This window comes from Curtobacterium sp. AB7 (genome assembly GCF_044909335.1).
Taxonomy (GTDB): Bacteria; Actinomycetota; Actinomycetes; order Actinomycetales; family Microbacteriaceae; genus Curtobacterium.
Genome location: NZ_JBIYED010000010.1, coordinates 1 through 57,671 on the forward strand (window position 1 = coordinate 1; position 57,671 = coordinate 57,671).

The 57,671-nt window shown below is 71.5% G+C and carries 45 protein-coding genes and 2 tRNA genes (1 of these 47 running past the window's edge); 18 read left to right on the forward strand and 29 right to left on the reverse strand.

Annotation, left to right across the window (positions count from 1 at the left end):
* Positions 1-141: 141 nt before the first annotated feature.
* The 7 genes from gatB to mnmA form a co-directional block, all read right to left on the reverse strand.
* Entirely contained in the window at positions 142-1,647 is a 1,506-nt protein-coding gene (gene gatB, locus ABH929_RS16300) for an Asp-tRNA(Asn)/Glu-tRNA(Gln) amidotransferase subunit GatB (RefSeq protein WP_205464153.1), read from the reverse strand.
* Positions 1,647-3,191, reverse strand: coding sequence for an Asp-tRNA(Asn)/Glu-tRNA(Gln) amidotransferase subunit GatA (gene gatA / locus ABH929_RS16305; RefSeq protein ID WP_111085022.1), 1,545 nt, complete (start codon positions 3,189-3,191; stop codon positions 1,647-1,649). Before gatA ends, gatB begins: the two co-directional genes overlap by 1 nt.
* Positions 3,188-3,487 (reverse strand): Asp-tRNA(Asn)/Glu-tRNA(Gln) amidotransferase subunit GatC, encoded by a 300-nt coding sequence (gatC, locus tag ABH929_RS16310; protein WP_111085021.1) that lies wholly within the window; start codon positions 3,485-3,487, stop codon positions 3,188-3,190. Before gatC ends, gatA begins: the two co-directional genes overlap by 4 nt.
* Positions 3,488-3,632: 145 nt before the next feature.
* Complete coding sequence (locus ABH929_RS16315) at positions 3,633-5,909, reverse strand: transglycosylase domain-containing protein (protein ID WP_404561935.1); 2,277 nt, start codon at positions 5,907-5,909, stop codon at positions 3,633-3,635.
* A 201-nt stretch (positions 5,910-6,110) separates the two neighbouring features.
* Complete coding sequence (locus ABH929_RS16320) at positions 6,111-7,478, reverse strand: alpha/beta hydrolase (protein WP_404561936.1); 1,368 nt, start codon at positions 7,476-7,478, stop codon at positions 6,111-6,113.
* A 182-nt stretch (positions 7,479-7,660) separates the two neighbouring features.
* Positions 7,661-9,994, reverse strand: coding sequence for an NAD-dependent DNA ligase LigA (gene ligA / locus ABH929_RS16325; RefSeq protein WP_404561937.1), 2,334 nt, complete (start codon positions 9,992-9,994; stop codon positions 7,661-7,663).
* Positions 9,995-10,060: 66 nt separating this feature from the next.
* Entirely contained in the window at positions 10,061-11,167 is a 1,107-nt protein-coding gene (gene mnmA / locus ABH929_RS16330; protein ID WP_205464150.1) for a tRNA 2-thiouridine(34) synthase MnmA, read from the reverse strand.
* Between the two features lie 56 nt (positions 11,168-11,223).
* Here mnmA and ABH929_RS16335 point away from each other — a divergent pair, with 56 nt between their 5' ends.
* From ABH929_RS16335 to ABH929_RS16345, 3 genes are all read left to right on the forward strand, one after another.
* A complete protein-coding gene (locus ABH929_RS16335; RefSeq protein ID WP_404561940.1) occupies positions 11,224-12,516 on the forward strand; it encodes an MFS transporter in 1,293 nt (430 codons plus the stop codon).
* A gap of 184 nt (positions 12,517-12,700) precedes the next feature.
* Positions 12,701-12,781 (forward strand) — tRNA-Leu (locus ABH929_RS16340).
* 118 nt (positions 12,782-12,899) lie between these two features.
* Positions 12,900-13,601, forward strand: a complete 702-nt coding sequence (locus tag ABH929_RS16345; protein ID WP_205464149.1) for a DedA family protein — start codon at positions 12,900-12,902, stop codon at positions 13,599-13,601.
* Between the two features lie 76 nt (positions 13,602-13,677).
* On the opposite strand, the gene rdgB is transcribed toward ABH929_RS16345, so the two are convergent.
* The 3 genes from rdgB to murI all read right to left on the reverse strand — a co-directional run bounded on the left by rdgB (position 13,678) and on the right by murI (position 15,910).
* Positions 13,678-14,268 (reverse strand): RdgB/HAM1 family non-canonical purine NTP pyrophosphatase, encoded by a 591-nt coding sequence (gene rdgB / locus ABH929_RS16350; RefSeq protein ID WP_123340733.1) that lies wholly within the window; start codon positions 14,266-14,268, stop codon positions 13,678-13,680.
* Entirely contained in the window at positions 14,265-14,996 is a 732-nt protein-coding gene (rph, locus tag ABH929_RS16355) for a ribonuclease PH (protein WP_404561943.1), read from the reverse strand. Before rph ends, rdgB begins: the two co-directional genes overlap by 4 nt.
* Before the next feature lie 74 nt (positions 14,997-15,070).
* Complete coding sequence (gene murI, locus ABH929_RS16360; RefSeq protein WP_111085054.1) at positions 15,071-15,910, reverse strand: glutamate racemase; 840 nt, start codon at positions 15,908-15,910, stop codon at positions 15,071-15,073.
* Here murI and ABH929_RS16365 point away from each other — a divergent pair.
* On the forward strand, positions 15,902-17,239 hold the full coding sequence (locus ABH929_RS16365) for a nicotinate phosphoribosyltransferase (RefSeq protein ID WP_404562005.1): 1,338 nt from the start codon (positions 15,902-15,904) through the stop codon (positions 17,237-17,239). The genes murI and ABH929_RS16365 overlap by 9 nt on opposite strands.
* 79 nt (positions 17,240-17,318) lie before the next feature.
* Here ABH929_RS16365 and ABH929_RS16370 read toward each other — a convergent pair whose 3' ends face one another.
* Genes ABH929_RS16370 through ABH929_RS16380 form a run of 3 tightly spaced genes read right to left on the reverse strand, consistent with a single transcriptional unit; the run spans position 17,319 to position 20,523 of the window.
* Positions 17,319-17,579: a DUF3039 domain-containing protein gene (locus tag ABH929_RS16370; protein ID WP_111033217.1), complete on the reverse strand. Its 261-nt coding sequence runs from the start codon at positions 17,577-17,579 to the stop codon at positions 17,319-17,321.
* 47 nt (positions 17,580-17,626) lie between these two features.
* Positions 17,627-19,198: an ABC transporter permease gene (locus tag ABH929_RS16375; RefSeq protein WP_404561945.1), complete on the reverse strand. Its 1,572-nt coding sequence runs from the start codon at positions 19,196-19,198 to the stop codon at positions 17,627-17,629.
* Entirely contained in the window at positions 19,174-20,523 is a 1,350-nt protein-coding gene (locus tag ABH929_RS16380) for an ABC transporter ATP-binding protein (protein ID WP_404561947.1), read from the reverse strand. Before ABH929_RS16380 ends, ABH929_RS16375 begins: the two co-directional genes overlap by 25 nt.
* Positions 20,524-20,821: 298 nt before the next feature.
* Between ABH929_RS16380 and ABH929_RS16385 the strand changes: the two genes are divergently transcribed.
* From ABH929_RS16385 to ABH929_RS16400, 4 genes are all read left to right on the forward strand, one after another.
* Positions 20,822-21,517, forward strand: coding sequence for an NTP transferase domain-containing protein (locus ABH929_RS16385; protein WP_111085011.1), 696 nt, complete (start codon positions 20,822-20,824; stop codon positions 21,515-21,517).
* 44 nt (positions 21,518-21,561) lie between these two features.
* Entirely contained in the window at positions 21,562-22,386 is an 825-nt protein-coding gene (locus ABH929_RS16390) for an ABC transporter permease (protein WP_404561949.1), read from the forward strand.
* Positions 22,386-23,156, forward strand: coding sequence for an ABC transporter ATP-binding protein (locus ABH929_RS16395; RefSeq protein ID WP_205464143.1), 771 nt, complete (start codon positions 22,386-22,388; stop codon positions 23,154-23,156). The genes ABH929_RS16390 and ABH929_RS16395 overlap by 1 nt, the downstream gene beginning before the upstream one ends.
* Before the next feature lie 116 nt (positions 23,157-23,272).
* A complete protein-coding gene (locus ABH929_RS16400) occupies positions 23,273-23,575 on the forward strand; it encodes a hypothetical protein (protein ID WP_111085009.1) in 303 nt (100 codons plus the stop codon).
* A gap of 17 nt (positions 23,576-23,592) precedes the next feature.
* Here the strand turns inward: ABH929_RS16400 and ABH929_RS16405 are convergent, their stop codons facing one another.
* The 5 genes from ABH929_RS16405 to ABH929_RS16425 all read right to left on the reverse strand — a co-directional run bounded on the left by ABH929_RS16405 (position 23,593) and on the right by ABH929_RS16425 (position 29,859).
* The gene (locus tag ABH929_RS16405) at positions 23,593-24,825 is read right to left on the reverse strand and encodes a CDP-glycerol glycerophosphotransferase family protein (RefSeq protein WP_263089406.1); all 1,233 of its coding nucleotides are present in this window, start codon (positions 24,823-24,825) and stop codon (positions 23,593-23,595) included.
* 42 nt (positions 24,826-24,867) lie between these two features.
* Positions 24,868-25,791: a glycosyltransferase family 2 protein gene (locus tag ABH929_RS16410; protein WP_404561952.1), complete on the reverse strand. Its 924-nt coding sequence runs from the start codon at positions 25,789-25,791 to the stop codon at positions 24,868-24,870.
* Positions 25,788-26,609, reverse strand: a complete 822-nt coding sequence (locus ABH929_RS16415) for a CDP-alcohol phosphatidyltransferase family protein (RefSeq protein ID WP_404561954.1) — start codon at positions 26,607-26,609, stop codon at positions 25,788-25,790. Before ABH929_RS16415 ends, ABH929_RS16410 begins: the two co-directional genes overlap by 4 nt.
* A 4-nt stretch (positions 26,610-26,613) precedes the next feature.
* Entirely contained in the window at positions 26,614-27,657 is a 1,044-nt protein-coding gene (locus tag ABH929_RS16420) for a glycosyltransferase family 2 protein (protein WP_123294079.1), read from the reverse strand.
* A gap of 183 nt (positions 27,658-27,840) precedes the next feature.
* Positions 27,841-29,859 (reverse strand): S1C family serine protease, encoded by a 2,019-nt coding sequence (locus tag ABH929_RS16425; protein ID WP_404561957.1) that lies wholly within the window; start codon positions 29,857-29,859, stop codon positions 27,841-27,843.
* Positions 29,860-30,050: 191 nt separating this feature from the next.
* On the opposite strand from ABH929_RS16425, the gene ABH929_RS16430 reads away from it, so the two are divergent.
* Positions 30,051-31,253 carry an aminotransferase class I/II-fold pyridoxal phosphate-dependent enzyme gene (locus ABH929_RS16430; RefSeq protein WP_404561959.1) on the forward strand — a complete coding sequence of 401 codons (1,203 nt, stop codon included), beginning with the start codon at positions 30,051-30,053 and terminating at the stop codon, positions 31,251-31,253.
* A gap of 149 nt (positions 31,254-31,402) precedes the next feature.
* On the opposite strand, the gene ABH929_RS16435 is transcribed toward ABH929_RS16430, so the two are convergent.
* From ABH929_RS16435 to ABH929_RS16450, 4 genes are all read right to left on the reverse strand, one after another.
* A complete protein-coding gene (locus ABH929_RS16435) occupies positions 31,403-32,347 on the reverse strand; it encodes a carbon-nitrogen hydrolase family protein (protein ID WP_404561961.1) in 945 nt (314 codons plus the stop codon).
* Positions 32,348-32,449: 102 nt separating this feature from the next.
* A tRNA-Met gene (locus ABH929_RS16440) sits at positions 32,450-32,526 on the reverse strand.
* Between the two features lie 63 nt (positions 32,527-32,589).
* Complete coding sequence (locus ABH929_RS16445) at positions 32,590-35,556, reverse strand: UPF0182 family protein (protein ID WP_404561962.1); 2,967 nt, start codon at positions 35,554-35,556, stop codon at positions 32,590-32,592.
* A gap of 165 nt (positions 35,557-35,721) precedes the next feature.
* On the reverse strand, positions 35,722-36,831 hold the full coding sequence (locus tag ABH929_RS16450) for a PDZ domain-containing protein (RefSeq protein ID WP_404561963.1): 1,110 nt from the start codon (positions 36,829-36,831) through the stop codon (positions 35,722-35,724).
* A gap of 152 nt (positions 36,832-36,983) precedes the next feature.
* Here ABH929_RS16450 and ABH929_RS16455 point away from each other — a divergent pair, with 152 nt between their 5' ends.
* Both ABH929_RS16455 and ABH929_RS16460 read left to right on the forward strand, forming a co-directional pair.
* Positions 36,984-38,420 (forward strand): zinc-dependent metalloprotease, encoded by a 1,437-nt coding sequence (locus ABH929_RS16455; protein ID WP_404561965.1) that lies wholly within the window; start codon positions 36,984-36,986, stop codon positions 38,418-38,420.
* A gap of 75 nt (positions 38,421-38,495) precedes the next feature.
* Positions 38,496-39,353, forward strand: a complete 858-nt coding sequence (locus ABH929_RS16460) for a hypothetical protein (protein WP_404561966.1) — start codon at positions 38,496-38,498, stop codon at positions 39,351-39,353.
* On the opposite strand, the gene ABH929_RS16465 is transcribed toward ABH929_RS16460, so the two are convergent.
* Together ABH929_RS16465 and nudC are read right to left on the reverse strand one after the other, a co-directional pair.
* Complete coding sequence (locus ABH929_RS16465) at positions 39,244-41,040, reverse strand: ATP-dependent helicase (protein ID WP_404561968.1); 1,797 nt, start codon at positions 41,038-41,040, stop codon at positions 39,244-39,246. The two genes, ABH929_RS16460 and ABH929_RS16465, sit on opposite strands and share 110 nt — an antisense overlap.
* Positions 41,037-41,972 carry an NAD(+) diphosphatase gene (gene nudC / locus ABH929_RS16470; RefSeq protein WP_404561970.1) on the reverse strand — a complete coding sequence of 312 codons (936 nt, stop codon included), beginning with the start codon at positions 41,970-41,972 and terminating at the stop codon, positions 41,037-41,039. The genes ABH929_RS16465 and nudC overlap by 4 nt, the downstream gene beginning before the upstream one ends.
* A gap of 117 nt (positions 41,973-42,089) precedes the next feature.
* Between nudC and ABH929_RS16475 the strand changes: the two genes are divergently transcribed.
* The gene (locus tag ABH929_RS16475) at positions 42,090-43,088 is read left to right on the forward strand and encodes a phosphotransferase (RefSeq protein WP_263089418.1); all 999 of its coding nucleotides are present in this window, start codon (positions 42,090-42,092) and stop codon (positions 43,086-43,088) included.
* 224 nt (positions 43,089-43,312) lie between these two features.
* On the opposite strand, the gene ABH929_RS16480 is transcribed toward ABH929_RS16475, so the two are convergent.
* Positions 43,313-46,585 carry a UvrD-helicase domain-containing protein gene (locus tag ABH929_RS16480; protein ID WP_404561972.1) on the reverse strand — a complete coding sequence of 1,091 codons (3,273 nt, stop codon included), beginning with the start codon at positions 46,583-46,585 and terminating at the stop codon, positions 43,313-43,315.
* Complete coding sequence (locus tag ABH929_RS16485; protein WP_205464141.1) at positions 46,582-49,737, reverse strand: UrvD/REP family ATP-dependent DNA helicase; 3,156 nt, start codon at positions 49,735-49,737, stop codon at positions 46,582-46,584. Before ABH929_RS16485 ends, ABH929_RS16480 begins: the two co-directional genes overlap by 4 nt.
* Positions 49,738-49,864: 127 nt before the next feature.
* Between ABH929_RS16485 and ABH929_RS16490 the strand changes: the two genes are divergently transcribed.
* Positions 49,865-50,089: a DUF3107 domain-containing protein gene (locus ABH929_RS16490; RefSeq protein ID WP_205464140.1), complete on the forward strand. Its 225-nt coding sequence runs from the start codon at positions 49,865-49,867 to the stop codon at positions 50,087-50,089.
* 4 nt (positions 50,090-50,093) lie between these two features.
* Positions 50,094-50,390: a hypothetical protein gene (locus ABH929_RS16495; RefSeq protein WP_263089421.1), complete on the forward strand. Its 297-nt coding sequence runs from the start codon at positions 50,094-50,096 to the stop codon at positions 50,388-50,390.
* On the opposite strand, the gene ABH929_RS16500 is transcribed toward ABH929_RS16495, so the two are convergent.
* Positions 50,387-51,103: a ferritin-like fold-containing protein gene (locus ABH929_RS16500; protein ID WP_235035842.1), complete on the reverse strand. Its 717-nt coding sequence runs from the start codon at positions 51,101-51,103 to the stop codon at positions 50,387-50,389. The genes ABH929_RS16495 and ABH929_RS16500 overlap by 4 nt on opposite strands.
* Positions 51,104-51,193: 90 nt before the next feature.
* Between ABH929_RS16500 and ABH929_RS16505 the strand changes: the two genes are divergently transcribed.
* The gene (locus tag ABH929_RS16505; protein WP_263089422.1) at positions 51,194-52,696 is read left to right on the forward strand and encodes a DEAD/DEAH box helicase; all 1,503 of its coding nucleotides are present in this window, start codon (positions 51,194-51,196) and stop codon (positions 52,694-52,696) included.
* Between the two features lie 148 nt (positions 52,697-52,844).
* Here the strand turns inward: ABH929_RS16505 and ABH929_RS16510 are convergent, their stop codons facing one another.
* Positions 52,845-53,717 carry a PHP domain-containing protein gene (locus ABH929_RS16510; protein ID WP_263089423.1) on the reverse strand — a complete coding sequence of 291 codons (873 nt, stop codon included), beginning with the start codon at positions 53,715-53,717 and terminating at the stop codon, positions 52,845-52,847.
* Positions 53,718-53,786: 69 nt separating this feature from the next.
* On the opposite strand from ABH929_RS16510, the gene ABH929_RS16515 reads away from it, so the two are divergent.
* Both ABH929_RS16515 and ABH929_RS16520 read left to right on the forward strand, forming a co-directional pair.
* Positions 53,787-55,271 (forward strand): aminopeptidase P family protein, encoded by a 1,485-nt coding sequence (locus ABH929_RS16515; protein ID WP_263089424.1) that lies wholly within the window; start codon positions 53,787-53,789, stop codon positions 55,269-55,271.
* Between the two features lie 9 nt (positions 55,272-55,280).
* Complete coding sequence (locus ABH929_RS16520) at positions 55,281-55,769, forward strand: GNAT family N-acetyltransferase (protein ID WP_263089425.1); 489 nt, start codon at positions 55,281-55,283, stop codon at positions 55,767-55,769.
* Positions 55,770-55,800: 31 nt separating this feature from the next.
* On the opposite strand, the gene ABH929_RS16525 is transcribed toward ABH929_RS16520, so the two are convergent.
* Positions 55,801-56,727 (reverse strand): general stress protein, encoded by a 927-nt coding sequence (locus ABH929_RS16525; protein ID WP_404561974.1) that lies wholly within the window; start codon positions 56,725-56,727, stop codon positions 55,801-55,803.
* Positions 56,728-56,810: 83 nt separating this feature from the next.
* On the opposite strand from ABH929_RS16525, the gene ABH929_RS16530 reads away from it, so the two are divergent.
* On the forward strand, positions 56,811-57,671 hold the 5' portion of the coding sequence (locus ABH929_RS16530) for a magnesium transporter MgtE N-terminal domain-containing protein (RefSeq protein WP_111084991.1). It continues 459 nt past the right edge of the window; only the first 861 of its 1,320 coding nucleotides appear in the window; it begins with the start codon at positions 56,811-56,813; the stop codon falls past the right edge of the window.

Here is a 57,671-nt window from a genome sequence, read left to right on the forward strand (position 1 = left end):
GTTGCTCTTGCCGGGGGGCGGGGTGGGGGCCTCCGTGCTTTTGTTTGTTGCACCCCTCGCCCCCCCCCCCCCCCCCCCCCGGCGGGCGGGGGGGGGGGGGCCCCGCGCCCCCCGCGCCTCCCGTCCGTCGTCGGAACTCGTCTACGCCTGCTGCGCGCGCTCCAGGACCAGCTCGCGGACGCGGGCGGCGTCCGCCTGGCCCTTCATGGCCTTCATGACGGCACCGATGATGGCGCCGGCGGCCTGGACCTTGCCGTCCTTGATCTTCGCGAGCACGTCCGGCTGCGCCGCGAGTGCCTCGTCGACCGCGGCGGTGAGCGCCGAGTCGTCGGACACGACCTTGAGCCCACGGGCCTCGACGACCTGGGCCGGTGAGCCCTCGCCGGCGATGACGCCCTCGAGCACCTGGCGGGCCAGGCGGTCGGTCAGGTCCCCGGACTCGACGAGGGCGATGACCTCGGCGACGTGCTGCGGCGACACGAGGTCCCCGGGCTCGGCGTCCTGCGCGTTCGCGACACGGCTGATCTCGCCGGTCCACCACTTGCGGGCTGCCTGCGGCGCGGCTCCGGCGGCGACGGTGCCCTCGACCTGGTCGAGCAGCCCGCCGTTCACGACGTCCTGGAACTCCAGGTCGGCGAAGCCCCACTCGCCCTTGAGGCGACGGCGGCGAGCCACCGGGGCCTCGGGCAGGGACGCACGGAGCTCCTCGACGACCGCGGGGTCCGGCACGACCGGCAGCAGGTCGGGCTCGGGGAAGTAGCGGTAGTCGTCGGCGTCCGACTTCGGACGGCCGGCCGAAGTGCGGCCGGTGTCCTCGTGCCAGTGGCGGGTCTCCTGCGTGATCGAGCCGCCGTCGGCCAGGATCGCGGCCTGACGCTGGATCTCGTAGCGGATCGCACGCTCGACGGCACGGAACGAGTTGACGTTCTTCGTCTCGGTGCGGGTGCCGAGCTTCTCCTGGCCGCGGGGGCGGAGGGAGATGTTGGCGTCGCACCGCAGGTTGCCGCGCTCCATGCGGGCTTCGGAGACACCGAGTGCACGCACGAGGTCGCGGATGACCTGCACGTACGCGGCACCGAGCTCGGGGGCACGGTGCTCGGCACCGAAGATCGGCTTCGTGACGATCTCGACGAGCGGCACACCGGCGCGGTTGTAGTCGACGAGCGAGTACTCGGCACCCTGGATGCGGCCGGTGGCACCACCGACGTGCGTCAGCTTGCCGGCGTCCTCTTCCATGTGGGCGCGCTCGATCGGGACGTTGAAGATCGTGCCGTCGGCCAGTTCGACCTCGACCTCGCCCTCGAACGCGATGGGCTCGTCGAACTGCGAGACCTGGTAGTTCTTGGGGTTGTCCGGGTAGAAGTAGTTCTTCCGGGCGAACCGCGACGACTCGGCGATGGAGCAGCCGAGCGCGAGCCCGAGCTGGATCGAGTACCGGACGGCCTGCGCGTTGACGACGGGCAGCGACCCGGGCAGCCCGAGGTCGACCGGCGTCACGTTCGTGTTCGGCTCGCCACCGAAGAAGTTCGGCGCGTCCGAGAACATCTTGGTCTTCGTCGCGAGTTCGACGTGCACCTCGAAGCCGAGCACCGGCTCGTAGCGCTCCAGTGCTTCGTCGAAGTCCATCAGCGCGTCCTTCTGCGCCATCAGATCACACCTTCCTGCGCAGCCGACTGCTGACTCTGGTCGAGGTCCGGGATCCGGTCGATGAGCGGGGCTCCCCACTGCTGTTCGAGCAGACGCTCGAGCGCCGCACCGTAGCGGTACAGGCGGGCGTCCTCGCGCTGCGGGGCCATCAGCTGGACGCCGACGGGCAGCCCGTCCTCGGGTGCGAGGCCGTTCGGGATGCTCATGCCGGGCACGCCCGCCAGGTTCGCCGGGATCGTGGTGAGGTCGTTGAGGTACATCGCGAGCGGGTCGTCGATGCGCTCACCGATCGGGAACGCGGTCGTCGGGGCCGAGGGGCTGATGAGCAGGTCGACCTGGTCGAACGCGGCCTGGAAGTCGCGCTGCACGAGCGTGCGGACCTTCTGCGCCGAGCCGTAGTAGGCGTCGTAGTAGCCGGCGCTCAGGGCGTAGGTGCCGAGGATGATGCGACGCTTCACCTCGGGACCGAACCCGGCTTCGCGCGTGGCGGCCATGACGTCCTCGACCGTCGCACCGTTCTCCGGCGTGACGCGCAGGCCGAAGCGCACCGAGTCGAACTTCGCCAGGTTCGACGAGGCCTCGGCCGGCAGGATCAGGTAGTAGGCGCTGATCGCGTAGGCGAAGGACGGGGCATCGATCTCGACGACGACCGCACCGGCCGACTCGAGCAGGGCGACGGTCTCCTGGAAGCGCTGGGTGACCCCGGCCTGGAAGCCGTCGCCCCCGGCGAGTTCCTTGACCACGCCGACGCGCAGGCCGCGCAGCGTGTCCGCCTGCAGTCCTTCGCGGGCGGCGGCGGCCATCGAGGGCCAGGCGTCGGGGATCGAGGTGGAGTCGCGCGGGTCGTGCCCGCCGATGACGTCGTGCAGGAGCGCGGCGTCGAGGACGGTGCGGGCGACCGGTCCGATCTGGTCGAGGCTGGACGCCAGGGCGATCGCGCCGTAGCGGCTGACCCCGCCGTAGGTCGGCTTCACACCGACGGTGCCGGTGACGGCGCCGGGCTGACGGATCGAGCCACCGGTGTCGGAGCCGAGGGCGATGGGGGCCTCGTGCGCGGCGACGGCAGCGGCCGAGCCACCGCCGGACCCGCCAGGGATGCGGTCGAGGTCCCACGGGTTGTGGGTTGGTCCGTACGCCGAGAACTCGGTGGTCGAGCCCATCGCGAACTCGTCCATGTTGGTCTTGCCGAGCGGCACGAGACCAGCGGCGCGGAGCTTCGCGACCGGGGTGGCGTCGTACGGCGGCATCCACCCTTCGAGGATCTTCGAGCCCGAGGTGGTCGGCATGTCCTGCGTGCACAGGACGTCCTTGATCGCGATCGGGACACCGGCGAGGGGCCCGAGGTCGTCGCCTGCCGAGCGACGCGAGTCGATCGACTTCGCGACGGCGATGGCGTTCTGGTTGACGTGCAGGAAGGCGTGCACGTCGCCGTCGACGGCGGCGATGCGGTCGAGGTGGGCCTGCGTGGCCTCGACGCTCGAGACGTCGCGCGCCACGAGGGCGTCGGCGAGCGCCGCGGCGCTCATCCGCGTGATGTCGGTCACTGTTCTTCTCCCAGGATGGCGGTCACTCGGAACCGTTCGCCGTCGGAGTCCGGCGCTCCGGAGAGCGCCTGCTCCTGCGTCAGCGTCTGGCCGACGACGTCGGGTCGGGTGACGTTGCCGAGCGGCACGGGGTGGCTCGTCAGCGGGACGTCGTCGGTCGCGACCTCGGCGACCTTGGCGACGCTCTCGACGATGTGCGACAGCTCCCCGGTCAGCTTCTCGATCTCGTCGGGCGTGAGTGCGATACGTGCGAGGTTCGCCAGGTGCGCGACCTGCTCGCTCGTGATGTCAGGCATGGTGCTCCGTCGATCGGTTCGTGGACGTCCGACAGTCTATTGGCTGCGGTCGTCCGCGCAGGCGCGGCCGTGGACGGCTGCCCGGAGGCCCGTCACCGGTCCGGCGGACCGGTGACGGGCCTCCAGGCGGCGTGGACCCGAGCAGTCACTTCCCGTTCTGGTCGCCCGCTGCCGGAGCCGCCGTGGCGGCGGGAGCCGCCGTCTGGGCCGGCGTCGACTGGTCGGCCTGCGACGCACCGGATCCCGACGACGCCGAGGACTGCGACTGCGACGACTGCGACGAGTGGCTCGACTGCCCGATCATCGCCTGGCTCGGCGCGGGCAGGGCGTCCCCGCCGACCGTCTGGTCGAGGTACGCCATCATCGACTTCCCGACCCCGAACTTCGCGCTGTACCCGGTGGTCCCCTGCAGGAACGGCCAGTTCGCCAGGCTCACGTTCCCCTGCACGTTGCCGATCCAGGTGGCGTTCGTGTACTTCGTCGACGACGCGACGAGCCAGTTCTGCACGTCGCCGTCGGTGGTGCCGGTCTTCGCGAACTTCGGCACGCTGTCGCCGGGGTTCGCGCTGGCCGCCGTGCCGGAACCCGACAGCACGCCCTGCAACGCGTAGTCGACGGTGCCGGCGACGTCCGCCGAGACACCCTGCGTGCAGGACGACGGCGTCGGGGTGATCTTCGTGCCGTCCGACTCGGTGACCGAGTCGATCGCGGTCGGCGTGCAGACGACGCCGCCGTTCGCGAAGCCCGCGTACGCCTCGGCCAGGTCGATCGGCGACAGCTCGTTGACCCCGAGGATCGACGAGGGGGTCTGCCCGAGGGCACCGCCGTCGGCGCGGTGGATCCCCATCGACTGCGCGAGCTGCGCGATCTTGCAGAGGTCGAGCTGCTTGCCCATCGCGCCGAAGGCCGTGTTGATCGACTCGACGGTGGCGGCCTGCACGGTCATCGACGCCGGCACGGACTCGGCGTTCGCGACCGGCCACGTCCCGCCGCTGACGTTCTGGCAGGAGTTCGTGAACTCCGAGTTCTGGAACGTGTGCTCGGTGGTCGACACCGATTCGGAGAGCGTGTGGCCGGTCGCGAGCCATTCGGCCAGCGTGAACACCTTGTAGGTGGAGCCGGTCTGGAACCCTCCGGAGTTGCCGTAGCCGGAGTCCGCGCTGTAGTCCACCGCGGTCGACCCGGCTGCGGCGTTGTCGCCCTGCGTGTACGACGTGTTCTGCACCATCGACATGATGCGCCCGGTGCCGGGCTCGACGGTGACGTTGGAGCCGCCGACGTCGACGCCCGCCATCGTGGCCGGCACGTAGGTCGACAGTGCGGTCTGCGCCTGGCCCTGCAGGTCGAGGTCGAGCGAGGTGTGGATCTGCAGGCCCTTGGTGTCGAGCGTCGCGATGCGCGCCGCGGCGGTCTTGCCGAACGCCGGGTCCTGCAGCACCTGGTCGCGGACGTAGTCGCAGAAGTAGCCGGCGTCGTAGTTCGTCGCCGCGGTCGAGCAGCCGTTCGCGGTCTCGGTGATCTTCGGCGTGACCGGGGTCGCGATGGCCTTCGTCATCTCGGCCTTGGTGATCGACCCGTGCGCCTGCATGCGGCGGAGCACGTAGTCACGTCGCTCCTTCGTGAGCGCGTAGCCGTTCGCCTTCCCGTTGTCCTTGTCGCTCGGCACGTCGATGCGCAGGTTCGAGGGGTTGTTGAGGATCGCCACGAGCGTGGCCGACTGCACGAGCGACAGGTCCTTCGCGTGCACGCCGAAGTAGTACTCGGCACCGGCCTCGGCGCCGTACACCCGACCGCCGAGCCCGACGATGTTCAGGTACCCGGTCAGGACGTCGTCCTTCGAGTACTTCTTGTTCACGGCGATCGCGTACCGCATCTCCTGCAGCTTCCGCTGCGGGGTGACGCCGGCCGCGTCCTCGTAGCAGGCCTCCACCTTCTTCGCCGTGGCGGCCTGGTCCTTGCCGGTGAGCTCCTCGCACTGCTGCACGAGGACGTTCTTGACGTACTGCTGCGTGATGCTCGATCCGCCCTGGACGTCGCCGCCGACGACGGTCGCGGCGACTCCGCGCAGCGTGCCGAGGACGTCGATGCCGCCCTCGTCGTAGTAGCGGGGGTCCTCGGTGTCGATGGCGGCCTGCTTGAGCGTGTCCGCCATTTGGTCGGCCGTGACGTTCGTCCGGTTCTCGGCGTAGAACGACGCGATCTTGACCTGCTTGCCGCCCTTCGTCGCGTACACCGACGACACCTGCTGCGGCGTCTGCACGTCGAGGTAGCTCGGCAGGTCCTCGAAGAACGCGACCGCACCCGAGGTGCCCTCACCCGCGACGGCGACCGCGGGCGTCACCGCGACGGCGACGAGCATGCCGGCGAGCACGGACATCACCACGAACATCAGGAGAGCACCAGGCCATCGCACCACACGCATGCCCCGAACCGTAGGGAGGCGGGCTGTACTGGTTCTGCCGTGGAACCGACTGAGGCTGCGCCGTCGCTCAGGTTGCCGTTCAGGCAACACCTGTCGCTGGTCGCGATCCGCGCTGGGTCGCGGATCCGGCCGGGAGGCCCGGTGCGGCCCCGGCACGTCAGCCGCCGGTCACGATCCGGTCACGCCCAGGGCGTCACCCCGTCAGTCGCGCGGCTGCAGGTCCTGCGGACGGACCAGGTACATGTCCACCGACGCACCGACGACACCGTCGTCACCGGTGCTGCCGCGTCGGACCTGCTCGCGCACGAGGTCACCACGGCCGATCCCGATCAGGGCGACGTCGTGCAACGATGCGGTGCCGGGCTTGAGGTAGTCGTTGTGCCCGACCGGACGGCGGAACAGCTCCCCGGCGGCCAGTGCGTCGGCACCACCGGCCAGGTTCATCACGGTGGCACCGAACGCCGAACCGCCCGGGTCCGTGCCGTAGTACCCGGACCCCGCGATCGGGTCGCTGTGCGCGACACCGACGAACACCTCGTCCGAGGCGACGTCCAGGTCCGCCGCCGACCGGACGTCACTGCCCGGTGACCCGAGCACGGTGAGGGTGTCGGCGCTCATCCGTCCGGAGGCGAGCGCCATGAGCGCCGTCGTCGACCCGTAGGAGTGCGCCACGATGTTCAGCCGGGGCTCGTCGCCGTCGCGGATCTGCCGCAGGCCGTCGACGGTGCGCTCGAGTCGCTGCGCCCCGGAGTCGGCAAGGCTGAGCGACATGATGTTCGACAGGTCGGGCGTGCGGTAGCCCATCCACGCCACGACGGCGACGCCCGTCCCGTCGCCGGAGCCACCGGCGGCCAGCGGGGCGAGGGTCGCCTGCTCGCTCGCGAGGTCGTTGGCGGTGTTCGTGAAGTCGGCCATCTGCCCGGTCACGGTGAAGAACATCCCGGGGACGATGACGGTGACGTCCGCCGCGGTGTCGAGGTCACCGATGCTGATCGCCGCTCGGCCCGCCGCCCGGGTGTCGAGCGTGATGAGGAACCGCTGCGGGTCACCGGGTTCGCGCCGCAGCGAGTCCCGCACCTGTCCGAGCATCGCGGCGTGCGCGGCACCGGTGTCGGGGTCGGCGAGTCCGGTGGTCAGGGTCGACCGGTTCGCTCGGTCGCGCACGGCGTACGGCACGCCCTCGAGGTTGCCGATGATCGACGGCGCGTGGACCAGGAGCGTGCCCTGTTCGTCGGCGCCGAGTCCCGCCCACCACTGCGCGACGACGGCCGCCGCGGGCGGGTCGTCCTGCGCGGTCGCCACGACCCGGGCGTCGTCGGCGGCGCGGCGCAGGTCACCGGCACCGAGGACCGCGAGGTCGTCGAGGAACGCCCGACCGTGTGCGTCGGCGACGGTGTCGACGTCGATCTGTCCCCCGGTCATGACCGGCTGGGGCACCGTGTGGCGCTCGGAGACGAGCGCGACCGTGACGGTGGCCGAGGCGGCATGGGTCGGAGGCGCGACGGGGGCCTCGACCACTCCGAGCGAGTGCATCGAGGCGGTGAGCAGAGCCGCGGCGATGAGCAGCAATCGGGTCTCCCCCTGGAAGGCCGTCCCACCGTCTCCCTGCAGACGACGGGTGATGCTCTGTCGAGTGTAAGGAGAATGCCCGAGGATCGGTCATGCGCGATGCAACTTGTCCCCCGAACTGGGTGCGTGAGACGGCGCGCCGCGGTGTGCGGCCACGTCGCCGGTGTGCTTGCCGCCCGGCGTCACCCCTCGGACGCAGGGACCTCCGGCTCGGGGAGCGCACTCGGCCCCTCGGTCACGAGCAGGTGGAACTGCTCGGCGTCGATGATCCGGAGCCCCAGTTGCTCCGCCTTCGTGAGCTTCGACCCGGCTCCGGGGCCCGCTGCCACGAAGTCCGTCTTCTTGCTCACGCTCGACGCAGCCTTGCCGCCGGCGGTGATGATGGCCTCGAGCGCACCCTCGCGCGTGTACCCCTCGAGCGACCCGGTCGCCACGACCGTGACGCCGGTCAGGACACCGCCCTCGGCCTCCGCGCCCCCGGGCCCGGGGTGGTCCGGGGTGGTGAACTGCACGCCCGCCGTCGTCCAGCGGTCGATGATCTCGCGGTGCCAGTCGACCTCGAACCACGCGAACAGCGCGTCGGCGATGATCCCGCCGACCCCGTCGACCGCCGCGAGTTCCTCGCGCGAGGCGCTGCGGATCCGGTCGAGCGACCCGAAGTGGTTCGCAAGCGCGCGCGCCGCGACCGGTCCGACGTGGCGGATGCTCAGCCCGACCAGGATGCGCCAGAGCGGCTTCGTCTTCGCGGCGTCGATGTTCGCGAGCATCTCGAACGCGTTCTTCGACGGGTAGCGGCTCGGCTCACCGGTGTAGTCCGCACCGCGTGCTTCGGGGTCGAACGGCGGGTCGGTCTTCTTGCGCGCGCGACTGAACGGGGTCACGCGCTTCGGGGAACCGGCGTCGTCGACCTTCTCCATGCCGGTCTCGGCGTCGCGGACGATCACCTCGATCGGGACGATGTCCTGCATCGTCAGGTCGAACAGCCCGGCCTCGGTCACGAGCGGCGGGGTCTCCGGGTGCAGCGGCTGCGTGAGCGCTGCGGCTGCGACCTCGCCGAGGCCCTCGATGTCGAGCGAGCCGCGCGATGCGATGTGCTCGACACGACCGCGGACCTGCGCGGGGCAGCTCTTCGCGTTCGGGCAACGGAGGTCGATGTCGCCTTCCTTCGCGGGGGCGAGCTCGGTGCCGCACTCCGGGCAGTGGGTCGGCATCACGAACTCGCGCTCCGTGCCGTCGCGCAGGTCGACGACCGGCCCCAGGACCTCGGGGATGACGTCGCCGGCCTTCCGCAGCACGACGGTGTCGCCGATCAGGACGCCCTTGGCCTTGACCACCTGCTGGTTGTGCAGGGTGGCCTGCCGGACGACCGACCCGGCGACCTCGGCAGGGGCCATCACCGCGAACGGGGTCGCACGCCCGGTCCGCCCGACGCTGACGACGATGTCGACGAGCTTGGTGTGGACCTCTTCCGGCGGGTACTTGTACGCGATCGCCCACCGGGGTGCCCGTGACGTCGAGCCGAGTTCCTCGTGCAGGGCGAGGTCGTCGACCTTGACGACGACGCCGTCGATCTGGTGCTCGACCGAGGCACGGCGGTCACCCGTCGAGCGGACGAAGGCGTTCACCTCGTCGATGGTGTCGAAGACCCGGTAGTGGCTGCTCGTCGGCAGGCCCCAGGTCTCGAGCAGCTCGTACACCTCGGACTGCGAGCGGACGTCGGTCTCCTGCTCGAGCTCGCGCACGGGCCACGCGCCGATGCCGTGCACCAGCATCCGCAAGCGCCGGAGCCGGTCCACCATGAGCGCGCGCTTCGCCTCGGACTTGCCCTCTTCCTTCTGGCGGAGGGACCCGGCGGCGGCGTTGCGCGGGTTGGCGAACACGCGCTCCCCCGCCTCGCGCTGGTTCGCGTTGAGCTCGTCGAACTCGGCGACCGGGAAGAAGATCTCGCCGCGGACCTCGACCAGGGGCGGGTGGCCCGTCCCCGACAGCCGGTCCGGGATCGTGCCCATGGTCCGGACGTTGCCGGTGACGTCCTCGCCCACGACACCGTCACCACGGGTCGCCGCCGACACCAACCGGCCGTGCTCGTAGCGCAGGTTGATCGCGAGGCCGTCGATCTTCAGCTCGGTCAGGAACCGGACGCGCTCGGAACCGGCGTCGCGCTGCACCTTGACGGCCCACTCGGTCAGCTCGTCCGGGCTGAACACGTTGTCGAGCGAGAGCATCCGCTCGGCGTGCTCGACCGGTGCGAACTGCGTGGTCTGCGCCTGCCCGCCGACGGTCTGGGTCGGGCTGTCCTCGGTCAGGAGTTCCGGGAACCGCTGCTCGATCGCATCGAGCCGGCGGACCAGGACGTCGTAGTCGGCATCGGCTTCCGGTGATCCGTTGTCGCCCTGGTAGTACGCCTGCCGCAGCTCGTTGATGCGGGCCCGCAGCCGGTCGACCTCGCGCCCGGCCTGGGCGGCGTCGAGCCCGTCGGGGTCGATGGTCTCGAACGTGGCGTCGGTCTCGCTCATGCCATCAGTTCTACCGTGTGCCACCGACGGCGCGTGCAGCGGACCCACCGCCCGGGAGCGGCGGTCTCAGGCGCCGACGGGGACGGCGCTGACGGTGCTGTCGATCGTGCACTGTCCGAGCACCCGGGTGCCGACGTAGACCACGGCCGTCTGGCCGGGGGCGACCCCGTGCAGTGGCTCGTCGACGTCGATCACGAGCACGTCGTCCTGCACCCGCGCGGTCGCCGGCACCGGGTCGGCGTGCGCCCGGATCTGCACGTCGCACGCGAACGGCGTCTGCGGCTCGGCCGGTGCCGTGCCGGCCCAGGTGAAGCGGGAGCCCGACATCGACGACACGGCCAGGGCCTCCTTCGGGCCGACCACGACGGTGTTGTCCTTCGGGCGGATCTCGAGCACGAACCGGGGCTTGCCGTCGGCGGCGGGGCGCCCGAGCGACAGGCCGCGGCGCTGCCCGACCGTGTAGCCGTGCGCGCCGTCGTGGGAGCCGACGACCGTGCCGTCACGCTCGACGACATCGCCGGTCTCGCTGCCGACGCGGTCGGCGAGCCAGCCGCGGGTGTCACCGTCGGGGATGAAGCAGATGTCGTAGGAGTCGGGCTTCTGCGCGACCGTCAGCCCACGCTCGGCGGCCTCGGCCCGGACCTCGTCCTTCGACGGGGTCGCCCCGAGCGGGAACATCGCGTGCTGCAGCTGCTCGGCGGTCAGGACCCCGAGCACGTAGGACTGGTCCTTCGCCCACGCGGCCGACCGGTGGAGTTCGCGGGAGCCGTCCGGACCGGTGACGATCGAGGCGTAGTGCCCCGTCGCGACGGCGTCGAACCCCAGGGCGAGTGCCTTCTCGAGCAGGGCGGCGAACTTGATGCGCTCGTTGCACCGCATGCAGGGGTTCGGCGTGCGACCAGCCTGGTACTCGGCGACGAAGTCGTCGACGACGTCCTCCTTGAACCGGGCCGAGAAGTCCCACACGTAGTAGGGGATGCCGAGGGCGGACGCGGCGCGCTGGGCGTCCATCGAGTCCTCGATCGTGCAGCACCCGCGGCTGCCGGTGCGGAGCGTGCCCGGCATCCGGCTCAACGCCAGGTGCACGCCGACCACGTCGTGCCCGGCGTCGACCGCCCGGGCAGCAGCCACCGCCGAGTCGACCCCACCGCTCATCGCCGCCAGAACACGCATGCCTCCAGGGTAACCCGCCGACGAACCCGTACCGCTGGCGTACCGTTGGTCGAGCGATGGCCACGACGGGGAACGACTCATTCGACTTCCGGTCCGTCCTGTTGTCCGGGTTCCTGCCCGCGGCGCTCTTCGCCATCGGCGAGGGCGCGATCATCCCGATCATCCCGATCGCCGCGGACTCCCTCGGCGCGACCCTGGCGTTCGCGGGCTTCGTCGCGTCGCTCATCCTGGTCGGCGAACTCATCGGCGACGTCCCGTCGGGCATCGTCGTGGCGCGGATCGGCGAGCGGAACGCGATGATCGGCGCCGCCCTGGTGTCGGTCGGCGGCCTCGTCGTCTGCACGACCGCGGCGAACGCGTGGGTGCTGGCGCTCGGGGTGTTCCTGGTCGGTGTCTCGACCGCGGTGTTCGCCCTGGCACGGCACGCCTACATGACGACCGCGATCCCGGTCCGCATCCGTGCCCGGGCGCTGTCGAGCCTGGGCGGGGTGTTCCGCTTCGGGTACTTCGTCGGGCCGTTCCTCGCCGCCGGTGTGATCCACCTGACGGGCACCACCGCCAGCGCGTTCTGGATCCACGTCGTGTGCTGCCTGGCGGCGGCGACCGTGCTCCTGGTGCTGCGCGACCCCGCGACGGGCGCGCGCGGTCTACGGATGCCGCCACGGGCCTCCCGGTCGGGGTCGGACGCGACCGGCGTGACCGAGCCGTCCACCGACACCGGCGCGGTCTTCGTCGGCAAGGAGGCGCACGGCCTCTTCCGGACGTTGCGCACGAACCGGGCCGTGCTGCTGCGGCTCGGGAGCGGTGCCGCGCTCATCGGCGCGATGCGTGCCGGACGCCAGGTGATCCTGCCGCTGTGGGCGGTCAGTGTCGGGTTGGACGACTCGACGGCCGCTCTGATCATCGGCATCGCCGGTGCCGTCGACTTCGCGCTGTTCTACACGAGCGGCCAGATCATGGACCGCTGGGGGCGGTTGGCGAGTGCACTCCCCTGCATGCTCGGGCTGAGCATCAGCTACTTCCTGCTCGCCTGGAGCGGGCACCTCGACGCGCGGGTCGGCTGGTTCGTCGGGATCGCGATGGGGATGTCGCTCGCCAACGGCGTCGGCTCCGGCATCCTCATGACGCTCGGCGCCGACCTGGCTCCGCGCGACGACCCGGCGCCGTTCCTCGGAGCCTGGCGGTTCACCGGCGACTTCGGGTCGGCAGCGGCACCGCTCGTGATCTCCGGGGTGACGGCCGTCGCGACGATCGCGGTGGCCAGCGGCGTGATGGGCGTGCTCGGCCTGATCGGTGCCGGCGTGCTGCTGCGCTACGTGCCGCGGTACCTGCCGCGCGCGCTGCGCTGACGCGCGCTGCGCTGACGCGCGCTGCGCTGTCGCGCGCGCCGCGCACCGCGCGCCGCCGTCCCCCACGACTCCGTGCGGGGTTGATCACTCCGTGCGCGCTTTCTGCGCCGCACGGAGTGATCAACCTCGCACCAGCGACGTCCGCCGACGTCCGCCGCGCGCGCTCGGTAGACTGCCGCTGCTCGCGGGAGTGGTGGAATCGGTAGACACGCAGGATTTAGGTTCCTGTGCCCCAGGCGTGAGGGTTCGAGTCCCTCCTTCCGCACCGACCGTTGCGTGCTCGCGCATCTCATACCACCGAGGGACGTCCGCGTCATCGGCGGACGGTACCCTCGTCGTGCGGGTGACCCTCCCGTCACCGCATCTGCACGACCGGAAGAGACATGCACTCCGTCGCACTCGCCCTGATCCCATGGCTGGATCCGCAGTACATCCTCGACCACTTCGGGGCGGTCGCCGTGCTCGTCGTCTGTGCGATCGTCTTCGCCGAGACCGGTCTGCTGATCGGCTTCATCTTCCCGGGCGACAGCCTGCTCGTCATCACCGGCCTGTTCGCGTTCGACCGCGGCGGCGAGATCGGCGGCATCCCGATCTGGGTCGCGGCCCTGATGATCGGCGCGGCGGCGTTCCTCGGCGGAGAGCTCGGCTACTACATCGGCAAGAAGGCCGGTCCGCCGATCTTCGAGCGCAAGGAGAGCGGTCTGTTCTCCAAGGCGAACGTCGAGCGGACCAACGCGTTCTTCCACCGGTTCGGCCCGCTCGCGGTGATCCTGGCGCGCTTCGTGCCGGTCGTCCGCACCTTCGCGCCGATCGCCGCCGGCGTCGGCCGCATGGACTACAAGAAGTACTCGCTCTACAACGCGATCGGCGCTGTCGTCTGGGGCGTCGGCGTGACGTTCCTCGGGTACTTCATCGGGCACATCCCGTTCGTCGCCCACATCGTGCGCGAGTACATCGACATCATCTTGCTCGCTGCCGTCGTGGTGACCGTCGTGCCGATGGCGCTGACCTACATCCGGAACGCCCGCAAGGCGAAGAAGCACGAGCACCAGGCCGAGTCGACGGCCGTCGACCCGCAGCTGTAGCTGTCGCTGTCGCCGGACCGGACGCGACAAGCCCACACCGTTCGGTGTGTGCCTGTCCTCGTCGCGGGTGGGCGGTTCAGAGCCCGAAGTGCTCCCGCACGACCGGCGCGATGCCCCGGAACGCCTTGCTGCGGTGCGACAGGGCGTTCTTCTCGTCGCGGGTGAGCTCGGCCGACGAGCGGTCGGCGTCGTCCGGCCGGAACACCGGGTCGTAGCCGTGTCCGCCGTCGCCGACCGGCGCGGTCAGCACCTCGCCGTTCCACACCGCCTCGACCACGTGCTCGAACCCGTCGGGCGTGACGAACGCGGCCGCGCACACGAAGGCGGCGGTGCGCTCCACGACGCCGTCGAGGTTCTGCAGCAGCAGCGCGATGTTGTCGGCGTCCGACCGGGTGCCCGCGTACCGCGCCGAGTGGATGCCCGGGGCGCCGTCGAGCGCGTCGACCGCGATGCCGGAGTCGTCGGCGAGCGCCGGCAGTCCGGTGTGGGCGACCGCGGCACGGGCCTTGATCAGGGCGTTCGCGGCGTAGGTGTCGCCGTCCTCGACCGGCTCGGGGCCGTCGTAGCCGACCAGCTCGACACCCTCGCCCAGCGCCGACCCGAGGATCTCGCGGAGCTCGACGACCTTGCCCTGGTTGTGGGTGGCCAGGACGACGGTGCCGGTCACGCGAGCCCCAGCACGGTCTTCTGGATCGCCGCGAGCGACTGGTTGCCGGCCAGGCCCAGGTCGAGCAGGACGTTCAGCTCGTCGCGGTCGAACGGCGCGTGCTCGGCGGTCCCCTGCACCTCGATGAACTTGCCCGACCCGGTCGTGACGATGTTCATGTCGGTGTCGGCGGCGGAGTCCTCGGTGTACGCCAGGTCGAGCATCGGCTCGCCCGTGACGATGCCGACCGAGATCGCCTGCACGCTGTCGGTGAGCGGGGTGGCCCTCTTGCCGATGAAGCCCTTGCCGCGGCCCCACTCGATCGCGTCGACCATCGCCACGTAGGCGCCCGTGATCGACGCTGTGCGGGTGCCGCCGTCGGCCTGCAGCACATCGCAGTCGATGACCAGGGTGTTCTCGCCGAGGGCCTTCGTGTCGACCACGGCACGGAGCGAACGCCCGATCAGCCGGGAGATCTCGTGCGTGCGGCCACCGACCTTGCCCTTGATCGACTCGCGCTGCATGCGCTCGTTCGTCGACCGCGGCAGCATCGAGTACTCGGCGGTGACCCAGCCGGTGCCCTTGCCGGCGAGCCAACGGGGCACGCCGTTCGTGAACGAGGCGGTGCAGAGCACCTTGGTGTTGCCGAACGAGATGAGCGCGCTGCCCTCGGCCTGCGTGCTCCACCCCCGCTCGATGGTGACGGGACGGTGTTCCTCGGCCTGGCGGCCGTCGATGCGGGTGGTCATGGTGTCCTTTCGGTCCGGCCTGGAGGCGCGGTGCGGGTCATCGGAGCGGGCGGCGGCTGGCGGCTGGTCGCCGCTCAGGCCCGCCCACGGGGCAGCGTGATGGCGCCGGTCTCGAGGTGGCCGACGCGGACGATCTCGGGGCCGAGGAACCGGCGGGCGAGCCGCAGGAACCCGTCCTCGTCGTCGCCGGTCGACTCGAACGAGTACGTCGGGGCGGTGGTGGAGGTGCGTTCGAGGCCGTGCTCGACGAGCCGGCGGTACACGTCGTTGGCGGTCTCCTCGGCACTCGACACCAGGGTGACGTCCGGGCCCATCACGTACTGGATGGCCGCGGACATCAGCGGGTAGTGGGTGCAGCCGAGCACGAGGGTGTCGACGTCGGCGGCGCGGATCGGGTCGAGGTACCCGGCGGCGACCTCGCGCAGCTGCGGCGACGAGGTGTCCCCCGCCTCGACGAACTCGACGAACCGCGGGCACGCCGCCAGGGTCAGGCTGACGTCCGAGGCGACCGCGAAGGCGTCCTCGTAGGCGCGCGAGGTGATGGTGCCGACCGTGCCGATGACGCCGATGCGCCCGGTCCGGGTCTGCTTCACGGCGGCGCGGGCAGCGGGCTGGATGACCTCGACCACCGGGATGCCGTACGCCTGCTCGTACCGTTCGCGGGCGTCGCGGAGCACGGCCGACGACGCGGTGTTGCAGGCGATGACGAGTGCCTTGACGCCGAGTTCGACCAGGTCGTCCATGACCTCGAGCGCGTAGCGGCGGACGTCGGCGATGGGCTTCGGGCCGTACGGCGAGTGCACGGTGTCGCCGACGTAACGGATGCTCTCGCGCGGCAGTTGGTCGATGATCGCGCGGGCCACCGTGAGCCCGCCGACCCCGCTGTCGAAGACTCCGATCGGTGCATCCGTCACGGTGACCAGCGTACCGACGCTCGCAGTAGTGTCGGGGAGGTGACCAGCGCGCTCCTGACGGACCAGTACGAACTCACCATGGTCGACGCGGCCCTGAAGGACGGCACCGCCCACCGGCGGTGCGTCTTCGAGGTGTTCGCCCGGCGGCTGCCCGACGGTCGTCGCTACGGCGTCGCGGCCGGCCTCGGCCGGTTCCTGACCGCCCTCGGCGACTTCCGCTTCGGCGACGACGAGATCGGGTTCCTGCGCGACCGCGGGGTCATCGACGAGGGCACCGCGGCGTTCCTCGCCGACTACCGGTTCACCGGGGACGTCCGGGCCTACCGCGAGGGCGAGGTCTACTTCCCCAACTCCCCGATCCTGCAGATCGAGGGCACGTTCGCCGAGGCCGTCGTGCTCGAGACGCTCGCCCTGTCGGTCTTCAACGCCGACTCCGCCATCGCCTCGGCCGCCGCGCGCATGGTCTCCGCTGCCGACGGTCGTCCGCTCGCCGAGATGGGCTCCCGCCGCACCGGCGAGTGGAACGCCGTCGCCGCAGCACGGGCCGCGTACATCGCCGGCTTCGGCGCGACGAGCAACCTCGAGGCCGGTCGCACCTGGGGCATCCCGACGATGGGCACCGCGGCGCACGCGTTCACCCTGCTGCACGACTCCGAGGAAGAGGCGTTCCGGTCGCAGCTCGACGCCCTCGGCAACGGCACGACGTTGCTCGTCGACACCTACGACATCGAGCAGGCCGTCGAGACCGCCGTCCGGCTGACCGACGGCAAGCTCGGCGGTGTCCGCATCGACAGCGGCGACCTGCCCTCGGTCGTCGCGGCCGTGCGGGCGCAGCTCGACCGGCTCGGCGCGACCGACACGAAGATCACGGTCACGAACGACCTGGACGAGTACACGATCGCGGCTCTCCGTGCGGCCCCGGTCGACTCGTACGGCGTCGGCACCTCGGTGGTCTCCGGCTCCGGACACCCGGCCGCCGGCATGGTCTTCAAGCTCGTGGCGCACCAGTCCGCCGACGGCGACGACTGGGTCGCCGTGGCGAAGAAGTCAGCGGACAAGGCCTCGATCGGCGGGCGCAAGGAAGCCGGCCGACGCCTGCGCAACGGTGTCGCCACGGCCGAGGTCGTGCTCACCGCCGGACAGGTCGGCCCCGACGAGCGCGCCCTGCTCGTGCCCGTGGTCACCGGCGGCGTGGTCGATCCGGCGTTCCTCGGAGCACAGGGCGTCGAGGCCGCGCGGGCGCACCACAAGCGGGCGAAGGCCGAGCTGCCGGCGGACGCCGCGCGCATCGGTCGCGGCGACCCCGCGATCCCCACCCTGGTGATCTGAGCGGTCTGCGGACGCAGACGACGGACGGGAGGCCCGTGGCGGCGTCGCCACGGGCCTCCCGTCCGTCCTGGGGTCGCTGCTACTCGGACTTCATCTTCTCGTAGATGGCCTTGCAGTCCGGGCACACCGGGAACTTCTCCGGGTCGCGGCCCGGGATCCACTTCTTGCCGCACAGCGCCTTGACCGGCTTGCCGGACAGGGCGGACTGCAGGATCTTGTCCTTCTTGACGTAGTGCGAGAACCGCTCGTGGTCGCCGGGTTCGATCGCTTCGTCTTCGAGGAGCTTCTCGAGCTCCCGGTCCATCACGTCGAGGCCGCCGCCTGGTTCCGTCATGCTCATGGGTCCAGGGTACGACGGTCTGCGTGCGTTGCGCTCGTTCCGGAACGCTAGTTGCGCTGCGCCGCGGCCAGCAGGTCCGGGCCGCGCCGGTCGAACAGCCGCCCGCCCGCGAAGATCCCGATGACGAGCACGACCACGCCGACCCCGATGCCCACTGCGAGCGTCAGCATCGACCACGGCTCGGCGCCGCGGACGAAGGCCAGCACCGCGAGCCACGCCGCCGGGACGGTGCAGAGCACGATGCCGATCACCATCATCGACTGCGCGACCGTCGCCGTCACCCCCGCGGCCTGTGGCTGCTGGAACGGGTGGTCCCCCGGCCGCACGGTCGGGTAGGGCAGCAGGACGGACACGACGCTCGACAGCCCGAGTCCGGACAGCAGGGCGCTGGCGCTCACGCCGATCAGCAGCGGGAACACCGTCCAGTCGTCGAACAACCAGGCGGACACCGCCGAGCCGGCCACGATCGCCGGCGCACCGACGACGAGCACCGGGACGACACGGCCGAGACGGTCGCTCCACCCAGGAGCCCCGGAGGCGACGTGCAACCACACCGCGGTGTTGTCGTACGAGACGTCGTTGTGCGGCAGGAACCCGGCGATCAGCGCCATGAGCGGCAACGGCACGAGCGCGGTCCAGTGCCACGGCACCCCGGCGACCCCGAGCGGGATGACGACGAGCGGGACGAACAGGATGATCAGGTACGAGGTGCGGTACCGCGGGTCGCGCACCCAGTAGGTCAGGGCGCGGGCGGCGACGGCGGCGACCGGGGTCGAGCCGAGCCGGTCGAACCAGCCGAGCCCCTGGTAGCGCCGGGTCCGGGTGCGACCGTCGACGGTGTCGAGCGCCCGACCGACGAGCGCCCACCACGCCCAGGTCAGCAGGGCGACGACGGCGACCGCGACGAGCAGCTTGAGGAACCCGGTGCCGGCGTGGCCGCTGGCGACCTCGGCGGGCACGGCCCAGGCGGCGCCCCACGGCGTCCACCCCGCGACGTCCGCGACGCGCTGCATCTCGGTGCCCTCGGGGTCGAGCCAGTCGACGCGGAGCAGTAGCGAGACCGCCGGGATCGCGAGCACGATGATCACGAGCGCGACGAGCCACCCGGCGTCGCGGGACCGGTGCGGACCGATCAGCCGCGAGCCGACGGTGCAGCACACGCGGACCAGGAGCGCGCAGGTGGCGATCGCGAGCAGGCCGCCGATCACCGCGAGCACACCGGTGCCGGCGTCACGCGCCCAGGCGACCGACTGGGCGACGGCCACGACGACGACCCCGATCACCGGGACGCCGATCAGCCCGGCGACGACGAGGCCGATCGCGAGCCCGCGACGGCCGATGCCGAACACCGCGAAGCGCCGCGGGTCGAGCTGGTCGCTCCGTCCGACGACGAGCGGGACGACGGTGAACGCGAACGCGATGAGCGTGCCGACCGGCACGGTGACCGCGCGGGCCGTGTCGGGGTCGGCGGAGCGCAGCGCGACCGTCTGCGTCGCGACGAACACGGCGGCGAGGAGCCCGACGAGGCTGCCGAGCACGACGAGCACGGACCGGCGGGCGCTGCCGCGGACCTCGCCCGCGAGCAGGTCGGCCCTCAGCCGGAGAAGCTGTGCAACCATTCCATGCTCTCTGCCACGACGCGGCCGCCCGCGAGTTCGACGAACTTGTCCTCGAGGCTCTTGCGACCGCGCACCTGGGCCATGGTCCCCGAGGCGAGGACCTTGCCGCCGACGATGATGGCGACGGAGTCGCAGGTGCGCTGCACGAGCTCCATGGAGTGGCTGGAGAGCACGACGGTGCCACCGCCGCGCGTGTAGCGGCGCAGGATGTCGGTGATGGTCGCAGCGCTCACGGGGTCGACCGACTCGAACGGTTCGTCGAGCACGAGGACCCGCGGCGAGTGGATGAGCGTTGCGGCCAGGGCGATCTTCTTCGCCATGCCCACCGAGTAGTCGGCGACCTGGCGACCGAGCGCCTCGCCGAGCCCGAACGCCTCGGCCAGGTCGGTGCTGCGCTCACGGGCCGTGGCACCGTCGAGACCGCGCAGGGTGGCCGAGTAGTAGAGCAGCTGCGCACCGGTGAGGCGGTCGAACAGCCGCAGGCGGTCCGGCAGCACGCCGAGGCTGCGCTTGGCGGCCGTGGGGTCGGCCCAGACATCGTGGTCCAGGACCGTCACGGACCCGGCGTCGGGACGCAGCAGACCGGTGATCATCGACAGGGTGGTCGTCTTGCCGGCGCCGTTGGGGCCGACCACGCCGAAGATCGAGCCCTGGCGGATCTCGAGGTCGACCTCGTCGACGGCGAGCGTCTGCCCGTACCGCTTGACGAGGCCGTCCGCGGCGAGCACGACGGGCTGCAGCTTCTGCTGGGCCTTGGACGCGGTGGCCCGAGGAGCACGCTTCTTCGCGGCGGGGCTGGACGCGGTGTCGGTCTCCGGTGCGTCGGTCTCCGGTCCGCCCTGCGCCGTGTGCGCGGTCGCGTCCGTCGCGGACGTCGCGGACGTCGCGTCGCTCGCCGCGGAGCCGGGAGGCACGGTGCCGGTCGCGCCGACGGCCTTCGCCGGTCGCTTGGTGCGTTGCTTCGTCGTGCGGGGCTTGGCAGGTCGGGCGCCGGTGGTCGTCGTCGGGGCCGCTGCCGCGGCACGCGCTGCGGTACCGGGCGCTGCGTCCGACTGCGGCTCGGTGACCGGATCGGTGTCGGCGGCCGTGGTGTCGGCGGCCGTGGTGTCGGCGGCCGTGGTGTCGTCGGTCATCTCGTCATCAACGGAGGCGTCGCGCGCATCCGGATCCCCCATGTCGTCGTCGTCGGCGTCGTCCCCCGCCGCGGCGTCCACCCGATCCGCGGCACGCTCGTCGGCGTCCTGCTCGTCGGTGTCACTCGCTTCGGTCATCCAGGCAGCGTCGGTCGTGGCGTACACGTCCTCGTTCTCTGCTCTGGCGGCCATCGCCCAACCGTACCAACGCTCTCCGGACAGCGGGGAACCGCCCGCTCCAGTGTCACGAAATGAGTACGAAGCGCGGCAGACCTACCCCTTGAGCGGGTGTTTCCGTATCATTCACCAGGGCACGAAGGAGTGTTCACCACTTGGAAACCTGCTCCGGCGGGCTCTCCGACACCGCGCAGCAGCCGGCCCCCGTGGCCCTCGGCGTCCGGTTCTCGGCGAACTCGGACGTTCCGCGAGCAGACTCGACGAGGCCCGCCCGTGCCCCAGGGCGCGCGGGCGGACACCAGAAGGGACCAGCATGACCACGCAGATCGTGATCCTCGCAGCGGGGATGGGCAGCCGGCTCGGCCGCAGCCTGCCGAAGCCGCTCACGGAGCTCAGTGACGGCCGCACCATCATGCAGCAGCAGTTCGACAACATCCGCGCCGCGTTCGGTTCGAGCGCCCGCGTGACGATCGTCGTCGGCTACAAGTCGGAGCACATCGTCGAGGCCTTCCCCGACGCGTCCTTCGTCTACAACGAGTCCTACGACTCCACCAACACCTCGAAGAGCCTGCTGCGCGCCCTCAAGGCGACCGGCAAGAGCGGTGTCCTCTGGATGAACGGCGACGTGGTCTTCGACCCGATGGCGCTCGTCCGTGCGGCCGACATGATCGACGAGGACCACTCGTTCGTCAGCGTCAACACCGACAAGGTCTCCGACGAAGAGGTCAAGTACACCGTCGACGCCGAGGGCTTCATCCACAAGCTCTCCAAGCAGGTCGTCGGCGGGCTCGGCGAAGCCGTCGGCATCAACTACGTGTCGGCGAACGACAAGCAGGCCCTCATCCGCCAGCTCGGTCGCGTCGACGACCAGGAGTACTTCGAGGGCGGCATCGAAGCTGCCATCGCCGAGGACGGGCTACGCTGGTCCCCGATCGACATCTCGGACCTGTACGCGGTCGAGATCGACTTCGCCGAGGACCTCGAGCGCGCGAACAACCTGTTCGCCTGAACCTCCGTCAGGACCCCTTCGGCGGTTCCGCCCGAAGGGAAACCGTGACCACAGCGAGCGCGCCGACCGTGCCCACGGCTGCCGCACCAGCGGCGACCCGGAGCGCCGGTCGGCGCTATCGTCATGCCCTCTGGCTGCTGACCGTCCGCGATCTCCGCGTCCGGTACTCGACGTCGGCGCTCGGGTACGTCTGGTCGATCCTCGACCCGCTCGTGATGTCGGCGATCTACTGGTTCGTCTTCACCCAGGTGTTCCACCGCGGCTCGGTCGGTGAAGACCCGTACATCGTCTTCCTGCTCTCCGCGCTGCTGCCGTGGATGTGGTTCACCGGGGGCGTCTCGGACTCCACGCGGGCGTTCATCAAGGAGTCGAAGCTCATCCGCTCGACGACGATCCCCCGCACCATCTGGGTCGCGCGGATCGACGCGTCGAAGGGCATCGAGTTCCTGCTGAGCCTGCCGGTGCTGGCGGCGTTCGCGATCGCGACGGGTGCGCACCTGCACTGGCAGGTGGTCTTCTTCCCGCTGGCGATCGTGCTGCAGTGCGCGCTGGTGTACGGCCTCGGCCTGATCGTCGCGCCGCTCGTCGTCTTCTTCCGCGACCTCGAGCGTGCGACCAAGCTCGTCCTGCGCTTCCTGTTCTACGCATCGCCGATCATCTACGGCACGCACGCGCTGCCCGACGCCCTGCGACCGATCGCCGCGGTCAACCCGCTCACCGGTATCTTCGGGATGTACCGTGCCGCGTTCTTCCCGAGTCAGCTCGACTGGTTCGAGGTCGGGGCGTCGGTGGTCATCACGAGCATCGTCCTGGCGATCGGCTTCGCGGTGTTCCGACGCAGCGAGCACCGCGTGCTGAAGGAGCTGTGATGACCGCCACCGACCAGACCCGACGCACCGAGACCATCGCACCGGTGATCTCCGTGCGCGACGCCGGCATCTGCTTCAAGCGCAACCGACGTGCGAGCCGCAACTTCAAGGACCTCTTCGCCGGACGCGGCCGCCGCAAGCGTGCCGACGAGTTCTGGGCGCTCCGCAACGTGTCGTTCGACGTCCGTCCGGGCGAGGCGATCGGCGTCGTCGGTCGTAACGGTCAGGGCAAGTCCACGCTCCTGAAACTCGTGGCCCAGGTGATGCTGCCGGACGAGGGCCGGATCGACGTCGGGGCCGGTGTCGCGCCGCTCATCGAGATCACCGGTGGGTTCGTCGGCGACCTGTCCGTCCGCGACAACGTCTACCTCACCGCCGGCCTGCACGGCATGTCGCGCGCCGAGATCCGTGCCGCCTTCGACGAGATCATCGACTTCGCCGAGATCGCGGATTTCGTCGACACCCCGTACAAGCACCTGTCGAGCGGCATGAAGGTGCGCATCGCGTTCGCGGTCATCTCGCGGCTCGACGAGCCCGTCATCCTGGTGGACGAGGTCCTCGCCGTCGGCGACAAGGCCTTCCGCGAGAAGTGCTACAAGCGGATCGAGGAGCTCCTGGCCGGCGGGCGGACGCTCTTCTTCGTGTCCCACAGCGACAAGGACCTGCGCCGCTTCTGCGACCGCGGTCTGTACCTCGACAAGGGCCGGCTGCAGCTCGACGGCACCATCGAGGAAGCGCTGGCGCAGTACTCCGCCGACTACGGCGTCTGACCGGTCGGGTACTCCCCCTCCACAACCAGGGCACCACGGTGTCCCCTCCACAGCGACGGGTTCCCCGGTGCTGCGCCGGGGCCCCACCGTCGGACCCTCCCCTTAGCGTTCCCCCCATGCACCACCCAGCACCCGCGTACGCCGTCCCGTTCACCATCGACCGCTCGCAGGCCCCGCGCCGGTACGACCTCGTCAACACCGGGGACGAACCGGTCGACGGGCTGACCCTCACCCACCTCGGCAACGGCTACAGCCCGCCGTTGGCAGTGCACCGGCTCGAACCGGGTCGACGTCTGTCCGTCGCCGTGTTCGGCGCGGATCCGCAGGACACCGGCGTCGTGATCGTCCGCTGGCGCCGCCCGGACCGCTCCGAGTACGTGTGGCGGATGTCACTGGTCGGTCAGGGGCTGCACCCGTGACCGTGTCCGGCCGGGGCTCAGCGTTCGCCGCGCTCGGCAGCGACGGTGCGCCAGCGCTCCAGCAGCCACTCGACGGCGGCGTGGAACCGGGCCGTCGCGGCACCGGGCGTGGTGTCGCCGAAGTAGCGCGCAACCCACTGCTGCAGCTTGGCGAGCTCGGCGGCGTCCCCCACGGCGGCGTCGATCCGCGCGAGCACCGACGGTGCGTCGGCCGCGGTCAGCCAGTTGGCGTCGCTCAGGTAGCCCCGCTCGTCCACGTCCGCCTCCGGCGACACCGGGCGGGTCACGATCAGGGGCTTCCCGACCGCCAGGCGGTCGTAGATCATCGCGCTGATGTCGGTGATCGCCACGTCGGCGTCGGCCAGCTGCCAACCGAGCTCCCCGCCCTCGTCGTGCACGTGGTGCGCGGTGGGGTCGGCCGCGTTCGCCGCCGTGATCGCCGCGACGATCCGCTCGTGCGCAGCACGGTACGCCGGGTCGAGCACGCCGCTCCGCGGGTGCGGTCGGTACACCAGGCGGTGCCGGGGCGACGCGAGCACCTGCTCGGCGATGGTGGTGCCGTGAGACGCGATCGAGCCGTACGCAGCGGCGCCGCGGTCGCCCTCCCACGTCGGTGCGTACAGCACGACGGTGCGCTCGTCGGCGGGGTACGGTGCCGCGCCGGCGAAGTGGTCGGCCTGGGGGCGGCCGATCGCGATGGTCCTGGCGTCGAGGTCGTAGTCCCACAGCGCCTCGGCGAGCCGGCCACGCGCGGCGTCCCCGGCGATCAACGCGTAGTCGTACGCCTTGAACTGGTTCGTCGTCATGTACATCTTGTCGCTCTCGCCGTGGTTGACGAAGACGTGCCACATGCGCCCGTACCGCATCATCTGGAAGTTGCGGGCGTTCTGGTTGACGTACAGCACCACCTTCGGCGCCTGGGTCTCGACGAACTGCTCCAGGTCGACGACCTGACGGGCGTACACCGCGGGGACCGGCGACTCGTCGATGAGCGTGGTCATGGTGCCCGGGCTGCGCGCGATGATCGCGACCGGGTGCGTCTTCGCCAGTTCGGCCAGCGGCGCGTACCACTGGCGCACCTGGTACATGTTCACGGGGCCGTCGGCGAAGTACACCGCGATCTCGACCGTGCCGGGCGCCGGCACCGGCACCGACGGCAGGCGACGGGCGAGCGCCCGGCGACTCCGGCGCGAGGCGAGCAGGCGCTGGGCCAGGCGCACGGCGGTCCGCACGTCACTGGTGATCGGCATGGACTGTCTCCCGTTCTGCGGTGGCGGTGTGGTTCGGAGCGGTCAGACGACGGGCGGGCGCCCGGCGAGCGTCATCCGTGCGACGGTCAGCCAGCTCATCGGTCGGGTCGGCCCGCAGTCGGTGGTCCATCCCTCGCGGATCCCGGCGAACCAGGTCGCCAGGCGTCGCGGGTGCCGCCACCAGCGCGCGACCTGGATCGCGGCCCACGAGCCGACGTAGAGCGGCCGGAGCGGTGCCGGCAGGTTCCGTCGGGCCAGCCACACCCGGTTGCGGGCGTTCAGGCGGTAGTACTCGGTGTGCCGCGCCGGGTCGATGGCCGGGTGGTGGGCGACCAGGTCGCCGGCGTACCAGGCACGTCGACCGGCGTCCCACACGCGCCACGCGAGTTCGATGCCCTCGTGCGCGTAGAAGTACTCCGCGCCCCATCCCCCGACGACCCGGTACACGTCCATCGGCAGCACGACGGCGCCCTCCCACACCGAGAACACCGGCGACGAGTGGTCTGGCTCGCCCTTGCGGATGCGCGGGACCCAGCGCCGCGGATTGGCGGCACCGGTCGGGTCGACCACGCGCGGCTGGAGCAGTCCGAGCGAGGGGTCGCGTTCGAAGCGTCCGACGGCGTCCTGCAGGAACGTCACCGAGGGGATCGAGGCGTCGTCGTCCAGGAAGAACACGTAGTCCCCGTCGACGACCGCGGCACCGGCGTTGCGGCCAGCCGGGATCCCGAGGTTCTCCGGCAGCGCCAGCGTCCGCACCCCTTCCGGCAGGCCGGTCGGCTCCCAGCCGTTGCCGACGCAGACCACGTCGAGTTCGACGCCCTGCTGCGCGAGCACGCTGTCGAGCCCGCGGCGCAGGTCGTCGGGCCGGGTGCCCTGCGACAGGCTCACGACGGCGACGCGCGGTCGCTGCGGGTGCGCGACCGCGTGGCGACGAACGGTGCTCGGGGTCACCGCGTCGTCGGTCATGCCTTGACCCGCTTGGACGCGATGATCGCCAGGAAGTGCCCGACGGTCGCCAGCACCGCCAGGGGCAGCAGCGCGCCGACCAGGATCCGGCTGGCGAGCGTGTCGCCGATCGCCAGTCCGATGAGCGCGAACAGGAACGCGAGCATGCTGAGCTCGACCGAGTGGTACAGGCGGTGGAACGGCAGGAACCGGGCCAGGCGGCGGAGCGAGGCGAGCTTCCGGCCGGACGGCGCGGTCGAGGCGTCGCGTCGGTCGACGAGCTTGTCGAGTCCCGCGTTCGCCCGGGCGACGTGCACCATGTCGTTGAGGGCCTTGTTGAGCACGATGACCAGACCGAGTGCGCAGCCGATCGTGGTCCACATCCAGTCGGCGCCGTGGATCGGCCAGGTGGCGGCTCGGATGCCCAGCGCGACCGGGATCAGTCCCTCGGTCGTGTAGTGCCCGACCTTGTCCAGGAACACCCCGGCGGGCGAGCGGGTGCCACGCCACCGTGCGACCTCGCCGTCGCAGCAGTCCACGAGCATCTGCAGCTGTCCGAGCACCAGGGCGAGCGCTGCGCCCCAGATGCCGGGGATGAGCAGGGCCGCGGCGATGCTCCACCCGACCAGGATCATCAAGCCGGTCACCTGGTTGGCGCTGACGCGGGTCTTCAGCAGCACCCAGGTCAGGTAGGGCGAGACGTCGCGCAGGTACAGCGAAGCCGTCCAGTGCTCGGCGTTGGCGCGGGCGCGGACCTCGTCCGGCTGGGCGACGGCACGCAACTCGGCGATCGACGTCGGGCGTGCGGAGCCGCGGCCGTGGGTGGCGTGGTCGGTCATGGGGTCACCGTCCGGTGTGGGTGGTCAGCTCAGAGGTGCGGGTGAGGAACCCGATGATGAAACCGAGCCCCCATCCCACGTGGATGCAGGGCAGCACCACGAGCAGCCAGAGGAAGGTCGCCACCCCGGACCGGCGCGCGACGGCGACCGACCCGAGGACGACGAAGAGCAGGTACACGGCGGGCACGGCGAACCCGAGCAGCGCCCAGGCGACCGGGCTGCCGAGGGCCGCACCGACGACACCGACGACGCCGGCCAGGATCCCGACGGCCATGGCGGCGACCATCGCGGGCGGCACGAAGTACCGCAGGCCGTTGTTCGCGGGGAACCGACGGGCGAGCTCGCCGCGCCACAACCCGGTCGCGACGAACTGCCGCACCAGGCGCTTCAGGCTCGGCCGCGGGCGGTAGGTGACGACCAGCTCGGGCGTGAACCACACCGTGCCGCCGGTCTGGCGCAGACGCCGGTTGAGTTCCCAGTCCTGACCGCGCTTGATGCCCTCGTCGAACAGGCCGACCTCGAACAGGCGGTCGCGACGGAAGACGCCGAGGTACGCGGTCTCTGCGGGGCCGGCGGTCCCACCGACGTGGTGCGGGGTGCCGCCGAGTCCGACGCGGCTGCCGTACGCCAACGCGACGGCCCGCTCGAACGGGCTGCGGCCCTCGGCGCGCATGATGCCGCCGACGTTGTCCGCACCGGACTCGAGCAGGGTGCGGACCGCGATGCGCGTGTAGTCCGGGGGCAGCACCGAGTGCGCGTCGACGCGGACCACCACGGGGTGCACCGACGCCGTGATCGCGACGTTCAGTCCGGCCGGCGTGGAACCGACCGGGTTGTCGATCGCCCGGATGCGTGGGTCGGCCGCGCTCATCTCGGCCACGAGTTCGTTCGTACCGTCGATCGAGGGGCCGAGCGCGAGGATGACCTCGAACACGCCGGTGTAGTCCTGGTCGAGCAGGCTGGCGACCGCAGCGCGGACCTCGGTGACCTCGTTGAGCACGGGCATCACGTACGAGACGCCCGGCAGGGGCTGTCCGTCTGTCTGCATGCGTACCTCGGGGTGCTGGCTGGGTGCACGGGACGCACCGGGGCGGTGCCGCCCCGCAGAGCGACCATGAGCCTATCAAGACCCGAACCCGGAACCTGCGGGGCGCCCGCGACGCGACCCGCCGACGGACGGGAGGCCCGGCGCACGTCGTGCACCGGGCCTCCCGTCGTGTCCGTGGTGGCGTCAGCCCTTGCTGTCGTACGTGCCCAGGGTCACGTCCGCCTCGCGGGTCTGGCCGTTCCGGAGGTAGCTGATCGTCGTCGATGCGCCACCCGCGAAGTAGCGGACCTGCGCCGTCAGGTCGGTGGCGTCCGAGACGGTCGCCGAACCGATCTTCGTGACGACGTCGCCCTTCTGCAGACCGGCCTTGGCCGCCGCACCGCCGGACGAGACCGACTTGATGAGCGCACCCATCTGGGTCGCGCTCGCGTTCTCCGAGGCGTCGCCGACGGTGGCACCGAGCAGGCCGTGCGTGGCCGAGCCCTTGTCCTTGATCTCGTTCGCGACGCGCTTCACCAGGTTGGCTGGGATCGAGAAGCCGACGCCGATGCTACCGGCCGCCGAGTCCGACGACGACGAGCTGCCAGCCGAGGCGATGGCCACGTTGATGCCGATCAGCTTGCCCTTCGCGTCGAGCAGGGCTCCACCGGAGTTGCCCGGGTTGATCGACGCGTCGGTCTGGATGACGGGCAGCGAGACCGTCGTGTTCGCGGACGAGCTGCTGCCGTTGTCGCCGTTGCCCCAGAAGTCGAACGGACCGCTGCCGCCGTTGCCGCCCTCGTTGGAGTCGCCACCCTCGCTGGGAGCGCTCGACGTGACCTGGATGCTGCGGTTCAGGGTCGAGACGATGCCGTCCGTGACCGTGTTCGACAGGCCCAGGGGCGCACCGATCGCGACCGCGGTGTCACCGACGTTGAGCTTCGTGGAGTCCGCGAACTCCATCGGCTTGAGGTCGGTCGCGTCGATCTTGATGACCGCGAGGTCGACCGTCGGGTCGGTGCCGATGAGCTTGCCCTCGTAGATCTTGCCGTTCGAGGTCGTCACGGTGATCGAGCCGTTCGAGCTGTCACCGTCGAGCGTCACCACGTGGGTGTTCGTGACGATGTAGCCGTCCTTGCTCATCACGACGCCCGAACCGGTGCCGGCCTCGTTGCTGGACGACACGTTGATCGTCACGACCGACGGCGTCGCCTGAGCAGCGACCGCGGTGACGACGGTCGCGGAGTCGTAGTCGTTGACCGTGAGGTTGCCGCCCTGCGACGAACCGGACGACGACGTGACGGTGCCGCCCTGCGACGACCCGGCGAGCCACCCGGCACCGCCGCCGACCAGACCCGCGACGACCAGTCCGGCGATGACCGGCAGGACGAGCTTGCTACGCCCGGAGCGGGTGGTGGTCGTGGTGGCCGCTGCACCCGCTGTTCCGTCGGCGAAGTAGTGGCCGTTGCGCTGGTTCGCGCCGTCCACGTCGCCGAAGGCGCTCGTGGCGGACTGCGGCGCCTGCGCTGACGCCGTCGCGTACTCCGACGAGGACGCGGGGGCAGCGGCGGAGGTCGGCTGGGCGTACTCGCCGTACCGCGGCTGGCCTGCGGTCGGCTGCTGGCCGTACTGCGGCTGCTGGTTCTGGCCGTACTGGCTCTGCTGGCCGTACTGGCCCTGCCCGTACTGGGACTGCTGGTTCGGCTGGTTCTGGCCGTACTGCGCCTGCTGGCCGTACTGGCTCTGCTGGCCGTACGGGGACTGCTGGCCGTACGGGGACTGCTGGGACTGTCCGTACTGGCTCGGCTGGTCGGCCGCGGGCTGCTGGCTGTACTGGGCCGCCTGGTCGGCCGCGGGCTGCTGGCCGTACTGGGCCGCCTGCCCGTACGGCGAGGTCTGCTGGCCGTACCCGGCCGGCTGCTGGCCGGCATCGCGCTGCTGGTCGCCCGAGAGCGTGGGGTACGGAGCCGTGTAGCGGTCCGTGGGGTGGTCGGTCGCCGACGGGATCACGTCGGTGTGGTCGGCGTTCGTGGCGTCGTCGGACGGAGCCGTTTGCTGCGCGGCGTCGTCGGACCGCTCGGCGTCGTTGAACTGCTCGGAGTCGTTCGGCATCGACGTGTTCCCCTTCGTGGCCGCTGCGGCGGCGTCCTCACTGGCGGCAGGCGATGCCGCATCGTCCGGACGGCGGTCGTCGCCCTGCCCGTTGGGCGTGGTGTCGGTCATGCTGGACGTGCTCCTTTCAAGCTCGTGCAGTCTGTCGCAACCACCTGAGCGGTGCTTCTGGCGACGCTGGAAGCATCCTCTGCCGATCTTATGCGTGGGCTGTGGGTCCGTTCCCGGATCGCCGTCGGACGGCCAGCTAGGTTGGGGTCCGTTCAGCGCGACACGTCGTCGCCGTCACCGGAGGGAACCACATGCGGCAGGCAGGACCCTGGTTGCGAGCAGCCGAGGGAGCGATGCTCCTGGGACCCGACGGCGTCCCGGCGCCCACCGTCTTCGCCGAGATGAGCGCCCTCGCCGCGAGCACCGGCGCGATCAACCTCGGGCAGGGCTTCCCCGACCAGGACGGCCCCGCCGAGGTGCTCGAGGCCGCCGTCCGCGCCATCAGGGACGGCGTCAACCAGTACCCGCCCGGACGCGGGACAGCCGACCTCCGCACCGCCGTGGCCGAACACCAGCAGCGGTGGTACGGCCTCGGGGTCGACCCCGACCGACAGGTCCTGGTCACCGCCGGCGCCACCGAAGCCCTCGCCGCGACGCTCCTCGCCCTGGTCGAACCGGGCGACGAGGTCATCACGTTCGAGCCGTTCTACGACGCCTACGGTGCGCTCGTCCGACTCGCCGGCGGCACCCACGTCACCGTGCCCCTCACCGCTCCGGACTTCCTGCCGGACGAGGACACCCTGCGCGCCGCGTTCACCGACCGCACCCGCGTCGTGCTCGTCAACACGCCGCACAACCCGACCGGCCGGGTCCTGCCCGACGAGGTCCTGCGCACGATCGTGGAGCTCGCGACGCGGTACGACGCCCTCATCGTCACCGACGAGGTCTACGAGCACCTGACGTTCACCGTCCCGCACACGCCGATCGCGACACTGCCCGGAGCCGCCGAGCGGACGGTCTCGATCTCGAGCGCCGGCAAGACCTTCAGCACCACCGGTTGGAAGATCGGCTGGCTCACCGCTCCCCCGACGCTCGTCGACGCGATCACCACGGTGAAGCAGTACCTGACCTTCGTCAACGGCGCACCGTTCCAGCCGGCCGTCGCCGTCGGACTGCGGTTGCCCGACGCCGTCTTCGCCGGGATCGCCGCCGAACTCGCCGCCAAGCACGAACTGCTCGCCTCGGGGCTCCGGTCAGCGGGCTTCGACGTCATGCGGCCGGACGGCGGGTACTTCGTGATCGCCGACACCGCGCCGCTCGGGTACGACGACGCACGGGCCTTCTGCCTCGAACTGCCCGCCCTGGCCGGGGTCGTCGGCGTGCCGGTGTCGGCCTTCGTCCGGCCGGACCACGCCGCGGGCTACCGGTCCCTCGTGCGCTTCGCGTTCTGCAAGCGGCGCTCCGTCCTCGCGGACGCCGCCGACCGCCTGGCACAGTTGGCCTCTGGCGCGTAGCGAGACGGTCCGCCCGTGGGAGGACGTTCCGCGCATGGGAGGACGTCCCGCGCATGGGAGGACGTCCCGCGCGTGGGAGGCCGGATGTTCCTGCTCTCCACGCGCGTTGTGGCATTGCAGGGCGACCGCGATGGGACGGAACGCGCCTGTCAGGGGCGAGCCGTGCCTCCAGGCTGGGCGCGCACCGCGACGTCGTACCGGCGGAGTGCCAGCGACGGGTTGTCCTGCCGGACCGCCTCGGTCACGGCGGTGTCGACGGTCGCGACGAGCGTGCCGGGCGAGGAGCCGGCCGACGCCACGGCGACACCGGAGGGGTCGAGCACCACCGAGGCGCCGATGCCGATCGGCGGCGTCTGGCCGACACCGACGACCCACACGGTGTTCTCGATCGCCCGCGCGGTGAGCAGGGTCCGCCAGTGGTGCTCCTTGCCGGGGCCACGCACCCACTCGGCCGGCAGCACGACGACGTCGGCCGCACCGTGCTCGGGTGCAGCCAGCCGGCGGGTGACCTCGGGGAAGCGCAGGTCGTAACAGGTCTCGAGCCCGATCCGGAGGCCTTCGAACTCGAAGACCGGCAGCTGCTCCGGGTCGCCGGACTCGATGCGGTCGGACTCCCGCGACCCGAAGGCGTCGTAGAGGTGCACCTTCCGGTAGGTCGCCGCGAGCTCGCCCGTGGGGAGCACCGCCACCAGGGTGTTGCGGAAGCGCGTGGGTACGTCCGCGGGCGCGGCGCCGGTCGTCACGGCGCCGGTCGTCACGGCGCCGGTCGTCTCGGCGCCGGTCGTCTCGGCGTCGGTCGTCTCGGCGTCGGTCGTCTCGGCGTCGGTCGTTTCGGCGATCCCGACGACGAGCGCGACCCCGGTGTCGCGGGCGATGTCGCGGAGCCCGGAGACGAACGGGCCGTCCAGCGGTTGCGCTGCGGCGACGAACCGGTCGTCGATGTCGGCGGTGAAGTACGACGAGTACTCCGGCGTGACGAGCAGGGCCGCTCCCCGCGCCGCTGCGTCGGCTGCGGCGGTCCGGACGGTCTCGAGGTTGGCTTCCGGGTCGTCCACGGGAGCGAACTGCGCGGCGGCGATCGTGAGGGTGCCCATTCGCCGAGCGTACCGGCGGGCTCCGGAACGCACGCGTGATGGAACAGGTCCACGAACGAGGAAAGCCCCGGTCCATTCGGACCGGGGCTTTCGTGTGACGCTTGGTTGCGGGGGCAGGATTTGAACCTACGACCTCTGGGTTATGAGCCCAGCGAGCTACCGAACTGCTCCACCCCGCGGCACGTTGAATAGCCTACACACGGTCGTGGCGGGGCACAAATCGTGTGCCCCGCCACGGCGTGTCAGCTGCCGTCTTCGGCTGCGGTCGCGGCCTCGATCGCGGCCTGCAGGCGCTTGTCGGCCTCGGCAGCGGCCACCAGATCGTTGTCGGCGTAGGCGTCCTGACGGTCCTGCAGTGCGGCCTTCGCGTCGGACAGCGCCTTCTGGAGCGCGTCGTTGTCGACGGTGCCCGAGCCGGACGAGCCACCGGTCGAACCGGAACCCGAATCGGAGCCGGAGCCGGCATCGGACGAGCCCGAACCGGAGTCGCTCCCCGAACCACTGGCATCGGAGTCTCCGGCAGCAGCACCCGAATCACCGCCGAACAGCGAGTTGAGCGCCTCGTCGAGGGTGTCCTCGAACGCGATCTTGTCGCCGAACGCGACGAGCACCTTCTGCAGCAGCGGGTACGAACCGCTCGACGTCGACTGGACGTACACGGGCTGCACGTACAGGAAGCCGCCGCCGACCGGCAGGGTGAGCAGGTTGCCCTGCTTCACCGTCGAGTTGCCGCGCTTCAGGATGTTCAGCTCCTGCGACACCGTGGTGTCCGAGTTGAACAGGTTCTGCACCTGCGCCGGGCCCGGGATGTTGTCGGTCTTCGGCATCGTCAGCAACGTGAGCTTGCCGTAGCCCGACGCCTTCTTGCCCTTGCCCGCACCTCCCGCGTCGGAGTCGGCGGCCAGGTACCCCGTCAGCACGTTGCGGTTGTTCGCACCGGCGGATTGCTGAGGGATGTAGGTCGTGTACAGGTTGTACGCGGTCTCCTGCCCCGGCACCTTCATCGTCAGGTAGTACGGATCCTGCAGGTTCGCCTTGCTCGCGGTCGTCGTCGTCTGCGCGCCCAGGGCGTTCGTGGTCGTCGACGTGTCGGCGGCGCTCGCATCCGTGTCGGTCGACCCCGTGGTGGTGGGTTCCTGTGGCGTGTTCCACGCGTCGTCACCCGAGTAGAACGAGTTCGCGTTCGTCACGTGGTACGTGCCGAGGATCGACCGCTGCACCTTGAACAGGTCCGTCGGGTACCGGACGTGGTCCAGCAGCTCGGCGCTCATGCTCGACACCGACTTCACCGACGTCGGGAAGATCTTCTCCCACGTCTTCAGCACCGGGTCCTTGGTGTCCCACGCGTAGAGGGTCACCTTGCCCGTGTAGGCGTCGACCGTGGCCTTCACCGAGTTGCGGATGTAGTTCACCTGGTCGGTGCGGTACGCCGAGGACTCCGAACCGGCGATGCTGTCCGACAGGCTCTGGCTCTGCGAGTACGGGTAGGCGTCGCTCGTCGTGTAGCCGTCGACGACCCACTGGATGCGGTGGTCGACGATCGCCGGGTAGGCGTCGCTGTCGACCGTCAGGTACGGAGCGACCTTCTGGACACGCGTGATCGGGTCGCGGTCGTAGAGGATCTGCGAGTCCTTGTTGACCGCGTCCGACAGCAGGACCTGCTCCGACTGGAACTTCGCCGCGTAGACGAGTCGGTTGAAGAAGTTGCCCACGCTCGGTCCGCCGTCGCCGGAGTACGTCGTGGTGGCGTTGCCGCCGTTGTCGTCGTCGGATCCGGACGGGTAGTCGAGCTCGACGTCCTTCGAACCCTTCGGCGCGCCGACGATCGAGTACGCCGGCGAGGTCTCGCCGAAGTACACGCGCTGCTGGAAGTCACCCAGCGCACCGTTCGAGGGGATGCCCGACTCGAGGAAGACCGGCTTGCCGTCGCTCGCGCGCTGGTTGCCGAAGGCCGCGGTCACGCCGTAGCCGTGGGTGTACACGAACGCCCGGTTGTACTGGGTGTTCGCGGCGGAGCTCAGGCCGTCGAGGTCGATGTCACGCACCGCGATGACGGTGTCCTCGGTCTCGCCCTTGACGTCGTACCGGTCGACGTCGAGCTCGTCCGGGAACTGGTAGTACTGCCGGTACTGCTGCAGCTGGCTGAAGGTGTCGGAGACGATCTTCGGGTCGATGAGGCGGATGTTCGCCGTCGTCTGGGCATCCTGCGCGAGGGCGCCGGAGCTGGCCTCGGTCGTGGCGTCGTAGTTCTGTTCCTTGACGTCGGAGACACCGTAGGCGTCACGCGTGGCCTTGATGTTCCGCTCGATGTACGCGGACTCGTAGGTACGCTCAGAGGGCTTGACCTGCAGGCGCTGGACGATCCAGGGGTAGACGCCCCCGATGACGATCGCGGCGACGAGCAGCAGGCCGGTGCCGACGATCGAGATGCGCCAGCGGCCGATGACCGCGGTGACGATGAACAGGATCGCCACGATCGCCGCGATGCCCGCCATGATCTCGCGACCCGGGATGACTGCGTTGACCTCGGTGTACTGCGCGCCGGTGATGAGCGAGTTCGACTTGGTGAGCGCCGCGTACTGGTCGAGCCACAGGCTGACCGCCTGCAGCGCGATGTAGAGCGCGGCGGTGACGGCGAGCTGGATGCGCGCGGCACGGGAGATCCGGACTTCACGTCCCCCGAAGCGCAGCGCGCCGTACAGGTAGCAGGCAGCGAGGGCGGCGAGCCCCGCGATCAGCACCACGGCCGACGAGTACGCCACGATCGAGCGCCAGAACGGCAGTTCGAAGACGTAGAAGCCGATGTCCAGGCCGAACTGCGGGTCCGTCTTGCCGAACGGGGTCCGGTTGAAGTACTCGAGCACCATGCTCCAGCGCCCCGAGGTCGACAGCCCGGCGAAGATGCCGAGCACCACCGGGATGCCGATCATGACTGCGCGGCGCAGCGGTTCGATGACCTGCTGGTACCGGTCCAGCTGCGAGTTGAGCTTCGCGTAGACCGGGCGGTACCGGAAGGCCAGCCCGATGCTCAGGAAGACGGGCACCGCCATGCCCAGGAAGCCCGCGAGGAACATCAGGGTCCCTGCGATCCACCGCGTCGTGAGGACCTGCTGGAACCCGAGCTGCGCGAACCACGCGTAGTCGGTGTACAGGCTGGCGAAGATGAAGAAGCCGATCACCAGTGCGGCCAGCACGATGATCGTGACCACGATCGGGACCCGCGGCGAACGCCGCCCCGAGGTGGACGAGGTTGTCGTCACTTGATGTGCTCCAGACGTGTCGGACCGGCGGGCCCGGCTCGCGGCGGGCCGTCAGTGCACTGATCCTATTGGACCGGGCGGACTGTGAAACTGTGCGAGGACTCAGGAACCCGGTCAGGAACCGCAGCGGGCGAGCTCGGCGGTGCTCTTCCCGTCGGCGATGGTCTGCAGGTCGGTGACGGCCTGGTCGAGCGTCGACACCTTGTAGACGTCGAGCCCGTCCGGCACGTGCCCGACGACCTCGTCACAGTTGTCGGCCGGGGCGAGGAACACCGTCGCCCCCGCTTCCCGCGCTCCGTAGAGCTTCTGCCGGATGCCGCCGATGGCTCCGACCTCGCCGTCGGCGGTGATCGTGCCCGTCCCCGCGACGTGCTTGCCGCCGTTGAGCTTGCCGGGCGTGATCTCGTCGATGATCCCGAGCGCGAACATCATGCCGGCAGAGGGGCCGCCGACGTCCTGCAGCTTGATCGAGACGTCGAACGGGAAGTCGTACTTCTCCGTGACGCCGACGCCCAGGAGCGCAGTGCCCTGCTCGTCGCGCGGGGTCACCCGGACGTCCTTCGTCGCGCCGTCGCGTTCGATGGTGACGGTGGCCGGGGTCGACGTGCCGTGCTTCGCGACGAGCTCCCGCAGCGAGGTGGCGTCGGCGTTCGTCGTGAGCGAGGTGCCGTCGAAGGCCGTGATGACGTCGCCCTTCTCGATCGGGCCGTCGGCAGCCGAACCCTTCTGCACCGTGCCGACCTCGAGCTCCGTCGGCAGGTCGTTGCCCTGCTGGATGAGTGCTGCGGCCACGGCGGACTGCTGCGACGCCTGCATGTCGGCGGAGTCCTGCTGGTTCACCTGCTCGGTCGTGGTGCCGGTCGGGTAGATCGCCTCGACCGGGATCACGGCCTCGGACTTCGTGAAGATCGCCCGGACGACGCTGGTCCACGACGGACGGTTCGTCGCGTCGCCCTGGATGCCGACCGTCAGCATGTCGAGCGCTCCGGCGGTGGGGTAGGTCTCGTGCCCGGACACCTGGATCAGCTTGACGTCCTTCGCGTCCTTGCCCGTCCCCTGCTTCTGGGTCCCGATGGTGTTGTAGACCGGTCCGGGGACCTCGATCAGGTACGGGCTCGGCAGCACGCTCGCCAGGATCCCCAGCACGACGGCACCGATCACGAACGCCCACCCGACGGTCCTGGCACGCGAACGACGACGGGGCGTGGGGGTGAAGAGGGTCACACGGGGTCCTTCCAGGGGCGGTCGCCGGGCCTGACGGCGGGGCGGTCGTCCGCGCCGTGCGGCGGGACTGTTCGCCCTCGGCGCAGCGGTTCGGGCGTTCCCACGGGGGCATCCCAGGCGCGGCCCCGTGAGCAGCGATTAGCGTAGTCGGCATGCCTGATGAACCACAGCCGGGGCCGGACGACGACTTCCAGGAGATGCTGCGCAAGCTGCTCTCGGGCGAGGGCCAGATCGACCCGTCGCAGCTCGCCGGTGCAGCCGGCCTGCCGAACGACCCGGCCTTCGTCGCGAACCTGATGAGTCAGCTGCAGCGGGCCGCGCAGTCCGGCGGCGACGGCATCGACTTCTCCGCGACCGCCGAGCGCGCCACCGCGATCGCCCGTGAAGGCGGCCACGCCGTCGACCCGGTGGCCTCGCAGGCGGCCGACCAGGCGTTCCAGGTCGCCGCCCTCTGGTTGGACGAGGTCACGACCGTGGCCGAGCTCACCGCCACCCCGAGCCTGTACACGCGGGAGCAGTGGGCGAAGGCGACGGTTCCGGTGTGGACCCAGATCGCCGAGCCCGTGGCCTTCAGCATCGCCGATGCCCTGACCGAGGCCATCGACCAGCGTGCTCCGGAAGAACTCAAGGCGATGCTCGGCGACGTCTCGAAGGCGATGCGCGGTGTCGGCGGTGCCCTCTTCGCCATCCAGCTCGGCCAGGTCGTCGGTCAGCTGTCGAAGGAGGTGGTGTCCGGCGGCGACGTCGGTGTCCCGCTGCTGGACGAGCAGGTCGCTGCACTCCTGCCGCAGAACGTGGCCGAGTTCGCCGAGGGACTCGACGTCTCCGAGGACGAGGTCCGCATCTACCTGGCGGTCCGCGAACTCGCCCACGCACGGCTCTTCCGCTCGGCACGGTGGCTGCGACTGCACATCATCTCGTCGATCACGGACTACGCCCGGGGCGTCCACATCCCCTTCGACCGCGTCGAGGAGCTCGCCGCGGACATCGACCCGACCAACCAGGAGCAGCTGCGCGACGCGCTCGCCTCGGGTGCGCTCATCCCGCCGCGCACGCCCGACCAGGACACCGCGCTGGCACGACTCGAGACCATGCTCGCGCTCGTCGAGGGCTGGGTCGACACGGTGACCGCCGCCGCCACCGTCCGGCTGCCGAAGAGCGGCGCCATCGCCGAGATGGTCCGCCGTCGCCGGGCAGCCGGAGGACCCGCCGAGTCCGCGTTCGCGACGCTCGTCGGCCTCGAACTCCGACCCCGCCGTCTGCGCGAGGCCGCCGCGATGTGGCAGCGGGTGACGGACGAACTCGGTGCCGAGCAGCGTGACGCGCTCTGGTCGCACTTCGACCTGGTCCCCACGTCCGAGGACGTCGACGCGCCGGACGCCCTGGTCGCCCGCCTGCGGAACCCCGCGCAGACGGAGGAGGACGACGCGTTCGACAAGGCGCTCGAGGACCTCCTCAACGACGCCACCGGCGCCCGTCCGCACGAGGACGAGTCCGGTCGGATCGACGACGGCGCCCCGGGCACCGACGGAACGGGCACCGACGAGAGCGGCACGGACGAGGACCGCCCCGGCGACCAGCCCCGCTGAGTCCAGCGCCGCCGAGTTCTCCACAGATCCACCACCCGGCCCCACGCGTGCCCCCGAGTCGGGCACCGTGGGGTCATGGGCATCCGCATCGATCCGACACTCGAGTTCGTCTGGCGCGACCCGACGACGGTGCAGCTCGGGGTCGATCCGCCTCGTGCCGTCGTCGACGTCCCGACCACGGGCGAGGAACGGTTCCTCAGTGCACTCCGGCGTGAGACGGGGCGCGAGGCGCTGAGCGGCCTCGCCGTCACTTCGGGCTGCCCACCGGACGTCGCCGCGCGGGTGCTCGGTGCGGCGTCCCCCGCGGTGATCGACGTCCTGCCCGAACCGCTCGAACGGGTCGAGGTGCACGGGTCCGGCGTGCTGGCTGACACGATCGCGGCGCACCTTTCCGGCGAGGGCGTGACCGTCGCGCGGACCTCGTCGCCGCGGGGCGGCCCCGTCGACCTGCCGGAGCACGAGCCCCGACTCGCCGTGGTGGTCGCCGACCACGTCGTCGACCCGGCGCTCCGCGCCGCCTGGACCCGCAGGGGCGTGCCGCACCTGGCCGTCGTGGTGGGCGACGGCCGCATCCGCCTCGGCCCGTTCGTGGTCCCGGGAGCCGGCCCGTGCCTCCAGTGCGCGGAGTTCGCACGCGTGGACGACGACCCGGCGTGGCCGGCGATCGCGTCGCAGCTGTGGGGACGACCACCGGCGCCGCTGTCACCGTGGCGGTCCGCCGCGGTGGCCGCGGCCGCCACCCGGCTGCTCGTGCAGCGCCTGCCGCTCCGGTCGCAACGTGCCGACCCGGACCAGGTGGTGTTCGACCGCGACGACCTGGCCGTCAGCCGGTGGTCGGTGCCGCTCCATCCGCGGTGCGCGTGCCGAGCGCTGCCAGGAACCGACTCGGAGCGCGGGCTCCCCCACGCGTGGAACCCTGTCTCGACCACGTGATCGTCACGGTCCGCCGAGCACGGGTCAGGCCGACGTAGAACAGGCGCCGTTCCTCGTCGACCTCGGTGTCGGTGGTGGCGTGCGAGATCGGCAGGAGTCCCTCGGCCGCACCGGCGATGACCACGTTCGGCCACTCGAGCCCCTTGGACGAGTGCAGGGTCGCCAGGGTGACGGCGTCGACCTCGGGCTCGTGGTGGGTCGCGGCACGGTCCACCAGGTCCTGGGTGAACTGCTGCATGGTCGTGCCGGCGGGGGCGTCCTCGGCGAGGCCCATGATCGCCTGCAGGGCTTCCCACTGGTCGCGGACGGCGCCGGTGCCCTCGGGGGCGGTCGACGTCCACCCGCTGACCTGCAGCACGAGGCGGACACGGCGCGTCAGTTCGTCGTCGGTCTGCCGGATCGCCTCGCCGCGCATGTGATGCACGGCGAGCTTCACCTCGGGCCGGTTGAAGAAGCGCGTGCCGCCCTGCACCCGGTAGGGGATGCCGTTGCGTCCGAGCGCGGATTCGAGGGCCGCGGACTGGGCGCCGACGCGGAACAGCACCGCGCAGTCGCCGTACGACGCCCCGCCGGCGACGAGTTCCGCGATCCGTCGGGCGATGGTCTGCGCCTCGTCGCCGTCGTGCACGCACGGCACCACGACGGGGTCGGGGCCGGGCTCTTCCGTCTGGGCGACCAGGTCGAGCGCGCCAGGTTGCCCGCGCATCAGGGCGTTGGCAGCGTGCACGACCTCGCGGGTGGAGCGGTAGTTCCGCTCGAGTCGCACGACCGAGCCGCGGGGGAACTCCGAGCCGAAGCCGAGCAGGTAGTCGCTCGAGGCGCCGGCGAACGAGTAGATCGTCTGGCTGGCGTCGCCGACGACGCACAGGTCGTCGCGGCCGCCGAGCCAGGCGCGCAGCAGGTCGTGCTGCACGGGCGAGACGTCCTGGTACTCGTCGACGACGAAGAACCGGTACTGCTGCCGCACGTAGGACGCGACCCGCGGCTCCGACTCGACCATGCCGAGCGTGGCGAGCAGGACGTCCTCGAAGTCGAGCTGCCGACGGTCGTCCTTCAGGCGCTCGTAGGCCTTCATCAGGTCGATCACCCGGCGCGGCGAGGTGTCGCGCGGCATCACGCGTTCGGCGGCGGCGGCCTCGTACTCCTCGAGCGAGAGCATCTGCACCTTGCGCCACTCGACCTCGGCGGCCAGGTCGCGCAGCACCGGGGTGTCGACCGACATGCCGACGGTGTCCGCGGCGTGCGCGATCATCCGGCCCTTGGACTCGACGATCTTCGGTGCGTGCCCGCCGACGGTGTCCGGCCAGAAGTAGCTGAGCTGCGCCATCGCCGCAGCGTGGAAGGTGCGCGCCTGCACCGTGCCGGCGCCGAGCGAGCGGAGCCGCGACCGCAGCTCCCCGGCGGCGCGGGTGGTGAACGTCAGCGCGAGGACGTGGTTCGGCGCGTAGGTGCCGGTCGCGACCCCGTAGGCGATGCGGTGGGTGATCGCACGGGTCTTGCCGGTGCCGGCGCCCGCCAGGACCGCGACGGGGCCGAGCAGGGTCCGGGCGACCGTGCGCTGCTCGGTGTCGAGGGCGGCGAGGAGCTCATCGGGCGACGGCGGACGGACCTCGGCCGGACCGGCCGACCCGACCGAACCGCCCGGACCAGCGCCAGCCGGCACCGGCCCACGACCAACGCTGCTCACGGCAGGTCCAGCGGCCCGCCGTACCACTCCTCGATGATGGCGCGGGCGATCGAGGTCCGACCCGGCAGCAGCAGGGTGTCCCCCGCACGCTCCCGGATGTCCTCGCGCGAGAACCAGCGCACGTCGAGGATCTCGACGCCGTCGGGCCGCGCGGTCGACGGGTCGCCGTCCACCGCGCGGGCACGGAAGCCGACCATCAGCGACGCGGGGAACGGCCACGGCTGCGAGCCGAGGTACTCGGGCTCCTCGACGTGCACGCCGGACTCCTCGAAGACCTCGCGGCGGACGGCGTCCTCGAGCGACTCCCCCGGTTCGACGAACCCGGCGAGCAGCGAGTAGCGGTCGGCGTCCCACGCGGCGTTCGAGCCGAGCAGGATGCGGTCGTCGGCGTCGACGACTCCGACGATGATCGCGGCGTCGGTGCGCGGGAAGTGCTCGTGTCCTTCGGGGTCACGGCGCACCCAGCCGCCGGTGACGACGTCGGTCGCAGACCCGGTGCGGGGCGAGAAACCGTGGACGGCGTGCCAGTTCGCCATCGCCACGGCCTCGACCGCCAGGCCCTGGTCGCGCGGGGACAGCTCGGTGCCGAACATGCGCAGGCTCTCCCACGCGTCGTCGGACGGTTCGATGGCCGACGCGGTGGCGTCGTCGACGAGGGCCGCGACGAAGCGGGTGCCGGCGGGGGCGTCGGCAGCGTCGGACACCGCGCGGCCGAGGTACAGCGTCACGGTGCCGTCGGGCACGTCGGCCGCGGTCACGAACCGCAGGGTGCCGTCGTCGTTCCGGAGCATCTCCGAGCCGTGCACCGGCAGGTACCGGGTCGCGGAGTCCTCGCGCAGGACCCGGTCGAGGTCCGGCGTCGTGCGGAACTCGGCGTCGCGGTCGAGTTCGTTTCGGGACAGCGGGAGCCGGGAGGCGAACTCGACGGTCACGGCAGAGGGCTCCTCGGTTCGGGTGCAGGCGGGGCCTGCGGGCAAGGCGTGCTGGGAAGGCTTCGGGAACAGCGTGGCGTGCACCGGTGCAGGCGTCACGCACCTACCCTGAGGGGCATGGCGGGATCCCAGTTCACTCTAGCCGCGTTGGCGACGACGGCCGTGCCCGGTCTCGTCGTCACGGGCACGCGCACGCTCGGCTCGGCCGCGGCCGGCGACTACGAGTCGGCTCTCCTCCGCGACGCCGACGGCGCCGAGACGGTCATCCGACGTCCCCGGAACCAGCGGGCGGAAGCCCGACAGTCGGCCGACCTCGTCGCGATCCGTGCGCTGAGCGCCGGGATCCGCACGCGCCTCCCGTTCGGTGTGGCCGAGTACCGCGGTCAGGCGCCGATCGGATCGACCCGCGCCATCGTCACCACCCGGCTGCCGGGCGCGCACCCGACGCTCGCGTCGTTCGCCGAGCGTCCCGAACTCGCCACGAGCGTCGGCCGCGCCCTCGCCGCGATCCACCAGCTGCCGACGAGCTTCGTCTCGGACGCCGGCCTGCCGTCGCTCACCCCGTTCGAGGTGCTGCGCTCCGCCGTGTCCGTGATGGACCGCGCCGTCGCCACCAAGCTCGTGCCCGCCGCCCTGGTCGAACGGTGGGAGGGTGCCGCGCGCGACCAGCAGCTGTGGCAGTTCACCCCCACGGTCGTGCACGGTTCGATCGGCACCGGCGTCCTGCTCGTCGACGGCGATGCCGTCAGTGGGGTCCTCGACTGGGGCGAGCTCCGACTCGGCGATCCGGCGAAGGACCTCGCGTGGGTGCTCGCCGGTCGACGCGACGCCTTCGACACCGTCCTCAGCGCCTACGAGGCGAACGGCGGCGGCCGCGACCGCCAGCTCGCGCAGCGCGCCCGCGTGCACCACGAACTCGAGACGGCGCACTGGCTGCTGCACGGCGTGCAGGCGAAGAGCACCGAGGTCGTCGACGACGCGGTCGCGATGATGCACCGGCTGGTCGACGCGGTGCACGCGCCGAGCGCGGAGCCGCTGCAGTCGGTGTCCCCCGAGACGATGGAGATCGGCGAGGTCGAGCAGTTGCTGTCGTCGACCGAACGCCGACACGGCTGACCCCACGTGTCGGTCGAGCGGCCGACGTCGGTCGCCTGAGAAGCGGTGTCCGCGACCGCCTGGAGGCCCGGTGCCGGTCCGGCGGACCGGCACCGGGCCTCCAGTGCGTCGCCGGACGGGCGCGGGGCGCTCCGCCGAGCGGTCACGACTGCCGGGCGGTACGTCGCCGACCAGCGGCGACCCGGCGACCCGGCGACCCGGCGGTTCGGTGGCCCGAGGGTCCGTCAGCCGATCGCAGCCGTCCAGGCGCGCTCGAGTCCGGCACGGTCCAGCAGCTCGGTCGGACGCACCTCGAGGTCGTCCGCGACGAAGTAGAACACGGCATCGACCTGGTCGAGCGGTCGACCGGTGAACTCGGCGTACGCCACCCGGTACAGGGCGAGCTGTAGCGTCCGTCGCGCCAGGTCGTCGGCACCGGACGGCGCCTTGCCCGTCTTCCAGTCCACGACCTCGGCACGCCCGTCGATCTCGTAGACGGCGTCGAGCTTGCAGACGACGCTGTGCCCGAGGAACGGGATGTGGATCTCGCGCTCGACCTCCACCGGCGTGCGGCCGGCCCACCGTGAGCGGGCGAAGGTGGCCTGGAAGTCCGCCAGCCGTCGGGCGTCGTCGTCCGTGACCACGGCGTCGGGCGAGGCGTCGAGCAGGTCGTCGGCGTCGAGGTCGAGCTCGTCGCCCCACACGTCGAGGGTCTCGAGCGACCCGCCCGTGCGGGCACGCTGCTCCACCCACTGGTGGAAGAGCGTGCCGAGCCGGGTCGCCCGGTACGGACGCTCCGGCATCGGCCGACGCAGGCGTTCGGCCACCTTGTCCGGCTCGGTCAGGTAGTCCTTGAAGCCGGAGGCCGGCACGCGGTGCGGGACCACGACCGCGTGCTTCGCGTTCCGGGTCGCTAGTCGTTCGGCGAGCAGCAGGTCGATGTCGGCCGCGTACCGGCCGGAGGCACCGGGGTTGGCGTTCCGCACCCGCTCGGCCGCCGCCAGCACACGAGGCGCCCGCTGCCCGAACGGCACGTGCGGCCAGAGCTGCTGGGCGCCGTCCTCGCCGAGGGGGTTCTCGTCGTGCACGGTGGTCTCCGGGATCGCGGTGCCGTCGATGACCCCGGCCTCGACCAGGTCGTGCAGGTACCGGCTCGGCTCGGTGGGGCGCACGCCGCCGGCCCAGAACGAACCGGACACGAGCAGGTCGTGGCGGGCACGGGTCAGCGCGACGTACGTGAGTCGGCGTTCCTCGTCCTCGTTGCGGGCCTTCACCTGCTCCTTGAAGGCGTCGATCGCGGTCGTGACGTCCTTCTGGGTCTCCTGCCCGCGCCACGCCAGGCTCGGCAGCTCGGCGCCGTCACCGCGGAACTCGTACGGCAGACGGCCGAAGCCGAGCCACCCGGACGAGCCCTCCTGCGGACGCGCGGGCAGCCCGCCCTCGACCATGCGCGGCACCGCGACGGCGTCCCACTCGAGGCCCTTCGACCCGTGGATCGTCAGGATCTGGACCGTGCCGGCTTCGGGTTCCTCGGAGCGCGGGCCCATGTCGTCACGACGGGCGGCGGCGTCGATCCACCCCAGGAACGACCCGAGGTCGGCGCGGTCGTCAGTGGAGACGAACCCGGCGAGCTCGTCGATGAAGGCGTCCAGGTACGCCCCGCTGCCCTGCTCGTGCGCCGCGACCTCGATGTCGAGCCGCATCTCCTGCACCACGAGCGTCACGAAGTCGACCAGGTCGCTGCCGGCCCGCGACCGCAGCATCGCGAGCTGCGCGCCGAGCGCACGCATCCGGCTGCGGCCGGCGGGTGTGATGCCCTCGAGCGCGCCGTGCTCGTCCGGCGCGGTGGCCACGAAGTCCAGGGCGTCGACGATCGAACCGTGCTCCCCCGCAGCCACCGAGGCGCGGAACGCCGCCGTCAGTTCGTCGTCGAGCCGCTGCTGGGTGTGGTCGCGCTGGAACAGCCACCGCGCGAGGTGGTGCAGGGCGACGACGTCCGCTGCGCCCACCCGCCACCGGGCGCCCGCGAGCAACCGGATGAGCTCGTTGCCGGCAGCCGGGTCGTGCAGCACCCGCAGGCAGGCGACCAGGTCCACGATCTCGGGGCGCTGGAGCAGGCCGCCGGTGCCGAGCACGTGGAAGGGCACCGCGCGCGCTCCGAGCGCCGCGGTGAACGACGCCAGGTCCTTGCGGGCGCGGAGCAGCAGGGCCATCGACCCGGTCGGGTTCCGCTTCCGGTGGTCCTGGAACCACGCGGCGACCGCGTCGGCCTCTTCCGGCAGGGTCTCCGGGAACTCCACCCGGACCGTCCCGGCGTCCGCACCGGGTCGTGGTGACAGGCGCTCGACGTCGACCTCGGACGCCTCGGACAGCGGTGCCACGATCGCGTTCGCCCCCGCGAGGACGTCGACCGGGTTCCGCCAGCTCGTCGACAGCGCGAACGTCACGGGCCGGACCGCACCCGGATCGGTGCCGCCGAAGTCGTGCGGGAAGCGTGCGAGGTTCGCGGCGCTCGCACCGCGGAACCCGTAGATCGACTGGTGCGGGTCGCCCACGGCCATCACCGAGTGCCCGCGGAACAGCCGGGCGAGGAACCGGGTCTGCACCACCGAGGTGTCCTGGTACTCGTCGAGCAGCACGACGCCGAACCGCTGCCGCAGGTCCGTGACCACCCGCGGCGCGGACTCGGCCGCGGCGAGCGCCAGCGCGATCTGGTCGGAGAACTCGACGAAGCCGCGGTCGACCTTCTGCCGCCGGAACTCCGCGACCAGGTCGGCCAGGGGTTCCAGTGCACCGATCGCGGCGACGGCGTCGGTGATCGCCTTGTAGGGCTTGCCCCGGTTGCCGGGCAGTTCGAGCAGGTCGGAGAACTCGACGGCGAAGCGGCGGAGGTCCTCCGGTTCGACGAGGTGCTCGGACGTGGCGCCCGCGAGCGCCACGACGGCCGCGGTGAGGGTGTCGACGTCGCGGTCGAGTCCGGCCAGTCGGTCGTCACGCGCGGCCACCACGACGCGGCGGGCGAGCTGCCAGGCGGACGGTTCGGTCAGGACCTGGGACTCGCCGTCGCGCCCGACGAGCAGGGCGTTCTCGCGGAAGACGGCGTTGGCGAACGCGTTGTACGTCGAGACCGTTGGTGCTTCGAAGGCGTCGCCCGGGGTGATCAGGCCGACGTCCTCGAGCGCACGGATGCGGTCGTTGATGCGCACCGAGAGCTCGCCGGCGGCCTTGCGGGTGAAGGTCAGACCGAGGACCTCGTCGGGGCGGACCATGCCGTTCGCGAGCAGCCAGACCACCCGCGACGCCATCGTCTCGGTCTTGCCGCTGCCGGCTCCGGCGACGACGAGGGCGGGGGCGAGCGGGGACTCGATGACGGCGCGCTGCTGTGCGGTCGGACGCGGGCGGCCGAGGGCGTCGGCGATGGCGTCGGCCCCGTGCAGGATCGCGGGCGCGGCGGGTCCGGGCGCGGCAGTCGTGTCCGTCGTGTCCGTCGTGTCCGTCGTGTCGGTCGTTTCGGTCACCAGGTCACCTCCGAGACCACGTGGATGCGGCACTCGACGCCGGTCCGGGCCTTCTCACAGTGGTCGTCCACGTTCGCCAGGAAGGTCCGTCCGGCCATGCCGCGCGCGACTCCGTGCAGGCGCTCCCGGTAGGCGTCGCGCGCCTCGGCGTCGAACGCGTGCTGGGTGCGCTCCGAGTAGGCCTGCCCGCCGCGGGGGTTCTGCACGAAGACCAGTCGGGCGTCCGTCATGGCCGAGCCGGCGGGCACGCCCTCGACCGCGCCGTCCTCGATCGCCAGCTGGTACGCGCCGAGCTGCGGGTGCTCCGGCATGTCGTTCTTCTCGCTCGGCATCGAGCGTCCGGTCTTCAGGTCCACGACGCTGACGCGGCCCTCGGGGTCGACCTCGATGCGGTCGATGCTGCCGCGCATCCGGGCGGGGCCGGTGACCAGGGCGAACGAGGTCTCGGCGCCGAGCAACCGGCGGCCGGCGCCCGCGAAGGTCCGCAGGTAGTCACTGAGCCCCTCGATCATGCGGCGGGTGCGTGCGCGCTCCCGATCGGCCACCCACGGCGACTCGAAGGTCAGTTCGTCCCACCGGGCCTCGACCCGCTCCCACAGCGACTCGACGTCGATCTCGGTCGCGTGCTCCATGGCCTCGTGCACGATCGTGCCGATCCCCATCGCCGGACTCGGTGCACCGCCGCCGAAGGTCTGCACGAACCAGTGCACGGGGCACTCCTCGAACGTGCCGATGCGCGACGGCGAGACGGACACCGTCGGGGCGACGGGTTCGCCGCCCTCGACCTCTGGGGCCGGGTCGGCGTCGAGGTCGACCAGCGGCTCGTCGGTGGTGGGCTCGGCGAGGCCGTACCAGTCGTCCGGAGCGGCCCCGGGGACCTCTGCCTCGGCCAGTCGGGCGAGCGCCGAGGCGGCCTCGTGGTCGCCGGAGAGCACCACGCGCCGCCGCAGGGACCCGGCCAGGCCGCGCAGGGACAGCGGGTGCACGGTCGGCTGCCGGTCCGGCGGCACCGGCACCAGGCGGACGAACGGCGACGGGGACTCGTCGTCGTTGGCGACGGTGCCGATCACGACCTGCGTGGTCGCGCGGGAGACGGCGCGGGCGAACAGGCGGAGTTCGTCGGCGACCACGGCGGCGCGGTCGTCGATCGGCGAACGCTCGGCCCCGGAAGCCGCGCGGACCAGCCCGTCCGGGTCGAGCAGACTGCCGCGCACCCGGGTGTTCGGCCACACGCCGTCCTGCAGTCCGAGCACCACGACGACGTCGCACTCGAGTCCGATCGTCGCCGAGGGGGTGAGCACCCGCACCCGGCCGGCGGTGCGGTCGGGTCCGATGGAGTCCTCGGGTAGGTCGGCGCCGAGCAGGTCGTCGACGAACACCCGGGCCGGGGCGTCCGGGGTGCGTTCGACGAACCGCTTGGCGGCGGTGAACAGGCCGACGACGGCGTCGAGGTGCCGGTCGGCTTCGCCGGCTCCGACCCCGCCGGCCGCGGACTGCCCGCCCCACGACTTCGCGAGGCCGCTGCGCTCCCACAGGCCCCAGAGGATCTCCTCGATGCTCGATCCGGCCTCGGCGTCGGCGTGTGCCTGCACCAGGCTGCGTGCGAGTCGGGTCGCCCGTCTGGCGAAGCCGGCGTCGACCGTGGCCAGACGCTCCGGGGCACCGAGCGCGTCGATCAGGAGCTCGTCGGCCGTGCGGGTGCCGTCGCCGGCCAGCTCTTCACGCCGCAGGGCGAGCCGCAGCCGGCGCATCGCCAGGGTGTCGAGCCCGCCGAGCGGCCCGGTGGCGAACGCCGTGGCCAGGGCGGCGTCGAGGGGCAGGACCCCGAGGGCGACCGCCGCGGCGTCGAGCAGCGCCCGCGCCGCCGAGTCGTCACGGGGGCGGACGGGCGCGGCACCGGCGGTCGCGGGGACCTCGGCCACCGAGAGCGCACGGACGAGCTCGGGGATCGCGGCACCGCTGCGGGTGACGACGGCCATCCGGTGCCACGGCACACCATCGAGCAGGCGGTGCTCCCGGAGCCTCCGCGCGACGGCCACGAGCAGCGCCGAGCGGCTCGCCGCCTCGAGGTGCACGACGGCGTCTGCTCGGGCGTCCTCGTCGCTCGCCGTCGCGGCGCGCTGCCGACCGGCCGCTGCCGTGCCGATGCGCCCCGTGATCCCCGAGACCAGCGACCGGATCGGCGCGGGGTACCGGTGCACGGTGCCGAGGAAGAGTTCGTCGACCCGGTCCACGCCGAGTCGCACGGCCAGGCGCCCGAGCACGTCCGGCTCGGCCCCGCGGAACGCCGAGGCGGCGATGTCCGGGTCGCCGAACGCCACGACCTGCACGCCGGACCGGGCGAGCGCACCGAGCAGTGCCACCTCGCCCTCGACGAGTTCCTGGGTGTCGTCGACCACGATGAGTCCGAGGGCTGCGATGCTCGCGGGCAGCTCACCGCGCAGCACGGCCGCGGTGGCGAACGCGACGAGCTCGCCGGAGTCGAGGCTGGTCGCGCGGAACGCGGTGACCGAGGCCCGGTACTCGTCGACGAAGTCACCGACCGCCCGCCACTCGGGTCGACCGCCCTCGTCCCCGAGCTCGCGCATGTCCTCGGGCTCGACGCCCGCCGCGACCGCACGCATCATGACGTCGCGCAGCGCGGTCCGGAACCCGGCGCGCTCGCGCACCACCGCGGTGATCGGTTCGGGCCAGTCCGGACCAGTGCCATCCAGCTCGTGGCCGGCGAGCAGGTCGGCGATGATGCGGTCCTGCTCGCCACCGGTCAGCAGCGTGGGCGCTTCCTGTCCCTGGACCGCGGCGGCGTGCGCGACGATCTGGAAGGCCAACGAGTTCACGGTCCGGGCGAGCGCCCCGGGCACCACGCGGTCGACGGCAGCGGCGAGGCGGTCACGCAGGGCGGTCGCAGCGGTCCGCGACGAGGTCAGCGCGAGCACGGTGGCGTGCCCGTCGGGGCTGATCGCGCCCGGTCGGCGCAACCGGTCGGCGACGAGCCGGGCGAGCGTGGTCGTCTTGCCCGTGCCGGGGGCGCCGATGACCGCCGCGTGCCGGCCGTCGGGCAGCGCGAGCACGGCGGTCTGGGACGGGTCGTCGACCAGGGCGCGTGCGACGCCGACGTCTGCGGGGGCTGGCGTCAGCGTGGTCTGCGGCACGCTCGTACGGTACCCACGACCGCCGACACCACCCGGCTCGGCGCGGGCGCGGCGCGTACCCGGGCCGCCGAGTGCGCCCGCGGCGAACGTCCGATGTCCTCCGGGACCGCTCGGATACGCTGTGCTCGTGGACATCAAGATCGGCATCATCAACAGCCCGCGCGAGATCGCGTTCGAGACCGCCCAGACCGCCGACGAGATCGAGAAGGCCGTGTCGGAGGCCCTCGCGTCGAAGGCGACGCACCTGTCGCTCCAGGACGACAAGGGCCGTCGCTTCATCGTTCCGGTCGCCGCCCTGGCGTACGTCGAGGTCGGCGCGGAAGAGGCACGCCGCATCGGCTTCGTCGCCTGACGACGTGGAACTGCTCTTCGCCGTCCTCGGCGGCCTGATCATCGGTGGGATCGCGCACGTGGTCCTGCCGTGGCGCGCCAGTCGTGGCGTCCTGATCGGGCCCGCCGTGGGCGGCATCGCCGCTGCCGTGCTGTGGGAGGCACTGACCTGGGCCGGGTGGCGGTACGACGCCACCTGGATCTGGGTCGTGTCCCTGGTCGGCGCGGGCGTCGTCGCCCTCGTCGTCGAGTGGCTGCTCGGGACGCGTCGCGACAAGAGCGACGTCGAGTACTACGAACGACTCAAGGCCCGCGGGGCCTAGGCCGTCAGGCCGAGTGCGTCCATCCGCCGGGTGTGCGCCGCGATCAGTTCGGTCCAGACCGGCTCGAGCCGCTCCTGGTCCTCGCGCGCGTGCGACGCCAGCGCCGACCGTGCCACGAGCAGCGTGTCCCCGACCAGGCGCCGGCCCCACATCGCCAGGCGCGAGCCGACCTCGGGGTCGTCCTCGATCCGGGCGGTCAGTTCCTCGACGACCGCGGGTTCCTCACGCGCGTCGAACACGGAGCGCAAGCGCTGCCGCACGTCGTTCGGCAGCGACCGCAGCAGGTTGCCGAACAGGTCGTTCAGGATGCCGGCCGTGACGTAACCGGTGAGCATCGACTCGTACCAGTCGGCGCCGCTCGTGCGCTCGAGGAACCGGTCGATCGCCTCGCGGTGCGGCGCCATGAGCTCAGCCGGGTCCGAACCGTTCCGTTCGATCTCGGCGACGATCGTGCGGTGCCGGTCGAGCGCCGTCGTCGCGAGCACACCGGTCACCAGGCGGCCGGACAGGGTCGGCGCCGAGGCACCGGCACGGCCCATCGTCTCGTAGACGGAGAGCTGCAGGTACGCGGCCTGCCCCAGGTAGACGTCGAGCTCGGGGGTGACGTCGTCGAGCGCCAGGCGCTTGACCTGGCTTGCGTTCCGCGGGTTCCGCGACGCGAGCCACGCTGCTGCGAGCTGCGCCGCGCGCTTCCGGTTCCACCACGACACCACCCGGAGAGCATAGCGGGAACCGCCTCGCGCCCCGCTCCACCCGCCCATCGGTAGACTGGCCCGGACTTCCACCAGAACTAAGGTGATTCTTTGACTTTCGCAGACCTCTCCATCGAGCAGGACATCGTCGACGCGCTCGCGGGCAAGGGCATCCTCGAGCCCTTCCCGATCCAGCAGCAGACGATCCCGCTCGCCCTCACCGGCCAGGACATCATCGGCCAGGCCAAGACCGGTACGGGCAAGACCTTCGGGTTCGGCCTCCCCCTCATCCAGCGACTCGGTGCCGACCCGGCCCCCGGTGTCAAGGCCCTCGTCGTCGTCCCGACCCGTGAACTCGCGGTCCAGGTGACCGAGGACCTCGAGGTCGCCACCTCGAACCGCCCGACCACCATCGCGGCGATCTACGGCGGCAAGGCGTACGAGGGCCAGATCGAGCAGCTCAAGGCCGGCGCCCAGATCGTCGTCGGCACGCCCGGGCGCCTCATCGACCTGCAGCGCCAGCGACTCCTCGACCTGTCCCACGTGCAGGAAGTCGTCCTCGACGAGGCCGACCGCATGCTCGACCTGGGCTTCCTGTCGGACATCGAGCGCATCTTCCAGGCCATCCCCGAGGTGCGGCACACGATGCTGTTCTCGGCCACGATGCCCGCGCCGATCGTCGCCCTCGCCCGCCGGTTCATGAGCCGTCCGGTGCACATCCGGGCGACCGACCCGGACGAGGGCCTCATGCAGGCCAACATCAAGCACCTCATCTACCGCGCGCACTCCCTGGACAAGGACGAGGTCATCGCCCGCATCCTCCAGGCCGAGGGCCGCGGCAAGACCGTGATTTTCACGCGCACCAAGCGTGCGGCGGCGAAGCTGGTCGAGGAGCTCAAGGACCGCGGGTTCAACGCCGCAGCGGTGCACGGCGACCTCAACCAGGAGCAGCGCGAGCGCGCGATGGCCGCCTTCAAGGCCGGCAAGCGCGACGTGCTCATCGCCACCGACGTCGCCGCCCGCGGCATCGACGTGGACGACGTCACGCACGTCATCAACCACACGATCCCGGACGACCCGGACACGTACCTGCACCGCGCCGGCCGCACCGGCCGTGCCGGCAAGACCGGCATCGCGGTCACGTTCGTCGACTGGGACGACCTGCACAAGTGGACGCTGATCGACAAGGCCCTCGAGTTCGGCATCCCCGAGCCCGTCGAGACCTACTCGTCGTCGCCGCACCTGTTCGAGGAGCTCGACATCCCGAAGGGCACCAAGGGCCGTCTGCCCGGTGCCTCGTCGCACGCCGCGTCGGCCGGCGCCCCCGCCGAGAAGCGCAGCAGCGACCGTCCGGCCTCCGGTCCGCGTGACGCGTCGCGCTCGCGGTCGCGAAGTCGCACCCGGTCAGGAGGCTCTGAGCAGCCCGCCTCGCAGGCTCCCGCCACCGAGTCCGCGGCTCCGACCTCCGCGCCCGCCGACGACACGTCGGCCACCGAGGGCGGGACCACCGACGGCGCCGCGAAGCGTCGCCGTCGTCGCCGCCGTCGCGGGGCCGGCACCGGCGATGCCTCGGCGACCGCCTCGGCACCGCAGGGTTCGTCGGACGGCGAGTAGCGCCTCCAGACCGAAGGGTCCGTCGCTGACGCGACGGGCCCTTCGTCTTCCCCACCCCGAGACTCGGGCTGAGCGACATTCCTCGCGTCCGCGGACACGAGAACTGTCGCTGAACGTGAGTCTCGGGCTGGTGGTGACGGCCCTCGGGTCAGGACAGGCGCGAACCGGGGCCGACCACGGGCGCGCTGCCGGTGGCCTCGGACAGGATGGCGTCGAACGCGGCCCGCGCCGTCCGGTGCTCGCCGAGCCGGTTCGGCTTGCCCGTGCCGTGGTAGTCGCTCGAACCGGTGACGAACAGACCGTATCGCGATGCCCAGTCGAGCAGGGTGCGCTTGCCGTGCGCGAGGTTCTCGCGGTGGTCGACCTCGAGCCCGCCGAGCCCGGCGTCGACGAGGTCGCGGAGCATCGGCTCGTCGATGACGATGCCCCGCGACGAGGCCGCCGGGTGCGCGATGACCGGCACACCGCCCGCCTGTCGGATGAGTTCGACGCCGCGTAGGGGCGACGGCGCCTCGTGCGGTTCGTAGTAGCCGGACGCCGGGTGCAGGATGCCGCGGAAGGCCGCGCTCCGGTCGGACTCGAGGCCCCGCGCGACGAGCGCGTCGGCGATGTGCGGGCGGCCGATGGTGGCCCCGGGACTCGCCTGCGCCAGCACGTCGGCCCAGGTGATCGGGTGGTCCTCGCCGATGCGGTCGACCATGCGGTGCGCGCGGGAGAGGCGGCCGGAGCGGATGCGGTCGGTCTCCTCGACCAGGCCCGGGTCGTGCGGATCGACCAGGTAGCCGAGGACGTGCACGCTGCGGAAGCCGATGCGCGTGCTGAGCTCGAGACCCGGCAGGAGCGTCAGTGGCAGCTCGCGTGCGGACCCGGACGCGTCGGCCCAGCCGGCGGTCGTGTCGTGGTCGGTGAGCGCGACGGCGTCCAGGCCGGCGGCCGCGGCCGCTCGGACGAGCTCCGCGGGTTGCTCGGTGCCGTCGGAGACACTCGAGTGCGCGTGCAGGTCGATGAACGGGTCGGGCACGTCGACAATGCTATCCACAGGTGAGGGGCCGCACAGGACGCCGGTGCAGCGCGGTGCGATGATGGGGGCATGGCCGACACGACTCCCCGCGCGACGAGCAACCGTTCCACGACCCCCGGGTCCTCGACCTTCAAGGACTTCATCGGGTCGCAGTGGGCCGACCGCGAGCAGACGATCCCCGAGCCCCGCGAACAGGCCGCCTTCGCCGCCGAGCGTCGTGCCCGCATCTCCGAGCTGCACCCGGGCCGCACGATCGTCGTCCCCGCCGGGCAGGCCAAGGTCCGCTCGAACGACTGCGACTACCCGTTCCGCCCGCACTCCACGTTCGCTCACCTGACCGGATGGGGCACCGACACCGTCGTCGGCTCCGTCCTCGTGATGACGCCGAACGGCTCCGGGCACGACGCCACGCTCTACTTCCGTGCCACGGCCGGTCGTGATTCGGAAGAGTTCTACGCGAACCCCGAGATCGGCGAGTTCTGGGTCGGCCCGCGTCCCTCGCTCGACGCCGTCGCTGCCGACCTCGGGCTGGCCACGGCCGACCTCGGTGCCTTCCCGGACGTCGCCGACGGGCTCGACGCCTCGGCACTGCTCGTGCGCGAGGCCGACGACGACCTGACCCGCACCCTCGACGCACGACTCGGCAGGGCCGTCGGCGGCGCACCGGAGACCGACGACGCACCGGCGACCGACGACGTCCTCGCCCGCGACCTGTCCGAGCAGCGCCTGGTGAAGGACGCGTACGAGGTCAGTGAGCTCCGCAAGGCCGTCGACGCCACCAAGCACGGCTTCGACGACGTGATCGCCGACTTCGACGCCGTCCTGGCACACCCCCGGGGCGAGCGCATCGTCGAGGGCACCTTCAACCGCCGGGCTCGTGCCGACGGCAACACGGTCGGCTACGACACCATCGCCGCCTCCGGCCACCACGCCTGCATCCTGCACTGGACCCGGAACGACGGCGCCGTGCAGCCGGGCGACCTGATCCTCATCGACGCCGGGGTCGAGGTCGACACGTTCTACACGGCCGACATCACCCGCACGCTGCCGGTCAGCGGCACGTTCTCCCCCGTGCAGCGCATGGTCTACGACGCCGTGCTCGAAGCGGCGGACGCCGCGTTCGCGATCGTCAAGCCGGGCATCACGTTCCGCCAGGTGCACGCCACGGCGATGGAGGTCATCGCCCGCAAGACCGCCGAGTGGGGCTTCCTGCCCGTCTCGGCAGAAGAGTCGCTCGAGCCGGACAACCAGTTCCACCGCCGCTACATGGTGCACGGCACGAGCCACCACCTCGGCCTCGACGTGCACGACTGCGCGAAGGCCCGTCGCGAGATGTACATCGACGGCGTCGTGCAGCCCGGCATGGTGTTCACGATCGAGCCCGGTCTGTACTTCCAGCAGGACGACCTGACGGTGCCCGAGGAGTTCCGCGGCATCGGCGTCCGGATCGAGGACGACATCCTGGTCACCGCGGACGGCGCCGAGAACCTGTCGATCGGCATCCCCCGGACCCCCTCGGAAGTGGAGGGGTGGATCGCCCGCTCCGGCCGCTAGCCTGAGCGGGTGACGACGCCCGACGCCTCCACCGACTCCCGCACGCCGCAGTTCTCGATCGAGGTCGAGCACTTCGACTCCCCCGATGCGCAGCGACTCCGAGCCGCACAGCGCCTGGAGATCGACCGTGCCTACGGCGGCGACACCGAACCCGGCGAGAAGCCGACGGCCGACTCCATCGCGGTGTTCTTCGTGGCGCGCGACCAGGCCGGCACGCCGCTGGCGTGCGGCGGGCTGCGGGTCGTCGCCGACGGCATCACCGAGATCAAGCGCATGTACGTCCGGCCGGAGTCCCGCGGCTCGGGTGTGGCGGCCGCGCTGCTGCGCCGGCTCGAAGAGGCCGCGCTCGACCTCGGGTCACCGGCGCTCGTGCTCGAGACCGGGAACGAGCAGAAGCGCGCCGTCGGGTTCTACGAGCGCGAGGGCTTCACGCGCATCGCCAACTTCGGCCCGTACGTCGGCGCCCCGCTGTCGATCTGCTACTCGAAGGTGCTGTAGCCCGAGCACATCGGCCCCGAGCACGCAGGCGTCAGGCGCGCTCGTCACCCTTCGGAGACGACTGAGACGACTGAGACGACTCAGTCGACGGCGACGGCGGGGCAGCCGGTGCCGGCGGCGTCGCACCGGGCACCCGCTCGCCGTACTGCGGCGGGTCCTGCGGACGACGCTCGGGGATCGCCGGCCCACCCGAGGTCGGACGGTCCGCGGGGGCGGCGGCGGCCGGGTCCGCGTTCTCCCCGTACCGGGGCCCGTCGTTGGTGCCGTAGCGCGGCGGGGCCGTGGGCGCATCCGCCTGCCCGCCGGGGGCCGACGTGCCGGGCTGCTGCGGGCCTCCCGGCTGCTGGTGGGGTGTGGCGTGTCCGCCGTACGGCGACTGCTGCGGCGGGGCGGGACGCCACGGCTGCTGTCCCTGCACGGGCGCTCCTGGAGCGCCCTGCTGGGGCTGCTCGTTCCAGTGCGTGGACGGCGTCGCGCCGTGCTCGCCGAGGATCCGCTGCGCCTGACCGGTCAGCTGCGGGTTGACGACGATCTGGTAGTTCGTGGCGAGCACCTGGTGGACGCTCGTGAAGTCGCGCTGCCGCTTGGTGATCGCGAACGAGACGATGCCGTAGAGCATGCCGAACGCGGCGCCGATGATCGCGGCGGCGAGGATCAGGCCGCCGGCGCTCGGCGAGAACAGGGTGAGCACGATGCCGAAGAAGATGCCGAGCCAGAGACCGGACAGTGCTCCGGCGATGGCTGCACGGCCGTAGGTCATCTTGCCGGTGACGCGCTCGACGGTCTTCAGGTCGTTGCCCACGATCGAGAGCTGGTTGACCGGGAAGTCGGCGTCGGCGAGCTTCGCGACGACGCGCTGCGCATCGGGGTAGCTGTCGTACGTGCCGAGGACGTCGCCCTTGGGCAGCGTCGGGAAGGCCTGGGCGGTCCTGCCGGCGAAGGGACTCTGATTGCTCACACAGCCATCATTCACCGCGCACCTTGCAATCGCACGTGCACCGCCGGGGAAGCGCCAGCACGCAACCGACTACGCTGGGTCGGGTGAGCGCCACGAAGGTCTTCGTCGCCCGCCTCGCCGGGTGCTCCGTCTTCGACCCCGCGGGCGACCGCGTGGGCAAGGTCCGGGACGTCCTGGTGGTCTACCGCCGGGCCGATCCCCCGCACGTCGTGGGGTTGATCGTCGAGGTACCGGGCAAGCGCCGCATCTTCGTCAGCGTCGGCCGCATCACCTCGATCGGTGCCGGCCAGGTCATCACCACCGGGCTCGTCAACATGCGCCGCTTCGAGCAGCGCGGCGGCGAGGTCCGGGTGATCGCCGAGATGCTCGGTCGCAAGGTGCTCATCAAGAACCAGCGGATCCGCGCCACCATCGAGGACGTCGCGATCGAGGACCGTGGGCAGGGCGACTGGGAGGTCGCGCAGCTCTTCCTCCGCAAGCCGAAGACCACCCCGTCGCCGTTCGGCAAGGGCCCGACGACGTTCGCGACGTGGAACGAGGTCACCGAGGACGAGCTCCCCGGCGAGGCCCAGTCCGCCGAGCACGTCATCGCCGCGTACTCCGACCTGGTACCCGCCGACCTGGCGAGCACGCTGCTCGACCTGCCGGAGGAACGCCGGTTCGAGGTCGCCGAAGAGCTCCCCGACGACCGACTGGCCGACGTGCTCGAGGAGATGCCCGACCAGGAGCGCGTCGAGATCCTGTCGCGGCTCGAGGACTCCCGCGCGGCCGACGTGCTCGACCAGATGCAGCCGGACGACGCCGCCGACGTCCTCGCGCAGTTCTCCGACGAACGGAGCGAGGCGCTCCTGCAGCTCATGGAGCCGGAGGAGGCGCAGGACGTCCGCATGCTCCTGGAGTACGAGCCGGACACCGCCGGTGGTCTGATGACCACCGAGCCCGTC

Excerpts from the sequence above, each read along its gene's own strand:
- gatB (WP_205464153.1), bottom strand. The coding sequence starts at position 1,647 with ATGGCGCAGAAGGACGCGCTGATGGACTTCGACGAAGCACTGGAGCGC.
- gatC (WP_111085021.1), bottom strand. The coding sequence starts at position 3,487 with ATGCCTGACATCACGAGCGAGCAGGTCGCGCACCTGGCGAACCTCGCA.
- ABH929_RS16315 (WP_404561935.1), bottom strand. The coding sequence starts at position 5,909 with ATGCGTGTGGTGCGATGGCCTGGTGCTCTCCTGATGTTCGTGGTGATG.
- ligA (WP_404561937.1), bottom strand. The coding sequence starts at position 9,994 with ATGAGCGAGACCGACGCCACGTTCGAGACCATCGACCCCGACGGGCTC.
- mnmA (WP_205464150.1), bottom strand. The coding sequence starts at position 11,167 with ATGCGTGTTCTGGCGGCGATGAGCGGTGGGGTCGACTCGGCGGTGGCT.
- ABH929_RS16335 (WP_404561940.1), top strand. The coding sequence starts at position 11,224 with ATGGCCACGACGGGGAACGACTCATTCGACTTCCGGTCCGTCCTGTTG.
- ABH929_RS16345 (WP_205464149.1), top strand. The coding sequence starts at position 12,900 with ATGCACTCCGTCGCACTCGCCCTGATCCCATGGCTGGATCCGCAGTAC.
- rph (WP_404561943.1), bottom strand. The coding sequence starts at position 14,996 with ATGACCACCCGCATCGACGGCCGCCAGGCCGAGGAACACCGTCCCGTC.
- ABH929_RS16370 (WP_111033217.1), bottom strand. The coding sequence starts at position 17,579 with ATGAGCATGACGGAACCAGGCGGCGGCCTCGACGTGATGGACCGGGAG.
- ABH929_RS16375 (WP_404561945.1), bottom strand. The coding sequence starts at position 19,198 with ATGGTTGCACAGCTTCTCCGGCTGAGGGCCGACCTGCTCGCGGGCGAG.
- ABH929_RS16380 (WP_404561947.1), bottom strand. The coding sequence starts at position 20,523 with ATGGCCGCCAGAGCAGAGAACGAGGACGTGTACGCCACGACCGACGCT.
- ABH929_RS16385 (WP_111085011.1), top strand. The coding sequence starts at position 20,822 with ATGACCACGCAGATCGTGATCCTCGCAGCGGGGATGGGCAGCCGGCTC.
- ABH929_RS16395 (WP_205464143.1), top strand. The coding sequence starts at position 22,386 with ATGACCGCCACCGACCAGACCCGACGCACCGAGACCATCGCACCGGTG.
- ABH929_RS16400 (WP_111085009.1), top strand. The coding sequence starts at position 23,273 with ATGCACCACCCAGCACCCGCGTACGCCGTCCCGTTCACCATCGACCGC.
- ABH929_RS16405 (WP_263089406.1), bottom strand. The coding sequence starts at position 24,825 with ATGCCGATCACCAGTGACGTGCGGACCGCCGTGCGCCTGGCCCAGCGC.
- ABH929_RS16410 (WP_404561952.1), bottom strand. The coding sequence starts at position 25,791 with ATGACCGACGACGCGGTGACCCCGAGCACCGTTCGTCGCCACGCGGTC.
- ABH929_RS16415 (WP_404561954.1), bottom strand. The coding sequence starts at position 26,609 with ATGACCGACCACGCCACCCACGGCCGCGGCTCCGCACGCCCGACGTCG.
- ABH929_RS16420 (WP_123294079.1), bottom strand. The coding sequence starts at position 27,657 with ATGCAGACAGACGGACAGCCCCTGCCGGGCGTCTCGTACGTGATGCCC.
- ABH929_RS16425 (WP_404561957.1), bottom strand. The coding sequence starts at position 29,859 with ATGACCGACACCACGCCCAACGGGCAGGGCGACGACCGCCGTCCGGAC.
- ABH929_RS16430 (WP_404561959.1), top strand. The coding sequence starts at position 30,051 with ATGCGGCAGGCAGGACCCTGGTTGCGAGCAGCCGAGGGAGCGATGCTC.
- ABH929_RS16435 (WP_404561961.1), bottom strand. The coding sequence starts at position 32,347 with ATGGGCACCCTCACGATCGCCGCCGCGCAGTTCGCTCCCGTGGACGAC.
- ABH929_RS16455 (WP_404561965.1), top strand. The coding sequence starts at position 36,984 with ATGCCTGATGAACCACAGCCGGGGCCGGACGACGACTTCCAGGAGATG.
- ABH929_RS16460 (WP_404561966.1), top strand. The coding sequence starts at position 38,496 with ATGGGCATCCGCATCGATCCGACACTCGAGTTCGTCTGGCGCGACCCG.
- ABH929_RS16475 (WP_263089418.1), top strand. The coding sequence starts at position 42,090 with ATGGCGGGATCCCAGTTCACTCTAGCCGCGTTGGCGACGACGGCCGTG.
- ABH929_RS16515 (WP_263089424.1), top strand. The coding sequence starts at position 53,787 with ATGGCCGACACGACTCCCCGCGCGACGAGCAACCGTTCCACGACCCCC.